We start from the raw sequence: 48,754 nt of genomic DNA on the forward strand, positions 1-48,754 counted from the left end.
ACACCCCGGGCGGTGTAGTAGGACGGATCGCCGCGCTGGGCCGCCACCACCGGGACATGACGTCCGATCAGTTCCAGGTCACGCACAGACGTTCCCATGTCGAGGGCGGGAATGTAGCGACCATTCAGCGCCGCAATGTATTTGGCGTGTGCGATCAGGACCTCGTCGCGATTGGCCACCCGGGGATCGGCGTTGATGACGCTCTTGCCGCCACCGAGCGGCACTCCGGCGAGCGCCGATTTGTAAGTCATGGCCTGCGCGAGGTTCAGCGCATCCGCACGTGCCGCGGCACGCGACGGATAGTGCCGCATCCGCACGCCGCCCAGCGAGGGTCCGAGCGTCGTATCATGCACGGCGATAACCGATTCGAGTCCGACTTCGGGGTCCCGACACAACACGACCTGTTCGAAGTCACGGTCATGGAGTTCGGTCTGCAGATCAACAGTGGCAGTGGTTGTCGTCATGGCGCAGGACGCTATTGCCGGCCCGACGACCTACACAAGGACTTGGCGCCAACTCGTACCGGCTACGCAAAACCTTGTCGCGAACTCGGCGATTTCGATAGATTATTGCGTATGGTCGAGCTCGATGACGTCGATCTGGCCTTGCTCGCGCTGCTGTCCGAGGACGGTCGCGCGACCTTCTCGGATCTGGCCTCCCGCGTCAACCTGTCGGTGGCCGCCACCAAACGACGGGTCGACCGCCTGCGCGCCCAACAGGTGATCACCGGATTCACCGCGACGATCGACCAGACCGCGCTCGGCTGGTCGGTCGAGGCGTTCACCGAGGTCCGCTACGTGGGCACCTCGCAGCCGGAGGAGATGATGCAGGCGATGACCGAGATACCCGAGGTCGAGGCCGTCTACACCATCGCCGGTGATCCCGACATGCTGGTCAAGGTACGAGCGCGCGACCACAGCCATCTGCAACAGGTCATCAATCACCTCCGACGTGGCGGCAAGGCGACCGGCACCAAGACCATGATCGTGCTGGGGTCCTGGCACCGGTGACACCCCACGGTGGCCACCTCCGGACGCAAAGAACCTGTCGCTGACGGCCGAAAGAGCGAGATACTTTGCGTCTTCGACCGATGCTCGCACTTTTCCCTCGCGTGTCCCAGATCACACTGGTTGCATGGCGGGCACTGCCGACACTCGACTGTCGGGCCCCGGCACAGCCCGCGGACACCGATCCCGCACGCCCGGACAGACCGCCACAAGCGTGAGCATCGGCAGCCAGATACGCACTACGCGTGTCGAACTCGCACGAAGGAGACAGAATGCCCGGTACTGGCATATGGCGGACGAAGTCGGTCGAGCAATCGATCGCCGAAACCGACGAGCCGCGCAGTCGATTACGCAAAGACCTGACGACGCGGGACGTGACGACCTTCGGTGTCGCGGTCGTCATCGGCGCCGGCATCTTCACCCTCACCGCACGCACCGCCGGTGACCTGGCCGGACCGTCGGTGTCGCTGGCCTTCGTCCTCGCCGCCATCGCGTGCGGGCTGGCGGCGCTGTGCTACGCGGAGTTCGCCTCGACGGTCCCCGTGGCGGGGAGCGCGTACACCTTCTCCTACGCGACGTTCGGCGAGTTCATCGCATGGATCATCGGGTGGGACCTCGTCCTCGAATTCGCCTTGGCCAGTTCGGTGGTGGCGAAGGGCTGGGCGCTCTACCTGGCCAACTTCCTGGGCACCGCAACAACGGTCGAGATCGGCGGTGTCAGCATCGACTGGGGTGCGGTCCTGATCATCGGCGCCATCACGCTGACGCTTGCCTTCGGCGTGAAACTGTCGTCGCGGGTCTCGGCGATCATCACCGCCGTCAAGGTGGCGGTGGTGTTGCTGGTCATCATCGTCGGCGCCTTCTTCATCAACACCGACAACTACCGGCCCATGGTCCCGCCGGCCGAGGCCAACACCGGCGGCGGAGCAGGCCTGCACCAGACCCTGTTCTCGGTCCTGAGCGGTTCGGACGGCAGCAACTACGGCTGGTACGGCCTGCTGGCCGCGGCTAGTCTGCTCTTCTTCGCGTTCATCGGATTCGATGTCGTGGCCACCACCGCCGAAGAGACCAAGAATCCTCAGAAGTCCATTCCGCGTGGCATTCTGGGGTCGCTGGCCATCGTCACCGTCCTCTACGTCGCCGTCACCGTGGTCCTGACCGGCATGGTCAGCTATCAGCAGCTGCGCACGGGCAGCCCGTTGGTCGGCGACGGCAGCGCCACGCTGGCCACCGCGTTCGAGTATCACGGCATCACCTGGGCGCAGACGGCCATCAACGTCGGCGCGCTGGCCGGCCTCACCACCGTCGTCATGGTCATGATGCTGGGACAGACACGGGTCCTGTTCGCCATGTCCCGCGACGGACTCGTCCCTCGCTCGTGGGGCGCAACGAACAAGTCCGGCAATCCGATTCGCATCACCATGATCGTCGGCGTGGTCGTCGCCGTCATCGCCGCCCTGTTCCCGATCGAGACGCTCGAGCAGATGGTCAACATCGGCACACTGTTCGCATTCGTGCTCGTGTGCGCCGGTGTCATCGTGCTGCGCCGCACCCGACCCGACCTCAAGCGCGGTTTCCGGGTGCCCGGCAGCCCGATCGTCCCCGGGCTCGCGATCGTCGCCTGCGGGTGGCTGATGATCAACCTGTCGGTGGAAACCTGGCTTCGCTTCGCGGTGTGGATGGTGCTCGGCATCGTCGTTTACCTGGTCTACGGTCGGCGCCATTCCGTGCTGGGTCGACGTCTGAGGATGCAGAGCGCACCGCTCGCGGATCGCCCGGAGTACGCGTCGGTCGGCGACTGATCGGTTCGTTCGATCGCGAACGGTTGCGGGATGTCTCGGGAGACGAGACATCCCGCAACCTGTGTGATTCATACCGCTCAGCCTGCCTGAGTACGATCGGCCGGCCCCGGGTCCGACCGCCCTTCCCACATGATCGGGTCCTCCTCCGGTGAGGGCAGATCGAGCCCGAGGTCGGCCATGTGCGGCAGAATCCGATCGATCACCGCGTTCAGGTTCGACAGGTGTTCAGCGTCGAGAGCGTCGAAGAGAAGCCGATGCGCCTCGTCGCTGTGCCGGGGCGCGGCCGACCGCACGACCTCCATACCGGCATCGGTCAGCACGACCGACACCGCGCGACGGTCGGGGTTCGTCGGCGACCTGACCCGGCGCACCCAGCCCCGACGCTCCATCGCGGTGATGGCGTGCGACAGTCTGCTCTGCTCGCTGTGCGCCAGTACGCCCAGCCGCCTCATCCCGATGGTCCGCTCGGGCGCCTCGGAGAGCCGGAACAGGATCCGGTACTGGGAGTGGGTCAGGCCGCTGTCGCGGCGCAACTGGGCGTCGAGTGCGTCGTCGAGCAGCGTGGACAACGTCAGGAACCCCCGAAAGGCCCGCTGTTGGTCCGGTGTGAGCGCCATGCCCTCAGCGTAACAACTTGTTGAACTTTCATGGACTCTGCCGTACGATCAGCAGTAGATGAAGATTCATGCAACTCGATGATCGACGAAGGACCCCCATGACCGCCGCACACTCACCCTCCACGATGCCGATCGCATTCCTCGGACACGGCACTCCGATGAACGCGATCGAGCACAACCGCTTCACGCAGGCGTGGGCGGAGTTCGGCCGGTCCGTCCCGCGGCCACGGGCGATCCTGGTGATCAGCGCGCACTGGTACATCAACGCCACCGCCGTCACCGCGATGGCGCGGCCGCGGACCATTCACGACTTCTACGGATTTCCGCGCGAGCTGTTCGAATTCGACTATCCGGCACCGGGACTACCCGAGCTGGCCGGCGAGGTCGCCGAGGTCGTCAAGCCGACCTGGGTGGGCAGCGACACCGACAGCTGGGGTATCGATCACGGCGCATGGTCGGTTCTCGCGCACGCATTCCCGGACGCCGACATCCCGATCGTCCAACTGAGCATCAACGGCGAACGCGATCTGGACTACCACTTCGACCTGGGTGCCCGACTCGCGCCGCTACGGGAGTCCGGCGTGCTGATCCTCGGCAGCGGCAATATCGTGCACAATCTCCGCGCCGTGAACTTCTCCCTCCCCGAGGCCGGCTACGACTGGGCACAGCGATTCGACGACGCCGCGCGTGAGGCCATGCTCGGCGACCCCTCCGGCTACCCGGCGCTGGCCGGGCATCGCGACTATGCCAAAGCCGTCCCGACGCCCGATCACTTCCTGCCCTCGGTGTACCTCGCGGGTCTGAAGGCCGCCGCCTCCAGCCGCGACAATCCGTCGACAACCGTCCTCGTCGACGGATGCTCCCTCGGATCGTTGTCGATGACGTCCTACGCTGTGAACTGACTCCATCGGGCGACCACGACCGGGCGTCCGGAGACGAGAGGACACCGATGGCCGACGCCGACATCAACTTCTACTTCGATCCGGTCTGCCCGTTCGCGTGGATCACCAGCAACTGGGTTCGCAAGGTCCAGGCCCAGCGCCACTACACCGTCGACTGGCGGTTCATCTCGCTGCGGTTGCTCAACGCGCACATCGACTACGCCTCGCACTTCCCGCCGGAGTACGAGGCCGGACACAACGCCGGGCTGCATCTGCTCCGTGCCGCCGCAAGCATCCGCGGCGAACATGGACGAGGGCCGATGGACGCGTTCTACACGGCGTGCGGCACCCGCATCTTCGATGCACACCGCGGCACCTACATGGCCGACGGTCGTGATCACCGCGGGACCGAGGACTTCCTCGGACCGATCCTCACCGAACTCGGTCTGCCCGCACACCATCTCGCGGCACTCGACGATGAGTCCTTCGACGCCGAGATCCAAGCCGAGACCGATGAGGCGCTGAGGTTGACCGGCCGCGACGTCGGCACGCCCATCATCCACTTCGAGCCGCCGCACGGCGTCGCATTCTTCGGACCGGTCATCAGCCGCGTACCAGGCGACGACGACGCAGTCGTGTTGTGGGACCACGTCATCGGACTCGCGGGCTTCCCCGGTTTTGCCGAATTGAAACGCAGCCTCCGGGAAAGGCCGCAGCTCAGGGCATTCGGTGTCGATGTCGACGAGGCCGGCGAACCGGAGGACTGGCACGCCGGGAGCCGGCGGACCACGACGTGACCGGAAGGCCGAACTTCAGCCGTCGAGGCTGATGTGTAACTCCCACGGCGACGACACGACGAACTGCCCGGTGAACGTGGTCTCGACGTAGCCCGCCGGGGTCAGGTCCAACGCCGTGAGGGTCCTGTCCTCGGCGACGATCCAGTAGTGGGCTATGCCGACGTCCTCGTACTCGCTGCGCTTGGTGACCCGATCGGTCCGCCGGGACCCCGGCGAAATGACCTCGACGGCGAGCACCACCTGGTCGGGGGTGATCGCCGAGTCATCTGCGGCCGTCGATCGAAGGATCACATCGGGAGAACGGACCGTCGCCGGTGTGCGAGGGTCGACAATGACATCGACCTCCGGCAGCACTTCGAATCCGTCGGGAATCTGGTCGGCAAGCTGAGTCGCCAAGCTGAACGCCATTCGCGCATGAGCGGCAGTCGGCCGCGGCGCCACTATGAGCACACCCTCCTGGAGTTCGACGCGCGCGCCGTTGTCCTCGCCCCGCGCACGCCAGTCATCGAGCGACAACAGGTGCGCGTCGGAGGCAACAGTCATGGCGCCCATTGTAGTGGCGGACGCCACCCCCGATACGATCTCTTTGACCACGTCAGGCGCCAGCACGTGAACGAACCCGACGTGGCCGCCATACGGACCCACCGGGGGTCACGTTCCCCTTCGCCAGCTCTAGCGAGATGCGAGGATGCAGGACCCGTCCATGACGGCAGTAGCGAATTCCCATGTGCCTGAGCATCTCACGGCGCAGGGCCCGATAACGGAAGCGAAGTCGAGCTGTGGATAACCAGCAAGCACGACGATCCACAGTTGTGTTCTGGCGCGGCGGCCCCTTACCGCAGAACCCCGATGTCGTCGCGCACCACTCCGTGCTGACGGAACGGATTGCGGTCGCGGCTGATTTCGATGACGGCGATGTCGGTCATCATCCGTTTGTATCCCCACGCCCATCACCCTCGGTAGCATCTCCGACCAAACCGCCAGGAAAGGCAGGGCCGATGTCGTCACGTAGCTGGTGGGGCTGGGGTACTGACGAGAACGCCCTGTCGCCCGCCGAGACAGACGCTCTGGTGAACCGCGTGGCCGCACTGATTCCCGACCACGACTTCACCGACCACCCGCCACCGGCCCCGCAGAGCCTGCCCGTGCCACCACCGCGGATCTCCGTGCCGGCCACCCTGTCGGCGGTGTTCTCCGATGACGTGCGCGATCGGCTGTCGCACGCGCGCGGCAAGGCATTTCGCGACGTGGTCCGCAACCTGCACGGCGACATCTCCCACGTGCCCGACCTCGTCGCACGGCCGAGGACCGAACGCGATGTCATCGACATCCTCGACTTCTGTTCTGCCGAGGCTCTCGCCTGCATTCCCTACGGCGGCGGCAGTTCCGTGGTGGGCGGAGTCGAACCGCGATTCGACGGCCCGGCCGTCACTCTCGATCTCGGTCGGCTCGACCGCGTCGTGGAGATCGACGATGTCACCCGGTCGGCACGCATCCAGGCCGGTGCGCTCGGTCCACACATCGAAGATCAGCTCAGACCGGCCGGCCTGACCCTGCGCCACTTCCCGCAGTCCTTCGAGTTCTCCTCGCTCGGCGGCTGGCTCGCGACTCGCGCGGGAGGACATTTCGCCACGCTCTACACCCATATCGACGACCTCACAGAGTCGATTCGTGCGATCACCCCGGCCGGTGTGAGCGAGTCACGCCGGTTGCCGTCGAGCGGTGCGGGGCCGTCGCCGGATCGACTGCTCCTCGGTTCGGAGGGAACGCTCGGCGTCATCACCGAAGCGTGGATGCGCCTGCAGGATCGGCCCCGTTTCGGCACGACGGTGTCGGTGGGTTTCGACGATTACCATGACGCGGTCCGCGCCACCAGGACGGTTGCGCAGTCGGGCCTGTATCCGTCCAATTGCCGTCTGCTCGACCCAGCCGAGGCCTTCATCAACGCCGGCGCCGAGTCACCCGGCGGGGTACTGATCCTCGCGTTCGAATCGGCCGATCACCCGGTCGGCCCGTGGATCGACCGGGCGGTCGAGATCGCCACCGACCATGCGGGCCACGTTCTGTCCCAGCGTGATCGAGGAGAGCGCGACAACACCGGCAACCATGCGTCGGCGGCGTGGCGGTCGGCGTTCATCAGGATGCCGTACCAGCGTGATGCCCTCGCCCGGCGCAGCATGATCGTCGAGACCTTCGAGACTGCCTGCACGTGGGATCACTTCGACGCCCTGCACATCGCGGTCACCGCCGTCGCCACCGATACCGTGCAACGGATCTGCGGTGCGGGCGTCGTCACTTGCCGCTTCACCCACGTCTACCCGGACGGACCGGCATCCTACTACAGCATCTACGCCCCAGGCCGCTGGGGCTCCACGGTGGCACAGTGGGACGAGATCAAGTCCGCTGTGTCCGAGGCGATCTCGAACAACCACGGAACCATCACACACCATCACGCGGTGGGCCGCGATCATCGCTCCTGGTACGACACCGAGCGGCCCGACCTGTTCGCCGCGGCGTTGACCGCGGCCAAGCACGTGCTGGACCCCGCGGGCATCCTCAACCCGGGTGTCCTGGTGGGCTGAACACCGACCGGTGGGGAACCGGCCTCGGTGTCACCGGCGCAACTCGCCCTCGATCATCCGCAGCGATACCGTGTCGACGAAGTACGAGAGATGTTGTGTCCCTGTCGACGACGGGACTATCGCCACGCTGGCCGTGGGCAACGACGACCCGTCGATCTCCGACATCGAATCGGTGTTGACCACCAGATCATTCGCCGTACCCATGAGCGGGTCGACCACGTCGTCGGCGAGACGCTCGAGGGCATCGCCGACCGGATTCAGCGGCCCGACGATCTGGTCAGGTTCGAAGTCGGTCACGACGGTGCGGTACGGCGGCCGCACTGCACCGCCGCCGGGCGCGTTGAGCTCGTCGAGGAACGGATTGTCCGAAGGCCGCATGCTGGCCAGTCCGGGCAGATTCTGGGCGTCGACGGCCTGGGCGATGACAGCTTTCGCGCACGCGGCGACCAGACTCAGCGACTCCCGCGTCACCTTCTCTGCGATCGGCCCGGCCCACTGGCGGGCGACATCGGCCGCCAGCGCGGTCCACAGGTCGAGCAGGGTCCTCCAATTCGTCGGCGCGGCGAGCAGAGTGCCCGCGTTGGGCCCGGCAACCATGACCAGCTTCTCGATCCCGACACCGTTGACAGGAGCCGTCAGTTCGACGAAGCTACGCGCCACCAGCGCCCCCCGTGAATGGGTGACGACGTCGACGGCGAGGGTGGCCCCACCGAACCGGTCGCGGACCTCGGCCGCCAACGAGCCGAGCACCTGCCGCAGTTCGTCGGCGTTCTGCTTCGGCGACTCACTCAGCGTGCGGTGGGTGAAACCCAGGACGGCGTCGTACCGGCCGAGCATCGAATGGAGGAATGCCTTCGCGTCGTCGTTGCTCTCCAGCACACCGAAACCGCCGACGGTGGTGACGAAGGTGCCGTGCACCAGCAGCAGCACCCGCACCACCCCCCGCGTCGCGGGCGGCGTGACGTCGCCGATCCGAAATCGGCGCCACGACAGCGGATTCCGATCCGTGATCGTGATCAGACCGGGATGCACGATCGCCGTCTCGACGGTACGTACCAGCGCTGCCGCGGCCACCGACGGCAGCCGGAAGATCGCCGCACGCACCCGCGTGGGCAGGCCCGGCGTGCGGCCCGATCCGATCAACGCGGCCGGACGCGTGCCCGACGGGCGTCGGAATGCCACGGTCCGGATGCCATCCATAAGCGCCGGCTCCGCAGGCGTGTCGGGTGCACCGGACGTCACGGGCGAATCGGACGTCACGGGCGGATCGGACGTCACCGGCGGATCGGATGTCACCGGCGGATCGGACGCCGTCGGCACGGTCCAGACACAGACGCCGTCGTGCTCGATCAGGGTGACCGTGTTCTCGGGCGCCGTCCGCGGCGCGATCACCCCCTCCCCGCCACACGCCCGCAGTTCGTCGAGGACCGACTCGGGCACGGTGATCGCGGCACAACACACCAGGTTGACCGTGCCGTCCCCCTCGAACGCGCGGACGATGAGGTCGTCGTCGGGCAGCTCGGTGACCGTGACCTGATCCCAGGCCAGCGACTCGTCGCCCGGCAGGCGGATGATCATGTCGCCCTGTTCGTATGTGCGGCCCACTGTTGCTCCGATCGGTTGCCGTCGCCCCTGTCACCCCTCTCGAGGGTAGGCGCCCGACGTCCCGAACGATGCCGTCATGGTGCCGTGGCGTGCACACATCTCTAGAATCGGGACGTGCGCAACAAGCCGATCACCGGCTACGACGTCGCCCGTCGCGCCGGTGTCTCCCAATCGACGGTGTCGCGCGCCCTGCGCAACGACCCGCGCGTGATCAAGGAGACCCGCGACGAAATCCAGGCACTTGCCAAGGAGATGGGCTATGTCCCGCACGTCACGGCCCGCAGCCTGATCACCCGGAGGTCCTCGTCGATCGCGGTGGTGACCGGTGACCTGCGCAACCCCTCGTTCCCGGTGCTGGTGAACACCCTGCAGGATCGTTTCGCCCGCGACGACTACCGCGTACTGCTGATGAGCGATCGGGAGCAGGGCACGCTCGAGAACGACATCCTCGCTCTGCGCGGTGGACTCGTCGACGGCGTCGTGTTCATCTCCGCGCGTCTGGACTCCCCGATCGTCTCGGAGATGATCGGCTGGAAGATCCCGCTGGTGATCCTCAACCGCGACGTCGACGGCAAGTCGGCGGGCCGCGTGGACCGGGTCACCTCCGACAACCTCGGCGGTGGACGCCTCGTCGCCGACCATCTGTTCGAGATGGGTCATCGCCGCATCGGCCTCATCTCGGGCCCGCTGGCCAACCCCAGCGTCAAACTCCGCGAGACGGGTTTCCGCGATGCACTGGCACGCCACGGTGTCGAATTGGATGAGGACCTGGTGGTGCGCGGCGAGGTCGACGCCAAGACGGGTCTCGACGGCGGCCTTGCGTTGCTGAACCGCGAGGACCGTCCCACCGCCATCTTCTGTGTCACCGACTACGTCGCGTTCGGCACCCTCGATGCCACCAAGCGTCTGGGACTTGTTGTGCCCGATGATGTCTCGATTGTCGGCTACAACGACCTGGATATCTCGGGCTGGTCGATCCTGGACCTGACGACGGTGCGGCAGCCGCTGGAGGACATGGCGAAGGCGGCCGCGGAGCTACTGCTGGCGCGCATCGACGGCGCCGCCGGCCCGCCGGTGCACCGCGAATTCGGTGTCGAGTGGGTCCAGCGCGGCAGTTCTGCGACCCGCATCACAGGTCGTTAGACAAGGAAACAATTCCGTTACCTCGGAGCCACGGGACCGCAAAGACTCCTGAATACATTCGAAGTCATGGTTGGCGCGACGAACGCGGCAGCCAGTCGAATCGCAAACCCCCTCATTCAGGAGAGATATGGAAATCGGCGTCTTCATCCCCATCGGCAACAACGGCTGGCTCATCTCCAAGAGCGCCCCGCAGTACATGCCGTCGTTCGAGCTGAACAAGGAGATCGTGCAGAAGGCCGAGCACTACGGCATGGACTTCGCGCTGTCGATGATCAAGCTCAAGGGCTTCGGCGGTGAGACCGAGTTCTGGGATCACAACCTCGAATCCTTCACTCTCATGGCCGGTCTCGCCGCGGTCACCGAGCGGATCAAGCTGTTCGCCTCCACCCCTATCCTCACGCTGCCGCCCGCCATCGTCGCCCGCATGGCCTCGACGGTCGACTCGATCGCCCCGGGCCGCTTCGGCGTCAACATCGTCACCGGCTGGGCCCCCAACGAGTACACCCAGATGGGTCTGTGGCCGGGTGAGGAGTACTTCGGCTACCGCTACGAGCAGGCCACCGAGTACGTGTCCGTGATGCGCGAGCTGTGGGAAGACGGCGTCAGCAACTTCAAGGGCAAGCACTACACGATGGACGACTGCGTCCTCTCCCCGCGCCCGTCGGCCGGTTCGGTGCCGATCGTCGCTGCCGGACAGTCGAAGAACGGCATGAAGTTCGCCTCGGAGATGGCCGACTTCAACTTCATCATGGGCACCGGCATCAACACCCCGACGGCGATCTCCGACGCCACCGCCACGCTGGTGAGCGCCGCCGAGACGACCGGTCGCGACGTGGGCGCCATGACCCTGTTCATGGTCATCGCCGAGGAGACCGACGAAGCGGCACAGGCGAAGTGGAAGGACTACCACGACAACGCCGACCTCGCCGCACTCGGCTACATGGCCGACCAGTCCGCCACCGACACGTCGGCCGACGACGCCTCCACCGCGAAGACCATCTCCCTTCCCGAGGGCGCCGTGAACTTCAACATGGGTACCCTCGTCGGATCGTATGAGACCGTCGCGAAGATGCTCGACGAGATCGCCGAGATCGGCGGCATCAAGGGCATCATGCTCACCTTCGACGACTTCGTCGAAGGCATCGAGAAGTTCGGCACCCGGATTCAGCCGCTGATGAAGTGCCGCGAATCCGTTCAGTCACAAGCTGCTTGATATCCGGACGGTTGGGTGGGCATCGCGGGGGTGCCCACCCAACCGTTCGTCCGTCCGAGGGAAGGCTTCTTTCTCAAGTGAATCCGCGAACACTCGACGTCGCGATCGTCCAGGCCGGTCAGATGACCGAGGACATCACCGCAAACCTGAATCATCTTGCCGCACTGGCACGCAGCGCCGCTGCACCCGACGACGACGGCACCGTCCCGGATCTGGTGGTCCTCCCCGAGCTGATCACCACACCGTACTTCTGCACCAGCCACGATGTGGACCGCACCTCGTGGGCACAGACCATCCCCGGTCCGGCGACCACGATCCTCGGCGACGTCGCTCGCGACATCGGATGTGCCGTCACGTTCGGCCTCTACGAACGCACAGTCGACGGTGTCACTCACAACGCGGTGGTACTCATCGACCCCTCCGGCCACGTGAGTTCGTGGAACACCCCCGACGGCGGACAGGTGTCGGCGTACCGCAAGCTCTCGCTGCCGGCCAACAAGGTCAGCGGCATCGACGTCGACGAGAAGTACCACTTCGCGCCGGGCCCGGCCCCGGCGACCATCGACCTGTTCGGCACCCGATTCGCCTGCGTGATCTGCTACGACCGCAGCTTCCCCGAGTACTGGGCGGTGGCCCGTGCCTCGGGTGCAGAGGTCATGCTCGCAATCGTGTCCTCCCTCGGCAGCCGCGAGGACCTGTTCCTCGCCGAACTACAGACCCGCGCAATGGAATCGCAGATGTGGGTGGTGGCCGCCAATAGGGCCGGCCCGGAGACGCTCAACGACGTCACCGTCGACTATTTCGGACTGTCGTGTGTCATCGCACCCGACGGCCGGATCGTGGCGCAGGCGCCGGCCCACCGCGCGGGTGAGACGCTGCGGTTCACCCTCGATCTCGATCTCGTGCCGTCCGTGCGGGCCGCGTTCCCGCTCTGGCGCGACCGCCGCGCCGAGGTCGTCGAGCTGCTCGCCCGCCTCACCGCCGGAAGTGTGGCACCGGCCCCCGTCGTCGCGCCCCCGCGACGTGGTGCCGCTGCGACCGTCATCGAGGTGGCGGTGTGACCAGCATCGACTACCCCGACCTCACCGCGTCGGCCGCGCAGACCCTCGACGATGTACTGCCCCAGGCACATACGGACATGGCGGAACCGCTGGCCGCCTCCCGTCGCTCGCCGCTGCCGGCATCACCGCAGGCGCTCGGCAGCGAACCCGCCGACTACACCCATCTGCTGGCGACCAGTCCCGTACCCACGGCGCAGTTCGCGGTGTGGGGCCACACTCCGCACCTGCACCGCCCGACCCACGAGTGGGGCGTGAACGACCTGCTCGTCGCCTACCGGCAGGGCACCACCACTCCCAGCGAGGTCCTCGCCACGCTGCGCGCCCGCTGGGCCGACCACGGACTCACCGGGGGCGCGATCCTCGCTGTGCTCGACACCGTCGCCGAGGCCGCGGCCGAATCCGATCGGCGGTGGCGCGCCGGTGCGGCCCGACCGCTGGAGGGAATCTTCTTCGGCGTCAAGGACATCATCGACGTTGCCGGTGCCCCGGTCACGGCCGGCTCACGCACCACCGGTGACCGCGTCGCATCCACCGACGCCACCGCCGTGGCCCGGCTGCGGGCGGCCGGTGCGATTCCTGCGCTGATCACCGCCACCACCGAATTTGCCTGCGGTGCACCCCACAATGCGCGTTACGGCGCGGTCACCAACCCCTGGGACCGCGACCGGTGGACCGGCGGGTCGTCGACCGGATCGGCCGCGGCACTGGCCGCCGGCCTCGTCCCGTTCGCACTCGGCACCGACACCGGAGGGTCCATCCGCGTCCCCAGCGCGCTGTGCAATCTCACCGGCATCAAACCGACCTACGGCCTGGTGCCGCGTACCGGAGTGGCGTCGCTGTCGTGGACCCTCGACCACATCGGCCCGATGGCCCGTAATGCTGCCGACCTGCGCACCGTTCTCGCCGTTCTCGCCGGGGCCGACGGCCTCGACCCGGCCGCGGCCCCCGACGCGGTCGCCCAGGACATCCGGGAGGGTCTACGCACCCCGGAATCGCCCACCGCGCACTCGTTCCGCGGATTACGCCTCGGGGTACCGACCACCTGGTTCACCGATCTGTGCGACGACGGTGTGCGCGCCGTCTGGGAGGACACGCTCGCCGAGCTCCGACGCCACGGCGTGGAGACCACCCCGGTCGACCTCGGTGACGCCGCCCTCATCCACGACGAGCTCGCCGTCGTCATGACCACCGAACTCGCGTCGAATCAGGAAGCCGCCGAACGGTTCGACCTCTTCGACATCGGCACGCAGGTGCGGATCGCCCGCGGGAACGTGCCGTCGGCGGTGGATTACCTTCGCGCCCTGCGACATCGCCCGGGCGCTCTGCGACGCGTGATACAGGCCTTCGACGCCGCCGGTGTCGACGCCATCCTCACCCCCGGGGTCGGCGCCACCGCCCCACGACTGTCCGACGTCACGCTCGACGTGAACGGGACACGTCACCCGATGCAGGCGCTCATCGGACGCAACACGGGTGTGTTCGACTACCTCGGGCTGCCCGCGGTCATGATGCCCGGCGGATTCCACGCCGGGATGCCCGTCGGGGTGCAGGTCGTCGGGCGCCCCTGGGGCGACGATGCCGTCCTGCGGATCGCGAACGCCTACCAGTCACTCACCGATCACCACGATCGACGAGCAGATGGATAGTGTTGTCGTGCAGCGACACCCGCATCCCTGGCGGGTGTTCACCGCGACCAGCATCGGCGTCATCGCGGTCTTCGTGGCCATGAGCGGTCTGACCGTCGCCCTACCCACCCTGACCCGCGAATTGAACGCGTCCACGGCCCAGTCGACATGGATCGTGTTGGGCTACATGGTCGTCACCACTGCACTGATCCTGGTGTTCGGCCGGCTCTCGGACATCGTCGGCCGCCGACCGCTCTACCTGGCCGGGCTGGTGGTGTTCACCATCGCGACCGCACTGTGCATCGTCTCCCCCTCGGCGGGCTGGCTGATCGCCGCCCGTGTGGTCCAGGGTGTGGGCGCCGCGGCGGTGGTCACCAACAACACCTCGCTGCTCACCGACATGTTCCCGCCGCACCTCTTGGGCCGGGCGCTGGGGTGGAATGCGACGGTGGCCGCGGTCGCACAGGTGATCGGACCGGTCATCGGCGGCGCCATGACCGCGATGGTCGGCTGGCGCGGACTGTTCGTCGCGGTGCTGCCGGTGGCCCTGATCGCGACGGTGACCTCAGTGATGGTGATCCCGCGGGCCCGCCGCAGACCCGCCCGACGCGAGCGTTTCGACGTGACCGGAGCGGTGTTGTCCGTCGTCATGCTGACCACCGTCGTCCTGGCCCTGACCCCGGGGCTCTCGTCGCCGACGTGGTTGCCGTGGGCCTATCTCGCCGTCGGTGCGGCCAGTACGGCGACCTTCGTGACCGTGCAGATGCGTCGCACCGACCCGCTGGTCGACCTGACCTTGTTCCGCAGCCGGGGCATCGCCCTGGTCCTCGTCGCCGCGTTCACCATCGCCGTCGCCACCTATGCTGTGCCGCTGATCATCTCGCTCTACGAACAGGCCGCCGACGACGCGTCGCCGTTCACCGCGGGCCTCCTGGTGACCCCCGTGGCGATCGGCACCGTCCTGGCCGCCTCGGTCGCCGGCTCGCTGGTGGCCCGCGTCGCGCCCCGGACATTGGCGGCGTCGGGTATGGCACTGGCCGCCATCGGCCTGCTGGGCATGACGCTGACCCTGTCGGTCGATGACGGCGCGTTGCCGGTCACCATGAGCTTCCTGTTCGTCATCGGCACCGGGATCGGGCTGTTCATGACCCCGAGCACGAGTGCACTGATGCTCACCGTCTCCTACGAGCGGCGCGGCATCGCCAACGGGTTGCGCTCGACCCTGCAGAACGTCGGTAACCTGCTCAGCACCGCGATGACCCTGGCCATCGTCACCGTGGGACTCGGCGCCGCGGCGCAAGAGGCCGCCTACGGCGGCACCCCGGGGGCGCTCAGCAGCGCCGAACTCGACCGCTTCGTCGACAACCTGCGCACGGTGGGTCTGACCCTCACCGTGGTCGCGGTCGTCGGTGTCGGCCTGTGCCTGGCCTTCCCGCGCCACCGAGTGGCCACCGAACCTCTCGAGTTCCCCCACGAATCCCTCACGACCATCAAGGAATCCGCATGACAACCATCGACGGTCGCGCCGATCAGGCCGCCGACTATGCCCGCGCCGGCTTCGGGCAGGAACTGCAGCCGGGCACCCGTCCCGCCCTGGTCGTGGTCGACCCCGCCCGCGCCTACGTCGACCCGGCATGCCCGCTCTACGCCGGTGCGGAGGATGCCGCCGACGCGATGCGCACCCTGGTGGCGGCGGCCCGATCCGCCGGCATCCCGGTCGTGTTCACCGAGGTCCGGCTACGGGCCGACGGCGCCGACGCCGGCGTGTTCTTCCGCAAGTCCGGCACCCTGGTCGCCTTCTGCGAGGGCAGTCCGTTCGCCGAACCGATCGAGGGACTCGAGCCGGCACCCGACGAACTCCTCGTGACCAAGAAGTACGCCAGCGCGTTCTTCGGCACCTCGCTGCACTCCTATCTGACCGCCCTGCAGGTGGATACGGTGCTGATCGCGGGACTGTCCACCAGCGGCTGCGTGCGTGCCACCACCCTGGACGCGATGCAGCACGGCTTCATTCCCATCGTGGTGAAAGAAGCTGTCGGAGATCGTGATCCGGCGATACACAACTCGAATCTGTTCGACATGCAGCAGAAGATGGCCGAGGTCTGGCCCCTCTCCCGCGCCCAGACCTACCTCCGCAACCCCAGCCCGCTGGTCGAGTAGCCCAACCCCATCCGCTGGTCGAGTAGCCCCCGAGCCGCCAGGCGGGGCGGCGTATCGAGACCACTCCAACCGACACCCGAATCACGACCCGCACACACATGTGAGCACCCCGACACCCGAGTTAACAGAAACGAATCACAACGGTCGCCCGACGCAACACACCACCCGATACATTCGAAGTCACAAGCAAGTCAGACCGAAGTCAGATCAATCGAGTGATCTATGTCCGATCGCTGATCCATTCGAAGTCATTTCGCTCCACACGACTCCGGCAACGCCGCCAACGTCGCACGCAATCCCGTTCCCCGTCCAGGAGAATCCATGAGAAACCCCCTGTCCCGCCGTGTCGCCGTCGCCGCACTCGGCCTGTCCGCCACCATCGGTCTCGCCGCGTGCAGTGGTTCCGCGACCGGGAGCAACGTGTCGGACGCCGACGCCTCGACCGGAATCGCCTACGCACAGGCACAATTGGCCAAGTACGAGAACGATCCGCAGTTCACTCTCAAGGCCGACCCGTTCCCGATGAAGGACATCGCCGGGAAGACGATCTTCGCCATCCCGACCAACAGCGAGAACCCGTACAACGTGGCGGTGGACGAGGAGTCCAAGAAGGTCGCCGAACGCTACGGCGCCACCTGGATCGAGTACACCAACCAGGGTCAGCCGGCCCAGTGGTCGACCGGCGTCGAACAGGCGGTCAACCAGAAGGCCGACCTGATCATCCTGTCGCAGGGCATCGACGGCTCGCTGATCAAGCCGGCACTGGAAAAGGCCGACGCGGCAGGCATTCCCGTCCTGTTGACGCACACCACGCTGCGCGGCGAGAGCCTGCCGACCGACCTCGCCGGCCTCATCGACGCCTACACCGACGCGCCCCTCGCCGAGGCCAACCGTCTGACCGTCGACTGGATGATCGACCAGACCGGCGGCAAGGGCAACGCCCTGATCATCACCTCCGACGAGGTACCGCCGGCCAAGGCCGAGGTGGCAGCGATGCAGGACGAGCTCGAAAAGTATTGCCCCGGATGTAAATACAAGGTCGTAAACGTCCCGGTCGCGGAGTGGGCCACCAAGATCCAGCCGGAGGTGCAGTCGGCGCTGTCGGCGGACCCGTCGATCAACTTCGTCCTGCCGATCTACGATTCGATGTCGCTGTACGCGCAGGCCGGGATCAAGGCGGCCGGTAAGGCGGGGCAGGTACAGATCTCGTCGGTCAACGGCACCCCCGCGGTGCTGAAGATCCAGCAGGACGACGGCATCGTCACCATGAACGTCGGCGAGTCGATACCGTGGCTGGCCTGGGCGACCATGGACCAGGCGGGCCGGTTGCTGCTCGGTCTGCCGCCGGTGGCCGACGGTGCCGAACAGACCCCGCTCAAGCTGATCACCGCGGACAACATCGACTCCACCGGCACCCCGCCGCAGCCCGACAAGGGTTACGGCACCGCCTATGTCGACGGCTACGAGGCTTTGTGGGGCAGCGGTGCCCAGTCCTGACCCCATCGTCAACATCGTCGGCCTGTCGAAGACCTTCGGCACCAACACCGTCCTGAACAACGTCGGACTGACCATCCACGCCGGCGAAGTACACGGACTGCTCGGCGAGAACGGCTCGGGCAAGTCCACTCTCATCAAGGTGCTCGCCGGTTTCCACGCCCCCGACCCCGGGGCCGCGCTGCAGGTGCGTGGCCGTGATGTGGCGCTGCCCATCGCCTCGGGCGGGTTCCGCGACCTCGGCATCAGCTTCGTCCACCAGGACCTCGCGTTGGTTCCCGACATCTCGGTCGTCGAGAACCTGCGCGTGGGATCGGCGGTCGCGGGTTCGCGGCCGTGGATCTCCTGGCGGCGGGAGAAGGACTCTGCCCGTGCGTTGTTCGCCACCTACGGCATCGACCTCGATCCCGATGCACCGGTGTCGTCGCTGAGCGCGACCGAACGCGCGCTGCTCGCGATCCTGCGGGCGGTGGAGGAACTCGGCGATCGTCGGACCCTGCTGGTGCTCGACGAACCGACCGTGTTCCTCCCCCGCGAGGGCACCGATCTGTTGTTCTCGGTGGTCCGCGAGATCGTGGCGGACCGCAAGGCGGCGGTGCTGTTCGTGTCGCACGACCTCGACGAGGTGCTCGACCACACCGATCGCGTGACCATCCTGCGCGACGGGGTGTCGCAGGGCACCCACCGGACCGACGGGTTGACCGCGGCCTCGCTCATCGACCTGATCGTCGGGCGTTCCCTCGACGGAGAACACCACGCCGGCACCGGCCGCGTGTTCGCCGGCGTGCCGCCCCTGGCGCAGGTGAGCGGGCTCGAGACGCCCACCGTGGACGGCATCGACTTCGCCGTCCGACCCGGAGAGATCGTTGGGCTCACCGGCATCGCCGGGTCGGGCTACGACGACATCCTGCCCGCACTCTACGGCGCCGTGCCCGCCCGCGCCGGAGATCTCTCCCTCGGTGCGACCAGGATGCCACTACCGTCGATCACGCCCATCGACGCGCTCGACACCGGCGTGGTCTACGTGCCGCCGGACCGCAAGATCGAGGGCAGCGCACCGGAACTCACCGTCGCAGAGAACGTGACGCTGCCGGTGCTGGAGCGGTTGGTGAAACCCCGGGTGCTCAACGGTCTCGCGGCCCGCATCGCCGACCAGTGCGATGTCCGGCCCCGCGACCCGCAGGCGACCTACGGGTCGTTGTCGGGTGGCAACCAGCAGAAGGCGCTCCTCGGCAAGTGGCTGCAGACCGGTCCGAGGCTGGTGCTGCTCGCCGAACCCACCCAGGGCGTGGATGTGGGTGCACGCGCCCGCATCTTCGAGATGCTTCGCGACACCGCCGCCGGCGGCGCCGGGATCGTCATCGCCAGTTCCGATTACGAACAGCTCTCGGTGCTCTGTGACCAGGTGATCGTGCTGTCGCACGGTCGGATCGTCGCCGAGCTCACCGGCGAACTCCTCGCCAAACACCACATTTCCGACACCGTTCTCGGCTCGACTCGAGAGGCAGTGAAAGCCTGATGTCCGTCACACTCAACACCGCCACCGAAACCACGGACCTGCCCGACCCGGTCGGCGAGACCCCACGTCGCCGCATCACGATCGGCCCGTCGCTGGAGAAGTACGCTCTGGTGATCGCCCTCGTGGCCGTCGTCGTGGTGTTCAGTCTGCTGCGCCCGGAGGTCTACCCCACCGCCAGCAACCTGCAGAACGTGCTCGGTTCGCAGGCCGTGCTGCTCATCCTCGCGCTGGGATTGATCGTCCCGCTCACCGCGGGTGAGTTCGACCTGTCGAGCGTGTCGACGATGTCGTTGTCGGCGATGACCATCGCGGTGCTCAACGTGCAGCACGACTGGTCGTTGCTGTCCTCGATCGCGATCGCGCTGCTGGCCGCGCTGCTCGTGGGCCTGATCAACGCCGTACTCGTCGTCCGGCTGCACATCGACTCGTTCATTGCGACACTCGGCAGCGGAACCGTCGTTCTCGGGGTGGTGCAGTGGATCTCGAACTCGACCTCGGTCACCGGGATCGACTCGGCGCTGGTCGACGCGACCATCGGCACCCGCATCCTCGGGGTGTCGCTGCAGTTCTACTACGCACTCGCGCTCGTGGTGATCATGGCGCTGGTGTTCGCCTACACCCCCATCGGTCGGCGCCTGCTGTTCGTGGGGCGCGGACCGCAGGTCGCGCGGCTCAGCGGCCTGCACGTCGACCGCATCCGCAGCGGCGCGCTGGTGACCTCCGCGCTGGTCGCCGGCCTCGCCGGCATCGTGTACGCCGGCATGCTGGGCGGGGCCGACCCATCGTCGGGACAGTCGTTCATGCTCCCGGCCTTCGCCGCCGCCTTCCTCGGCGCCACCGCGATCATCCCCGGCCGGTTCAACGCCTTCGGCACCCTCATCGCGGTCTACTTCCTCGTCGCCGGGGTCGTCGGCCTGCAGATGCTGGGGGCGGCCAGCTTCGTCCAGCAACTCTTCTACGGCGGGGCCCTGATCGTCGCGGTCGCGTTGTCGGGTGCCGTCCGGCGCCGGACCGCCTCCCGGTCAGCGGCATGACTCCTCGTGCAACCCAACCGTCTCCACCAACACCAGAAAGGTGACTCTCATGACGACGACAGTTGTGGCCGGCAACCCGAAACCCGGCTCCCGCACGCTCGACGCCGCCACCCGGCTCGCGACCTCGCTCTCCGGCGAACAACCCGACCACGTCATCGACGTCGTCGAACTCGGCGCCGGCCTGCTGGGCTGGGGCGATCCGGCGGTGAAGAACGCCGTCGACACGGTGTCCTCGTCGAACCTGGTGATCTTCGCCAGCCCGACCTTCAAGGCCACCTACACCGGCATCCTGAAACTGTTCCTCGACCAGTTCGCCACCGGCGAAGGCCTGCGCGACGTCACCGCGGTGCCGCTCATGCTCGGCGCCGGGCCTGCGCACGCGATGGCCCCAGATCTGCTGCTTAAGCCGGTCCTCGTCGAACTCGGCGCCACCTGCCCCGTCGCCGGGCTGTACCTGATCGACTCCACCTACACCGAGGATTCCCGGATCGCCGACTACGCGCAGCGCTGGGCGCCGGTACTGCACGCCACCACCCGGACGGAGGCATCATGACCACCATCCCCCTCGACGGCGCCGCGCTGCGCCGTGCCTTCGGGCAGTTCCCCTCCGGCGTCGTCGCCATCTGTGCCGACACCGGCACCGAACGAATCGGCATGGCCGCCAGCACCTTCGTCCCGGTCTCGCTGGAGCCGGCGCTGGTCGCCTTCTGTGTGCAGAACACGTCGACGACGTGGCCGCGGCTGGCCGCCCTCCCGCGGCTGGGCATCAGCGTCCTCAGCTCCGAACACGACACCGCCGCCCGCGTCCTGGCCGCCAAGAACGGTGACCGGTTCGCCGGCATCGACACCGAGACCCGCGACGGTGGCGCACTGTTCATCGCCGGCTGCGGGATCTGCCTCGACGTGACCGTCGATCAGGAGGTCGAGGCGGGCGATCACCGGATCGTGGTCATGCGAGTCAACGAGGTGCACAGCGCGACGATCGAGACCGACTCGGCAGTCGAGCCGATCGTCTTCCACCGCAGCGCCTTCCGCCGGCTGGCCGCGTCATGAGCCGCGTCGGCGCAGCGCTTGCGGCACTGCGGGCGGGCCGGCCGGTGCTGGTGACCGACGACGAGGACCGCGAGAACGAGGGCGACGTCATCCTGGCGGCCTCGCAGGCGACCACCGAGTGGGTGGCCTGGACCGTCCGGCACACCTCAGGTCTGTTGTGTGCCCCGATGTCGGAGGCCCGCGCCGACGCCCTCGACCTGCCGCCCATGGTGGCCGACAACCAGGACCCCAAACAGACCGCGTACACGGTGGCCGTCGACGCGGCCCACGGGATCACGACCGGCATCAGTGCGGCCGACCGCGCCACCACGCTGCGGGTCCTCGCCGACCCGTCGACCACCGCCGGTGATCTGTCCCGTCCCGGCCATGTGCTGCCGCTGCGCGCCCGGGCCGGCGGGGTCCTGACCCGCCCCGGACACACCGAGGCGGCGGTGGATCTGTGCTCCTACGCGGGACTGCCAGCGGTCGCGGTGATCGCCGAACTGGTCAACGACGACGGGTCGATGATGCAGATGCCCGACATCGAGGCCTTTGCCGCCCGACACGATCTGCCTGTGCTCACCATCGCCGAACTGATCGCCTACCGCCGGGTCCACCCGCTGCCGGTGCCGTTCGACACCACCGGCCGTGTCCAACGGGCGGCCGAGACCCGGATACCCACCCGATTCGGCGATTTCCGCGCGGTCGGCTACCTCGACCGCGCGACCGGTGCCGAACACGTCGCCCTCGTCGCCGGCGATCCCGGCCCGGACGCCCTGGTCCGCGTGCATTCGGAGTGCCTGACCGGGGAGGCGTTCGGCTCCCGCCGCTGCGAATGCGGCCCCCAGCTCGACACCGCGATGGAACGCATCGCCCGCGACGGCGGGGTGCTCGTGTACCTGCGCGGACACGAGGGCCGCGGCATCGGCCTGCTCAAAAAGCTCGCCGCGTACCGGCTGCAGGACGGCGGCCTCGACACCATCCAAGCCAACCTGGAACTCGGCGAACCGGCCGACCGCCGCGAATACGGCGCGGCCGCCGCGATACTGGCCGACCTCGGTGTCGGGTCGGTGCAGCTGCTGACCAACAACCCGGAGAAGGTCTCCGGACTCGACACCCACGGAATCACCGTGACCCGCCGCGTGCCGCTGCTGGCCGAAGCCCTTCCCGACAACGTGGAGTATCTCGCGACGAAGCGACGCAAGATGGGTCATCTGCTCGCAGCCGAGGTACTCCCGACGACGGGAGACGCCGTCTGTCACTGACCATGCGGATGCATTGGTGACAGACGTGTGGGCGACAATGGCCGGCGCACGGCGTCCGGGCTGGGGAGAATGCTGAGCACAGACCACCGATCTGTGCCACGGTTGTCATATGAGCAGCCCCGAGTTCGACGTGAACAAGCTGTTCCCCGGGAAGTTCTTCATTTCCACCGCACTCGACGTGCTGGAGTCGAAGAACAAGATGACCGGGCATCTGCGCCGCCGCTACATCCAGCGGGCGGCGATGGCCGGTGTCCTCATCGGCATGTTCTACCTGATCAACTACACGATCATCGGTGCCTTCGACGCGATGGGCAACAACCCCGACCAGCTACACGTGGTCGGCAAGCTCGTCGGGGCGCTGGCGTTCGGGTGGGCCCTGGTCTTCATCTATTACACGAAGTCCGAGTTGCTCACCTCGAACATGATGATCGTGTCGATCGGCATCTACTACCGGCGCATCACGGCGCTGCGGATCGTGCGCATCCTGGGGTACTGCTACCTCGGCAACATCATCGGCGGCCTGTTCTTCGCCGCTCTGCTCCGCGGGACGACCCTCGCCCAGGGTGGCGTCCTCGACGCCATGAACCACTCCGTCGCCGTCAAGACCGGTTACCTTTCCGAGGGCTGGTCGGGGTGGCTCGACCTGTTCATCCGGGCGATCCTGTGCAACTTGATGATCAATATCGCGATGCTGCTGGTCTACAACGGCTATCTCAAGGAGGACATCGCCAAGGTGATGGCGATGATCACCTCGGTCTTCGTCTTCGCGTTCCTCGACTTCGAGCACTCGGTCGCGAACACCGTCCTGTTCATGATGGTCGGACTGCAAGACGGCGGTAGCGTCCCCGTCGGCCCCGCCTTTGGCAACCTCGGGATCGTGTTGCTGGGCAACCTGGTCGGCGGTGGTGTGCTCATCGGCTTCTACTACGCGTGGGTCAACGACGAACGCGACACGCACCTGCCGAATCTGCGCCGGCACCGGGAGTGACCACCGCGCCCAGCGCGGTCACATCGTCGAGGCCTGGTCGTTGTCCTTGACCGCACCCCAGCCGTACCACCGTTCGATCTCCATCACCGCTGTCGTCCGGGGACGTACCCGCTCTGCGTACTCGTTTCCGGTGTAGTGCCGCGAGATCTGGTCGATGTCGGCCAGTCCGTCGTCGTCGCGGAACTCCACCACGCTCCCGATGAGGGTGACCTGCGTGTACCAGTCCCCGTCATCGAGCACGGTGAGTGTGACCCTGGGATCCCGGCGCAGGTGACGTAGCCGGGCACGACCATTGTCCAGGCTCAGCAGCACCCGGTCGCCGTCCATCAGATACCACGTCGCGGCGGACACGGGCGCCCCGTCCGAGCGCAGGGTGGCCATCACCGATGGGTTGGGCTTGGCCAGAATCTCTTTCACAGGCTCCGGGAGCGGTGGTTTCGACATCAGGCATCCTTTCCGGGTCGTCGGCCAGGCATTACTCGGCTACCCTGATGATCCTGCCACCCGATGCTGTCTGACGAGGTTCGGTTCGCTCTCCAGGAAAGCAAAGCGCGCACGGTCTATCCACGACTCGAGGCACACGTCGGGATCACGCGCGTAGGCTGACTACGTGCCTGAATCGCTGTCCGGCAAGAGAATCGTCGTCATCGGCGGATCGTCGGGTTTCGGCGAGCGAGTCGCCGAACGCGGGTTGAGGGTCGGCGCGACGGTGGTCGTCGTCGGCCGTGACAAGGCCAAAGTGAATCGGATCGTCGCCCGGTTTGGTCAAGAGTTCGGTGATGCGGTGTCCGGAGCGGCATTCGACGCGACCCATCACCACGCACTCGACCGATTCTTCGATGGAATCGGCGACATCGACCATCTCGTCTCGATGGTCGGCGGCGCGATGTCCGGTGGATTCCTGGACTCCACCGAGGAACTCATCCGTTCGACGATCGAGGACAAGTTCTACGCCAATCTGGTGATCGCCCGACGAGCCGCACCACACATCCGAGCGGGCGGCAGCATGATGTTCACCGCGGGAGCCGGCGGTCGGCCGCAGGACGCTGCCGGAGCGCTCGTCGGCAACGACGCCATCACGATGATGGTGAGGGGACTCGCGGTGGAACTCGCCCCGCATGTCCGCGTGAACGCGGTCGCGCCCGCGTGGACGCCGACCGGACTGTGGCGCGACGTCGCCGCCGACGAACTCGAACGCACCCGCAATCAGATGGCCCGAACGATCCCGTTGGGTCGGACCGCGGATCCCGACGAGGTCGCTGCGGCCTACCTTTTCCTGATCGAGTGCGGGTTCATCACCGGCCAGACGATCGCCGTGGATGGTGGGGTGTCCCTGATCAGCTGAGCGCCTCTCCACGTGATCGACGGGCTGTCACCGACCGGTCTCGGCGGGCCGCCCCGGATCGGCTGACCATTGCGACCACGATCCCGGGAACAATGTCGCTGTGTAGCCCGCGAGTTCGAGCGCGGCGATCTCGTGCGCGGCGTTGACGCCGGACCCGCAGTAGGCGATCACGTCGTCGTCGCCGATTCCCAAGGCGGAGAATCGCTCTCGCAATCTATGGGCGGGGAGAAATGTTCCGTCGGGCGCCAGATTGCCCACGGTCGGGGCGCTGATCGCGCCCGGGATGTGGCCGGCACGCGGGTCGACGGGCTCGACCTCTCCCCGATACCGTTCGGCGGCACGGGCATCCACGATCGTCGCCCGGGTCGACGCAACATCGTCGATATCGACGACGGGCAGATGTCCGGCGCTCAACGTGACGTTCCCTGTCCGCGGCGTGGCGTCCCCCGACGACAGCCGCAATCCGGCCGCGATCCATGCGCCCAGGCCACCGTCGAGCATGCGAACGTCCTGGTGTCCCGCCCAGCGCAGCAACCACCACGCGCGGGCCGAGGCGAGGTTGCCGGTGTCGTCGTAGACCACCACGCGTGATCCGTCGTCGATGCCCCAGCGTCGTGCCGCGCGCTGCAGATCGGCGAGTTCCGGGAGCGGATGCCGGCCCCACTCGGGCGACGGCGGGGCGGCGAGTTCGGTGTCGAGGTCGACGTAGACGGCTCCGGGAATGTGGCCGTCGCGGTAGTGGTCGTGGCCATGACTGTCACCGAGCGCCCACCGCACGTCCAGCATCACCGGCGGGTGGTCGGAGAGCATCGCCTCGGTCAGTTCGTCGACGCTGATCAGCATGGCCTCGATCTTGCCATTCGATCGGGGTCAAGAGTTCGGCTCGACGAGCCACGCACCGGGTTCGAGTTCGGTCGCAACGACACCGTGTCGCTCAGCGATCCGGACGAATTCCGCACCGGGTTCATAGAACAACCTCGGCCGGACCAACTCCAGCCCGATCGGCCACAGCGTCCCGTAGTGGATCGGCACCGAGCGTGCCGCTCCCACCACCTCCGCGGCGGTCACGGCGCGCGTCGGGTCCATGTGCCCGACGCCGAGAGTCGGACCCCAGCCACCGACCGGCAACAACGCCAGATCGACGCCGGACACCCACTGGTCGAGATCCGGGTACACGTCGGTGTCTCCGGCGAAGTACGTGGTGGTGTCACCGACGATCACGTAGCCGAGCGCTGTGGTCAGATGCGCTCCGCGAGGCCAGCGCCGGCCGTCGTGGTCGGCCGGTACCGCGCGGATGACGACCTCCCCCACGCTGACCTCGTCGCCTGCCGACACCTCGATCAGCCGCGCACCGAACGCCTGCAGGGCGGGGAACACCACGGGCGCGTTCCGCGGAACCACGATCGGTACCTCGGCGCTGATCTGGCGCAGCGACGGGAGGTGGGTGTGGTCGGCATGCAGGTGCGAAAGCACCACGACATCGGGTTGCCGCACCGACGAATCGGTAGGTGTGGGTCCTCGTCGACGGCGCAGGTGGGCGACTCGGGAAGTCAGCACCGGATCGGTGAGCACTGTGGTTGCCCGGTCTGTGATCAGCGCGCTCGCATGCCCGAGCCATCGGACGCGGGGACCGTCGACCCGCCCGGAACCCGTGATGCCGCTCATCCCACTACCATCCCAAGACGAGCGAAAGGACGCCATGCAGACCACGGCTCGAGTCATCCGTACGGTCATCGAGTTCCTGGTGCTGTGGATCGCCTCGGCGATCGCGCTCCTCGCGCTCGACGCGGTGCTCGATGGGATCGACCTCGAGTCGACGACCATCGGCGACACCACGACCACACTGCCCGCCGCCTTGCTCCTCGCCCTCGTCTTCGGGTTGCTCAATCGACTCCTCTGGCCCCTGATCGTGCGCGCGATGGCCTGGACCGGTCCGGTCGTGATGTTCCTATCGGCGTTCCTCGCCGGCGGCGCCCTGTTGCTGCTGGCGCTCTGGTTGGTACCCGTGGCCACGGTGCACAGCACGCCCGCTGTGTTTGTGATGGCCGGGGTGTTCGCGGCGTTCATCTCGATCGTCGGGGGCGCCATCGCCGCGCGATCGGACACCTCGTATCGACTCATGCAGGTTCGCCGACAACGATTTCGCCGTCGCAACGCCTCGGTGAGGGCAGCAGAGCCCGGGCTGTTGTGTTTGCAGATCGACGGGCTGGGTCATGAGGTCCTGCGCCGGGCCATCGCCGACGGTGTCACGCCGACGCTGGCAAAACTCGTCCGGGAGACCCACCACCTCGCCCCGTGGCACACCGACTGGAGCAGCCAGACCGGCGCGTCCCAACTCGGCATCCTGCACGGCTCCAATCACAATGTCCCGGCGTTCCGGTGGTACGACAAGTCGACCCGGACCGTCGCGGTGTTCAGTAATCCCCGCGACAACGAGCAACGCGAGACCGAACGCGCCGACATCCCCGGACTGCTCGACGTCGACGGAGCGAGTCGCGGCAACCTGTTCACCGGCGGCGCCGACGACAACGTGCTGGTCGTCAGCCGGATGCGGGGCGCACGGCTCGGCGGCGGCGCCGGGTATTCGTCCTACTTCATGGATCTGTCGAACGCACTTCGAACGTTCGTCCGCATGGTCGGGGAGGTCCAGCGCGAGATCCGGCAGTCGTTGCGACAGCGGCGCCGCGACATCCGACCACGTGTCCCGCGCGGCGGCGTCTACCCACTCGTCCGCGCCTTCACGACCGTCGTCGCCACCGACATGACCGTGGCCGCCGTCGTGCGCGACCTGATCGACGGCCGCACCGTCATCTACGCCGACTTGATTGGCTACGACGAGGTTTCCCACCACTCCGGTCTCTCCCGACCGGAAACCCTTGCCGTGCTGACCAAGATCGACGAGACGGTCCGGTTACTCCTCGCCGTCGTCGGGCAGGCCGACCGTGACTATCACGTCGTGCTGCTGTCGGATCACGGTCAGAGCCAGGGTGCGACGTTCAGCCAGCGCTACGGGGAATCCCTGCGACATCTCGTGCACCGGCTGTGCGGAGACGCCACACCACCCGAACCCGCCGTTGATACCCATCACGCGGATGCGGAGGGTGCGCTCTATGCATCCGCGAGTCTCCATCGCGGCGACGTCTCCGAGGAGACCGTGCCCGACGAGCGGCCGGTCGTCCTGGGGTCGGGCAATCTCGGTCTGATCAGCTTTCCCACCCTTCCCGGCCGCGCAACCACCGCGACCATCGAGACCACCTACCCGGGGCTGATCGATTCGCTGCGCCGCCATCCCGGGATCGGTTTTCTGCTGATCGCGCAACCGGACGGCGGCTCGGTAGTGCTGGGCGCCGACGGATCGGTCGACCTCGCCGACGGTCAGGTCACCGGAACCGACCCGCTACGCCATTTCGGGCCTGATGCCCTCGACAAGATCCGCCGGACGGATTCGTTCGACAACGTCGCCGACATCATGGTGGGCGGAGCGTATTGGCCCGAAACCGACGAGGTCGCGGCCTTCGAGGAGCAGGTCGGGTCGCACGGCGGGATGGGCGGGCCGCAGAGCACCCCCTTCCTGCTCTACCCCCGGGTGCTGCCCGAGCCACCTGACCCACTGCACGGCGCGGAGGCCGTGCACCAGGTCCTGGTTCGTTGGCGGGGTCTGGGTCACCACGGCACTCCGCATGACGCGGAGAACCAGCCCGCCTGAGACACAGGCAGCCGACACCGACTGCGCGGTTCCTGTGGGGCAGCGGGATGCCGACCGCGCTTGATACCGAGCCGCTCGCGGATGCGGTGTGATCCCCCGGTGGCCGACAGGCAGATCAGTAGCTGAGAAGGGGAGATTGGCCCGAAGGGTCTATATCATGCATCGCGAGTCTCTGGGATGGTTGGTGCACGCTCATGTTGGCCGTCTCACCAAATCGGGTTCACCGTGGGCGGGCAGGTACAAATCCACAGACAGCCGCCGATGACACGGGGCGGTCTCGGACACAGACGCCGTTACACCCGGCGCCTTCCTGGTCATTGCACTCTCAACATCCGCCGGCCGCAGGAAGCCGGCGCGGCAAGATGCGCACACGAAAATGATTTGGGATTCCCGTAACTGACGAAGCGCTCGCGCATCGCCCTGGTCACACACTGTTCGGGTCTCCACCCTCGACAGGTATCGACAACGCAGAGAAGTCAATTCTCTGGACAAGGTGCCGTCCAGACAAAAGAGGAGATCATCCGATGGACAGGGTCCCGGAATCGATTTCAGTATCGTCACGCCAGCGGCCCCACTCGGGCGCCGGACACCGCCGAACCGCCGCTGTGATCGCAGCGCTACTCGTCGTGGGCGCTGCGCAGTTGACCACATTCACCGCCCCGGCAAACGCCGCTCCAGCCGCAACAGTCATGGTCAAGACCCAACGGATGTCTGCACCCACACTGAAGTCACGGCAGGAAGGTTGGTACCAGAAGGGCCAGAGGCTGACGCTCAAGTGCCACAAACGCGGACAGGCCGTCCGCGGATATTTCAGCTCCAATATCCCCAACGGCGGCTGGGACAACCTGTGGTATCAAACATCGGACAACGGTTACATCGCGGATGTCGACATCGAGACTCATACGTTGAATGCACTCGGCCCCGAGTGCGGTCGGACAACGCCGGCGCCCGCACCCGCGCCCGGAAACTCCAGCAAGGCGAATGCTGCTGTACTCAGGGCAAATTCGGCGGTCGGCACCGATATGTTCGGTGACATCGGCTGCGGCAAGTTTGTCGCTTGGGCCTACGGACGCAATGCCCTCGGATTCAATACGGCCAAGGAATTCCGAGATTCCCTGTTCTCACAGAACAAGATCCACATGGACCGAAACTTCCCGCGCGGCGCGCTGGTGTTCTCGCAGAGTTCGTGGGACCGAGGCATGGGCCACGTCGACATTGCCCGGGGCGACGGCACGTTCGTCTCGGGTGGGGTTTCCAAGACTTACCATGGCCTTGCTGGTGGAGGCCATAACGTGCAAGTCCTGAGCAGGTGGAACCCCGCCCAAGGTGCCACCTACCTGGGGTGGGCATACGCTCCCTGGTGAGTCCGGCAGCCGGGTCGTCGCGCCGTGTCAGTAGCAGACGACCCGGCCGGCACGGAGAGCGCGAGATCTGCGGAGACATCGTTGTCTACGGTACAAACATCGATCTCCGCCGACAATGCGACACTTGCCAAATCTATCGGCCCGCGACCGCTACTCGCCGATGTTCATGTAGACGGCCTTGGGATAGAGGTAGCTTTCGACGTGGTCGCGCGCGCCCTTCCATCCGTATCCGCTCATCTTGGTGCCGCCGAAGCCGATCGCGGGATCGAGGATGCCGTAGCAGTTCACCCAGACCGTCCCGGCGTCGATGGCCTGCGACACGCGGTGCGCGCGGCCCACGTTCTCGGTCCACAACCCACCCGCGAGGCCATAGGGAGTCGCGTTCGCCAGGTGAATCGCTTCGGCCTCGGTGTCGAACGGGATGACTGTCGCGACCGGCCCGAAGATCTCTTCCTGCGCGATCGTCATGTCATTGGTGGCGCCGGCGAACACCGTGGGTTCGATGAAGAACCCTCCGGACCCCTCACCCTCCGGGCGGCGACCCCCAGCCATGAGTTCCGCCTCACCGCTGCCGATTTCGATGTAGCGCAAGACACGGTCGAGTTGGCGTCCGCTGATGAGCGGGCCGAGTTGTGTGTCGGGATCGAGGCCGTCGCCCACGCGGATCGTCTGGGTGAACTCGGCGATACGCTCCACGAACTCGTCGTGGATCGGGCGTTGTACAAGGATGCGCGTCCCCGCAACGCATACCTGCCCGCTGTTGGTGTACACACCCATCGCGGCCCCCGGTACTGCCTTGTCGAGATCGGCATCAGCGAAGACGATGTCGGGCGACTTCCCACCCAGCTCCATCTGTAGCCGTTTGAGGTTCCCGGCCGACGCGCGAACGATCGTCTGTGCGGTACCCACCGAGCCGGTGAATGCGATCCGATCGACTCCGTCATGCTCGGCCAGTGCGGCACCAACGTCCTTCCCGTAGCCGGTGACGACGTTGATGACGCCCGGCGGGACACCCGCTTCCGTCATCAGCTCGGCCACCCGCAGGACCGAGAGTGAGGCGTCCTCGGCAGGCTTGAGCACTGCGGTACAGCCAGTTGCCAGGGCAGGTCCGAAGATCCACCACAGCCCGATGAGCGGCCCGTTCCATGGGATGATCCCGCCGACTACACCCACCGGGCGAAGCGAGCGGAGCGTGAGGATGTGTCCGGGAAGCGAATTGGGCGGGGCAGCAACGGTTCCCGCTCCGGTCTGGGACGCGAAGAACTGCAGTACCTGCGAGGTCCATTCGCGCAACCCCTGGGTCCGGGACAGCGGGGCGCCCATGTCGAGTGTCTCGATCATGGCGAGCTCGTCGAAGTTCTCCAAAATGACATCGTGGACGCGCAGCAGCAGCTTGCGACGCTCGTGCGGTGTCCAGCGACTCCATTCACCCTCGAACGCGGTTCGTGCGGCCTTCACCGCGCGGTCGACGTCTGCGGCGTCGCCGGCTGCGATCGTTCCCAACGCCCCGCCCGTCGCCGGGTTGATGACGTCAATCGTGTTCCCGGAAGTGGCGGGCAGCCATTGCCCGCCGATCAAGTTGGTCTTGTCGCCGCCGATGAAGGCGGGAAGCTCGTGGGTGGTGGTCAGTGTCATCGTTCTGTCTCCATCATTGTTCTGTCTCCGCCATCGTCCTGTCTCGGTCACTGCGCTGTGTGCGCTGGGGATCACTTACTCGGCGAACTCGAAGACGCCCTTGCCGGCGTCCTGCTTGTCGAACCAGGCATAGGCCTCTGAGGCCTGCTCGATCGTCCAGGTGTGCGAGTACAGGTCGTCCACCGGAAGGTCATGTGCGACCACGTAATCGGCGGCACGGGCCTGTTCGATTGATGACATCGTCCACGACGTCATGAGCGTCCACTGCTTCTTGTAGATCTGCTGGGTGGTGAACTCGACGTGACCCGGAAGCCCGGTGAACGACGCCCGCCCGAAGGTTCCGAGCACGCTCAATGCGTCCTCACTCGCCCGGCCGGATGTCTCCATCACCACGTCCGCCATCCGGCCGCCAGTGTGATCGGCGACGATCTCGGCGAGATCCACCTCGCGAGAGTTCACCACGAGTTCCGCCCCGAACCGTTTTGCCTGCGCGAGTCGCGCCGCGTCGATGTCGACCGCGAGCACCGTGGCCCCCATCGACGCGGCGAACATCGTCGCGGAAAGTCCCACCGGTCCTTGCCCGATGACCACGGTGGTGCTGTCCTCGACCCCGCCGAGGCGTTTGATCGCACCCCACGCGGTGCCGGTCCCACAGCCGACGGCGGCTCCCGCCCGGAACGACAGGCCCGCGGGCATCGGCAGCAATGTGGTCGCCGGGACCACCGCATACGGGGCGTGACCACCGTTCGCGTGGATGGCCATGGTGGTGCCGGGCGCGGTCTCACACATCTGCGGCCACCCTGCACGGCACCGCCGGCACATCCCGCAGCCCCAGTAGTGGTGGATCATCACCCGGTCGCCGACGCCGACCAGAGCGTCGGAGACACCCGGACCGAGCGCGTGCACCACGCCGCAGGGTTCGTGGCCCTGGATCACCGAGTGATCGAACTCGAAGTTGCCGTGATAGAAGTGCAGGTCGCTGCCGCACATCCCGGAGGCGCGGATCGCGACGACCACCTCGCCGGGCCCTGGCTCGGGTTCCGGGAACTCGTGCAGCGCGGCGGTTGCGTCGCCGGCGAACACTATGCCTTTCATCGTGTTTCTCCTCCCGTCCAGCCGCCCCGAAGTCGCGCCGTGGCCTCGGTGTCGATGCGAAGTTCCTCGGGTTTGCGGCGCGGATCGCCGACGACCACCACGCCGTAGTCACGGGCGGCCGCCTCGATGCTCACGTACTCGTTCCGGACATCTCGTAACACCGCTTGGGGATCACGGGTTCTCGGGTCCCCCCAACCGCCGCCGCCGTTGGTCAGGCACCGCAGCAGCGTTCTCGGTTCTGTGCGCCACACCCGTTGCGAGGCAAAGTAGTGATACTTCCCGTGCTCGGGATCCACACACTTGGTGTCGGGGTGGAGAACGCCTGCGACGGGCACACTGTCGTGGTAGGCCGCGTCGTCGGTGGCCCTCATCGTGACACTCTCGGCCTGAGGCGGGAAGAGCCACATCGCGCCGTTCGGTCCGGCCTGCCCACCGTTGGCCCCGACCCCGCTCGGCTCCTTCGTCCGGAACGGCGAGAGATACTGTTCGGCAGCGGTGAGCCACAGGGTGTCCTTGAGGTTGGCCGCGCCCCCGCGGTGTCGACCCGCACCGCCGGTGTCGATGGCATGTTCCTTACGGAGGATCACCACCGGCGAATCGTGCTCGATGGTCTCGGTCGCGGGGTCGAGATTGTTGAGCGTGAACAACACCGTGTAGCTGTCACCGTCTCCATCGGCGGTCGCTCCCCACGGACCGTGCTCACCGCCGCACTGGGTGGCGCTGGTCCACGGGATTCCGGCATCGGTGACCCCGGAAGCGTTGTGGGTGTTGGTGGATCCGTAGTCGCCGCCGACACCGCGGGAGCCGAGTACCGGGTTGAGTGCGTCGAAGATCGCCGACACCACCGCACCAGACGACTCCCAGAACATCATGATCCCGCCGTCGGGCGGAAGCGAGGAGACGATTGTGCCAGGCGGGGTCAGCAGGTCGATGCTGCGCCAGGTTCCCGAAGTGAACGGCACGCTCGGGTCGAGCAGCATCGTCAAGGCCACGCCAACCGATGTCTTGGCATCCAGCACACCACAATTGATGCACGTACGCGCTTGCGGGGAGGTACCGCCGAGGTCGATCTCGATGTCGCGTCCTCGCTTGCGTAGTTCAACCTGCACCCGGTATTCGATACTGTCGTCGAGGCCGTCGGCATCGATGAGAGCCGACCCGTGGTAGTCACCGTCGGGAATCGTCTCGATGGCGTCGCCCATCTTCTCGGCCGAACTGTCGCAGGCATACGTCAGCGTGCCGAGGTACGCGTCGAGCCCGTAGCGATCGATGTTGCCGAGCACCAGACGCTCCCCCAACTTGAGCTGCCCGAGGATGCTCTTGAAGTCGGGCAACAACATTCCACCCCATCGCGTGTTGTCGAAGATGAGGCTGAAGGTGGAGCGCACGGGTTCGTCACCGGACCACAGCAGCATGGGCGGGAGGACCAGGCCGTTCTCGTAGACGTTGGTCTTGGTGGCCGAGAAGCCCCCGGGGACCGTGCCGCCCATGTCCAGCTGATGGGCGCACATGGTCACGAAGGACACGAGCCGATCCTCGTGGAACACCGGTCGGATGAAGGCGACATCGTTGACGTGACGTCCACCGCGGTAGGGATCGTTGCAGATCAGGACGTCGCCGGGCTTGAGATTCTGCGGACCGTACTCGGCCACCGTGTTGCGGACGGCGTCGCCCATGGTGCCCAGGAACACCATCAGGCTGTTGCTGACCACTGCCATCGGATAGTCGTCCTCGGGCGGCCCGGTGATGGTGCACGCGAAGTCGTACCAGTCCCGGATGATGGGCGAGAAGGCCTCCCGCATGAAGCCGGTCGACATGTGCTCGACGATGTAGTCGAGCCGGTTCCCTATCACCGACGCGGTGAACCTGTCGCTGTGATACCGCGTCTCGAAGTCCGCGTCGGACAGGTCCCGGATTCGGTGTTCGAGGGTGTCGGCTGCGCTGTCGGCCGATTCCGTGGTCTCAGTTGGGTCGAGTGTGCTTGTCATGATGCGTTGTTCCTCCGGATGACGATTTCGCCATAGGCCCCGACGGTGGCGTGCTGCCCGGCACCGATGTGTGTGGTGGACAGACCTTCGTTGACGATTGCGGGCCCGGTCAGGACATCTCCGGCGCGTAGTGACGCGCGGTCATAGACGTGCGCGACCTGCTCGGCGTCCTCGGTCTCGTCGAGGTCACCCAGGTAGCGCAGCACTCGCGTACCACTCGCCACCAACGGTTCACCCGCTCGCGCGGGCAGTTGCGGGTATTCGACCTTGTCGGTGCGCAACACCGCCCGCACACGGAAGGTGGCACCCTCGACCGGGATCATCTCGAATCGGTTGCCGGAACGGCTCTCATAGGTCTCGTGGAACGCGGCGACCATCGTCGCGATCGCCGCGGCATCCAGTGTTCCGTCGGGCACGGGGACAAACGGGGTGTCCCAGCTCTGGCCGACAAGATGTGCGTCCATGCTCCGATGGATCTCGACCTCTGTCGCGCCGCCCAGCTGTTCGCGGAGTTCGGCGTCGAGTTCAGCGAAGATCTCGTCGATCCGTGCCGCGTGTGCGTCGTCGAGCATCAGGTAGGCGCTGCGCTGCACGGCGAACACCTGGTCGGCGGAGAGGAGGCCGAGAGCCGAGAACAGACCCGGGCTCGGCGGGATGACGACCTGTTTGCACTGAACTGCGTCGAGAACGGCAGGCAGGAGCATGGGGCCTGCGGCACCGAAGGCCATGAGACTGTGGTCACGCGGGTCGACACCGTTCTTGATGGCGACATTGAACACACCCTCCGCCATGTTGTGCACGGCCATCTCGTAGGCATGTCTCACCCGACGCCCCCAGAGTGAGTTCGCAGTCGAGCGACTCGAAGGCCTTGCGAGAGAGCTCCCGATCGATGAAGACCTCCCCGCCGGCGAAGCCATCGGGGTCGAGGATGCCGATCATCAATGCGGTGTCGGTGGTGGTCGGCTGTGTTCCGCCCCGGCCGAAGCAGGCCGGGCCTGGTTCGGCGCGAGCACTGTCCGGGCCGACCAGGATCTCACCGTGAGTACCGATGTGGACGATGCTTCCGCCGCCGGCACCGATGCTCGAGATGTCGTTGGCCAGGGCATTGACCACCAGATCGTGTTCGAGTTCGAAGGAGGTGTTCACGAAGGGTTCACCGCCGGTGACCACACTGATATCGCAGGACGTGCCACCGACGTCGGCACAAAGAAGGTCCTTCTCGCCGATCATCGAGCCGAAGTGGGCGCAGGCCACGGTCCCTGCCGCGGGCCCCGAGAACACGACACGGAATGGCCGGGCCATCGCATGTTCAACCGGTACGAGCGTCGCCGCACAGTCAGCGAAGTTGAGCTGGCCGGAGAATCCGAGGTCGTGCAGTCCGGTGTCCAGGCGCCGGGAGTAGTCGGCGTAGATGATCTTCATGAGTGAATCGACCACGGTGGTCGACGCCCGCGCGTACTCCTTGGCCAGGGGCGAGACCTCACTGGAGATCGAGACGGGTACGTCGCCGATGATCTCCACGACGAGCTCCCGCAGGCGCTGCTCGTGGGCGGGATTGACGTAGGCGTTGATCAGACAGATCGCCACGCCCGCCACCCCGCAGTCGCGCAAGACCTCGATCTCCGCGCGGGCCTGCGGCTCATCGAGGTCGAACAGAACCGCACCGTCGGCCAGCATTCGTTCGGCGATCCCTCGACGAAGGTAGCGATCGACCAGAGGCCGCGCGGCGTCGCCGAAGCTTCGCCGCCAACCCGGGTCCAGGATCGCATCGGCGGGTCGCCAGACGCGACCCATGTCAAGAATGTCGCGGTGGCCCTCGGTGGTCAGGAATCCGATCTTCGGCAGGTTCCGGGTGATGATCGCGTTGAGGCCATGTGTGCTCGCGTGGTTGAAGACCATGGAGTCCTCGACACCCAGTCGGGCCGCGCCGGCGAGCACCGGTGCGGCGACATCGTCGTAGGCGGTGGATACCTTGGTGGTCAGGATCTGCCCGTCGCGCCAACCGACCACGTCGGTGAACGTTCCCCCTACATCTACAGCAATCATTCGACTTGTCCCTTCGTTGTTGTTTCGTCCGAGCGCGTCGATCAGACGAGATCGACCAGCAAGGTGATCGGACCCAGGCGGTTCGCCGGCGTGCGCTCGAGCGAGAAGAGGCACGACTGACATTTCGTGACGCGGACCCATCCCGACTCACTGACGGCGTCGTAGCGAGCAAGATCCGCCGCTTGGCAGCGGGGGCATTGCCCCGGCACGATCTCACGCTCCACTTCAGGTGCGGACTCGGTCATGTCGCTCCAATCTCTTTCTCCGACATCGAGTACGGCCACGCTAAAAGGGAGTGACACGGCCCACAATCCGCTATGCGAAAGCACTATCCGGAGAGCGATACATTATCCATTATGTGTACAGCTTTATCCTCAATACGTTGGCGTGGGACGCGAGGTGTGCCACACTGGGCCGTGATGATGGTCGCCTGGCGAGCGTGGAGGTTGGCATGCCGCTCATGACACGGGCTGTGCCTGTGGTTCATCGAAGCTTCACGACGTCCGATCCCGCATTGGCGCACGCGCACGTACAAGACACCTTCGCAGTGCACGATCTCGCGCTTGATCACGAGGACCGCGTGCGGTTCCGACTCGATTCGGCAACCACCGACCGGGTGACGGTCGGGCGGATGGCCTACGGAGTACCCGCGCACATAGCCGGCCCCGCGATGCGTGATTGCTATCACGTGAATCTGCTCGTGTCGGGGCATTGCACGGCCGTCCAGAGTGATCGCAGCGCGTCCTTCTCCGCCGATCAGAAGAACTCGGGAGTGGTTTTCGGCCCCGAAGCCCCGGTGCTCATCGACTGGAGTGGCGACTGTGCTCAGTACCATCTGAAACTGACACGAAGCATTTTCGAAGAACATGCCGCTCGGCTCGCCGGACATTCCACATCGTCGGCGATCGACTTCGACCTCACCTTCCCTTTGGACTCCGCCGCCGGTCGATCGCTGTGTTCATCGGTGGCCTTCTACTACTCCCAGTTGGCCACCGACGGCGGACTCGCGACCATGCCTGCGGTCCAGCGCGAACTGGAATCAGCGTTGATGACGCAGGTCCTGCTCGTCGCACGGAGCAACCTCACCGCGGAACTCGTCCGCGACGTGCCCCGCCGCCCGGACACCATCATCCGCGAGGTCATCGACCACATCGATCGCCACGCCAAAGACGATCTGTCAATAGTGATGCTCGCCGCGTTGTTCGGGACCACCGCCCGCACCCTGCAGGCCGGATTCCAGAGAGAGATCGGGATGACTCCCAGTGCCTATATCCGGGCCGTCCGCCTCGACGGAGCACATCAAGATCTCTGTGCCGGACAAGGACTTTCGGTCAGCGAGATCGCCAACCGCTGGCACTTCTTCCATCTGGGCCGATTCGCCCAACAATACCGGTCGCGCTTCGGCCGAACTCCTTCGGCGACGCTGCACCCGGGTTCTCGCTGATGAGATGGTGGCCGACCGGATCAGACTCACCGGAACGAGATCAATCGGCCCAGAACCCCTGCGCCTCGAGGAGCGCGACAGCCTGATTCCCGCCGCGAAGGAAGTGCCCCTCAGTGAGCACCTTCGCCATGCCACCTGACCGGGCGCACAGCGCGTCCAGGATCTCTCGGTGATCACGCAGCCCCCACGCGACCCATTCGGGGTGGACGTCGTAGAAACCGGTCGGGATAGCGCTGCTCAACATCTTCAATTCGGAGATCAGGCGTCTGGAGCGCGCACCGCGATTGATCACGCGATGAAACTCGAAGTTCAGTCGCTCATTCGACTCCGCCGTGTCGTCGTCCTCCATAGCAGTCGCGATCCGATCGAGTTCGCCCAGGTCGTCATCGGAGAGATTCACCGACGCCCGTTCGGCGGCAAGTCCGGAGATCGCACCGAGCATCCAGTAGTGATCCCGGATGTCCTCGCGTGACAACTGCGCCACGTACGCCCCGCGCCGCGGGACCACCTGGATGATCCCCTCACCCTCGAGCGCGATCAATGCTTCACGAACCGGTAGCTTGCTGACGCCCAACCGCCTGGCGAGCGCTTCCTGATCGACCCTCGTGCCGGGTCGTAGCACCCCACCGAACACCAGCCGGCGTATCTCCTGCGCCGCGATCTCCTTGAGGACCGATGATGGCTCGCCTGATCCACCGAGGGCTCGTGCTGTCGCTGTCACGGCTCAACACTAACCGATGATCACCCGATCGGTGATCGCACTTTTGATAATTTTCTGACCACCTCTATCCGCTGTGACCCTCAAATACCTTGCTGCGTGCAATGCCCCTAGATTACGGATTATATTTTTGATACTCTCCTCGTCATGACCGCACCACACGCACCAGCCGTTTCCGACGAGGACTTCGACCAGATCCGCGGACTCGTCGCCGACTTCATCCGCTCCAAGGTGGTCCCGCGCGAGCAGGAGATCTCCGAGACCAACGCCATCCCCGAGGATCTCCGCGCGCAGGCAGCCGAGATCGGGCTGTTCGGCTACGCCATCCCCCAGGAATGGGGCGGGCTGGGCCTCGACCTCACGCAGGACGTCGAGCTCGCGATGGAGTTCGGCTATACCTCGCTGGCGTTACGCTCGATGTTCGGCACCAACAACGGCATCGCCGGGCAGGTGCTGGTCAACTTCGGGACCGACGAGCAGAAGAAAGAGTGGCTGGAACGGATCGCGTCCGGTGAGGTGGTCGCCTCCTTCGCACTCACCGAACCGGGTGCGGGGTCCAACCCGTCCGGGCTGCGCACCAAGGCGGTTCGCGACGGCGACGACTGGGTGATCAACGGACAAAAGCGATTCATCACCAACGCCCCCATAGCCGACCTCTTCGTCGTCTTCGCACGAACCCGACCCGCCGACGAATCCGGCACCGGGATAGCAGTTTTCCTCGTCCCCGCCGACACACCCGGCCTCGAGGTCGGCGTGAAGGACAAGAAGATGGGACAAGAGGGCGCCTGGACCGCCGATGTCAACTTCACCGACGTCCGCGTCCCCTCTTCGGCGCTCGTGGGGGGTGACGAGGACGCCGGCTATCGCGCCGCGATGACCTCGCTGGCCCGCGGCCGCGTCCACATCGCCGCGCTGGCAGTCGGCACCGCACAGCGAGCCCTCGACGAATCGGTGGAGTATGCCGCCAGCGCAACACAGGGCGGAACCCCCATCGGGGACTTCCAACTCGTGCAAGCCATGCTGGCCGACCAGCAAACCGGTGTTCTCGCCGGACGAGCCCTGGTGCGCGAGACGGCACGAAAGTACGTAACCGGCGAGGATCGCCGAATCGCACCGTCGGCAGCGAAGCTCTACTGCACCGAGATGGCCGGCAAGGTTGCCGACCTCGCGGTTCAGGTCCACGGCGGCAGTGGCTACATGCGCGAGGTCACCGTCGAACGCATCTACCGCGACGTGCGCCTGCTACGCCTCTACGAGGGAACCAGTGAGATCCAGCGCCTGATCATCGGCGGTGGGCTGGTTCGCGCGGCGAAGAACAGGTAATTCATCAACGTGCACAGGTGATCTCGATCTCGACACCACCCCGGCCATCACTCCGAAAGGACACCCCCATGACCGAACCACTGCTCAAAGACAAGACCGCCGTGATCACCGGCGCCGCACAGGGAATCGGCTTTGCGATCGCGCAGCTGTTCATCGACGAGGGCGCTCGCGTGATCGTCGCCGACATCGACGCCACCGCAGCCGAATCAGCCGCCGACAAGCTCGGCGGGAGCGCCATCGCCATCGGCGTCCGTTGTGATGTCACCGACGCCACCGAGGTCGACGCCGTCCTCGCCGCCGCGGCCGAATCATTCGGTCCGGTCGACGTCATGGTCAACAACGCAGGCATCACCCGCGATGCGACGATGCGCTCCATGACCGAAGAGCAGTTCGACCAGGTCATCAACGTGCATCTCAAGGGCACCTGGAACGGCACCCGCAAGGCTGCGGCCATCATGCGGGACCGCAAGCAAGGCACCATCGTCAACCTGTCGTCGCTGTCCGGCAAGGTCGGCATGGTCGGGCAGACCAACTACTCCGCGGCCAAGGCCGGCATCGTCGGCCTCACCAAGGCCGCAGCGAAAGAGGTCGCTCACCATGGCGTCCGGGTCAATGCGATCCAGCCCGGCCTGATCCGCACAGCCATGACCGAGGCCATGCCGCAGAAGGCATGGGACCAGAAGATGTCCGAGATCCCGATGCACCGAGCCGGCGAGGTGACCGAGATCGCCTCGGTCGCACTCTTCCTCGCGTCCGATCTGTCGTCCTACATGACCGGGACCGTGCTCGAGGTCACCGGCGGACGCTTCATGTGAGCCCGCGAGAACCACAGGAGAGTCATGACCAGTACACGTAAGTCCATTCGCCGCGCGGCCATCGTCGCACCCACCCGCACGCCCGTCGGCACGTTCGGCGGCTCTCTGCGCGATGTCACCGTCGAGGATCTCGGCGCCACCGTCGTCAAGGCCGTCGTCGAACGCTCCGGCATCGATCCCGACCGCATCGACGACGTGGTCTTCGCGCAGTCGTATGCGAACTCCGAAACCCCCTGTGTCGGGCGTTGGGTCGCTTTGCATTCCGGTCTCCCGATCAGCGTGCCGGGCATGCAACTCGACCGTCGCTGCGGCGGCGGGCTGCAAGCCTTGGCGACCGCGGCGATGATGGTGCAGTCCGGCGCCGCCGACGCGGTGTTCGCCGGCGGGGTCGAGTCGATGAGCCGCATCGAGTACTACTCGACCACCAACCGGTGGGGAGCCCGCGCCGGCAACGTCACCCTCTACGATCGCCTCGACCGCGGACGCGAACGCTCCCAACCGGTCTGGCGATTCGGAGAGATCTCCGGAATGATCGAGACCGCTGAGAACCTCGCCACCGACTACGGCATCACCCGCGAAGCCGCCGACGCCTACGCCGCACGCAGTCACCACCGCGCGGCCGCCGCCTGGGAGGCCGGGCGGTTCGCCGACGAGGTCGTCGATGTGACAGTGCCGCAACGCAAGGGAGACCCCGTCATCGTCTCCCGCGACGAGGGTGTCCGACCCGACTCCACCGCCGAGTCGCTCGCCCGTCTGCGCACCCTCATGCCCAACGGCACGGTGACCGCCGGCAACGCCAGCCAACAGAACGACGCCGCCGCCGGCTGTCTCGTCGTCGCCGAGGACACTCTCGACGACCTCGGTCTGGAACCGATCGGCTACCTGACCGACTGGGCGGCCGCCGGCTGCGACCCGGCCCGCATGGGAATCGGACCGGTGCCCGCCGTCGAGAAGCTCGCCGCTCGAGCCGGACTGGATTCTCCCGCGGCGCTCCTCGACTCACTCGACCTGGTGGAGTTGAACGAGGCCTTCGCCGTTCAGGTTCTCGCGGTGCTCGAGGGCTGGAAGTGGCACGACCACGACCGCCTCAACGTCAACGGTTCCGGCATCTCACTCGGCCATCCCATCGGGGCCACCGGTCTGCGGATGACGACCACCCTGATGCACGAACTCCGCCGACGTGGAGGCGGCAAGGGACTGGTCACCATGTGTATCGGCGGAGGGCAGGGACTGGCCGCCGTCGTTGAGGGCGCGTGACTCCACGATGACCTCCGACAGAATCACCCGAATCGTCGACGCGGCCGAGTCGGGTGATTCTGTGCGTGCGCGGCGCGAGGAGCCCCATTGGCGCGAGGATGCAGGCTGCCGCGGGGCGGATCCCGCCGTGTTCTTTCCAGCGAGTGAACTCAGCGCCGTGGACAAGGCCCGCCATGAGCGAACCGCCAAGCTGATCTGTGGGAACTGTCCGGTCAGGCGTCAATGTCACGACTTCGCTGCGATCGGGCCAGAGCCGTACGGCATATGGGGTGGGATGACACCGACGGAACGCAAGCGTCGACATCGGCGCGCGCAGATGTACCGCAGAGTGCGGCCTTCCGAACACGGCCGGTGACTCGGTAGCCCGCCGGAGGAGCCGTGGCGGCGCTCGCCCGGCCACACAGGGAGCACAGCCCCGTCGTGGATGACGCGTTGTCGCATTGCGGGGTGCTCCCAGCGCCTGGCAACGCCGATGGTCCGCTGCACACAATCGTCCTGTGGTGCGAACGCAGCGAATTGGCCAAGACTCGACGACATCAGCGATCACGGGCATCGACATTGGGCACGCCGAGGACGTGTTCGTCGGCGGTGCCTGGTGGCGGGCTTCGGGGGCGATCCACACCGTCGTTTCACCGGCAACCGAGCAGCCGATCGCCGCGACCCGGCATCCGTCGATCGCCGATACCTTGGCAGCGGTCGAGGCCGCCGACAATGCCCGCGACGTTTGGGCCGCCGCCCCCGTTTCCGAACGTGTTGCCGCATGTGCGCGCTGGCTGGATGCAGTCGATGCGCGTGCCGCCGACCTGGACGTGCTGTGGGCCGTTGAAGCCGGCATGCCGGTGCGACATGGGCGGGCGCTCTATCGCTTCGCAGCCGTGCCCGCGTGGCAATCCGCGCTGGCCGGGGCCGAGGAGATTCTCGCCGATCAGCGTCGATCGTCGGAGCTGGGCGCGGTGCTCCTCCGTCGTGAATCGGTCGGCGTCGTGGTGGCGATCCTGCCGTACAACGGTCCTGTGGTCACCGTGGCGTCCAAGGTGATTCCCGCGTTGCTGGCCGGATGCCCGGTGGTGATCAAGGCGGCTCCGGAGTCGCAGTTGACGATGACGATCGTGGCAGAATGCGCACGGCTGGCCGGCTTTCCGCCAGGCGTCGTCAGCGTGGTGTGCGGCGGTGTCGACGTCGGCCAGACGCTGACCCGCGACCCGCGCGTCGACATGGTGTCGTTGACCGGCGGACACGTGGCCGCACAGGATGTTCTGGCGGCAACCCGCGAACGCTATGCGCGGGTACAGCTCGAACTGGGCGGCAAATCACCCGCCATCATCCTCGATGATGCGCCCCTGGACACGGCCATGCGCTCCCTGATTCCTGGCGCCACCAACGCGGCTGGGCAGGTTTGCGCGCTGCTGTCCCGAATCCTGGTCTCGCGCCGCCGACATGACGAAGTCATCGAACGTCTCCGCGTCGGATTCGAACGTCTGAGGATCGGCGACCCACTCGACCCGGCAACGCACATCGGACCGCTGGTCAACGCGGCTGCGGTGCGTCGCACCGAAGGCGTCGTCGCCCAGGCACTCGCCGACGGCGCCGAACTCATCACCGGTGGAACGCGGCCCGAGGGCCTGGACGTCGGACACTACTACCGGCCGACCTTGTTCACCGGAATACCTGAAGATGCCCAGTTGATCCGCCGTGAGGTGTTCGGTCCGGCGACCGCCGTCCAGGTCTACGACGATGTCGCGGACGCCGTGCGGCTTGCGAACGCCACCGAGTTCGGGCTGTCGGGCGCCGTCTTCACCGCCAACACCGACAACGGCATCGAGATCGCCACACGTATCCGGGCGGGATCGGTCGCAGTGAACGCATTCGGGCCGACGATGAGCGCGCCCTTCGGCGGCGTCAAGGCCTCTGGCTGGGGACGTGAGGCAGGCCCCGAAGGCATCCTCGGATTCACCGAACTCAAGCAGATCCTGATCGGCCAAACCCCGAACGGCACCGCATGACGGCGGTGATGTCGGCGATCTCCGCAGCCACCCACGTCGCGGTGCAACTCAATTCGACACTCTATGCGCCGGTTATGGGTACGCGCATGGGATATCACCGCGTCATGGGGAGCGGCCCCGGGCTGGTCCTGCTGAACGGATTCGGCGCCAGTGGCGCGGTGTGGCCGACGGCGTTGGGCGAGTTGGCAAGCCGCTATACCGTCATCGCGGTGGATGCTCGCGGGACCGGCGGCTCGCGACATCTGACACCGGCGTTCACCATCGAGGATCTCGCGGACGATGTGTGGGCCGCAATGCTGGGTGCAGACATCAAGAGGGCCACCGTCGTCGGCTGGTCGATGGGCGGAATGGTCGCGCAAGAGCTCGCCATCCGTCACCCGGATGCGGTCGGCCGACTGATTCTGATCAACACCGTCGCGCCGATCCCGGCGATGCAGATCCCCTTCTTCCGTACGTCGTGGACGTTGTGGCGCATTGCATTACGAGAATCAACCGATGGCTGGCGCCGCGCAGTGTGGTCGCTCGGCGGGCCAGGCGCACAACATGAGTCACCCCGCGAATTGCGTGAACTGACAGCACAGTTGCGGACCAGCGGCATCGCCTGGTGGACGCCGCTCCTGCAGTCGGCGGCGTCGACATCGTGGCGGCGTCCGGAACGACTTCGCGACATCATCGCACCTACGACGATTCTGCACGGGCGCGACGATCCGATCGTGCCGGTCCGCAACGCACGCATTCTGGCCGATCTGATTCCCGGCGCAGAGGTCCAGATACTGGACCACGCGGGGCATCTCCTGCCCTACGAAGCGACTGGCCAACTGCTCGACGCCATCAACCGAATCCAGGAGGCACCATGACCGACGGACCTTTGACAGGAGTGAAGATCATCGAGTTCGCGGCGCTCGGCCCGGGACCATGGTGCGCGATGATGCTCAGCGATCTGGGTGCCGAGGTGCTCCGTATCGACCGGCCGAGCGCTGTCGGCGCGCTGCGCACCGATCTCGGAGCGGCGAATGGACGGCAACCTGCCTTCGTCAATGATCGGGGCCGACGGTCGGTGGCCATCGACCTCAAGCATCCAGACGGCGTCGCGACTGTGATGCGGCTGATCGAGCGGGCCGACGTGGCAATCGAGGGTAATCGTCCAGGCGTCATGGAGCGTCTGGGCCTCGGACCCGACGTATGTCGGGTGCGCAATCCTCGGCTGGTGTACGGTCGCGCGACCGGCTGGGGGCAGGAGGGCCCGCTGGGTCAGACTGTGGGCCACGACCTCAACTACCTTGCCATGACCGGACTGCTGGCCACCATGGGGCCAACGGGAGGCGCACCGTCTATTCCCTTGAATCTGTTGGGCGACTATGCCGGTGGCGGTCTGCTGCTGGCGATGGGTGTGGTGTCTGCGCTGCTCGAAACGCAGCGCAGTGGTTGTGGGCAGGTCGTGGATGCGGCGATGGTCGACGGGATCGGCTTGATCGGCAGCGTCTTCTACGGGCAACGGCAGGCCGGCTTGCTCAGCCTGGATCGCGGCACCAACGCACTCGACGGCGGTGCGCCGTTTTACCACGTGTACGAGACCTCCGACGGCGGGTGGATGGCGGTGGCGGCGATCGAGGCCAAGTTCTTTGCCAACCTGCTGTCCGTTCTGGAAGTCCCCGCGGAAATCGCTGAGCAGCAGTGGGACCGGGACCGCTGGCCATCACTGTGTGAGGAGTTCGCCGCAATCTTCGCCCAGCGGACGCGATCGCAATGGGAAGAAGCGTTTGACGGTGCCGAGGCATGTGTCACGCCGGTGCTCGACCTGGACGAGGCGATCAAGGCCGAGCATGCCACGGCCCGTGAGGCTTTCGTGCCAGTCGATGGTGTGCTTCAGCCTGCGCCGGCGCCGCGATTCAGCAGGACGCCCGGCCGCGTACAAGGGCCGGCGGTCCCGGCAGGTGCGAACACCAATGCAGCGCTGGCGGATTGGGGGATCGATCTGGACGATCTCACTTCACTGCGGGATAGCGGCGCGATCGTGTGACGCGCGCGGCCGTCCGCGAGACGGCCGCCGCAGTCATTCATCCGCGACGGCCGCCCGCGGGTCACTCGTCGGTGAGGAACTGTTCGATGATCGGTCCGACACGGTCGGGCTCGTCGAACATCATCATGTGGCCGGCTCCCGGCAGGAGTTCAAGGCGCGCATGCCGGATGCGACCGGCGAGGATGCGGCCGTTGATCGTGCGCACCACCGGATCGTCGTCGCCCTGGAGAACCAGGGTGCGGCACTGTAACCGGTGCAGCCACGGGTGGCTCGACCAGCCGAGTACCGCGAGCTGGAGGTAGCGGTAACCGGTGGTGCTCGGCGGGTGGGCCTCGCGGTCGGCCAGAATCTCCGCGAGGACCGCCTCATCGCTGGCGGTTCGACCGCCCGCCAGCAATGGGACGTCTGCCGCGGCGGCTTCCCGGCTGTGGTAGCGACGGGTCGAGAGCAACGCGCGCTGCGCGGACAGCCGGGGCGGCACCCAGGGCAGCCCCGCGACCGTGGCCACCAAAGTCAGGCGCCGCAACCGGTCCGAGTGGCGCTTGGCGAATTCCTGTGCGACGGCGCCACCGTGCGAATACCCCAACACGTCGACTCGCGACACCTCGAGTGCACGCAATGCACCGGCCAGCTTGTCGGCGATGCCGTGCATGGGCAACGGTCGGCGGGGGACCTCGGATCGACCCATGCCCGGCGAGTCGATCATGATGACGTCCCGGCCAGGCATCTGTGCCAACAGCGGCTCCCACGAATCCATGGATCCGCCGAGTCCGTGGACCAGCAGCAGCGGAACCGGCGAATCGCCGTGGCGCCGACGGGTGTAGAGGCGGATCCCGTCGACGGTGACGACCTGGTCGGTGTAGCCGTCCGCGACGTCGTGGTCGGAACTGTCCCCATCGGCAGTGTCGCTGTCGGGCACGATGGCGATTCCTCTCCTCGAACGGCCGGATCGATCACGTGACGCGGTCACCGCACGACCACCGCGCGGGCGCCGTTCTCGCCGGCGCAATAATTCACCGCGTCGTTGATGGCATCGAAACCGAAGGTCTCCGTGACCAGTTCATCCAGCATCAATGAACCGGACCGATAGAGGTCGACCAACCGGGGGATGTCGCGCTTGATGTGTGCGGAGCCATACAGGCAGCCTTTGACGACCTTGCCCGCCATGACGACATTGTTGAACACCTCGTCGATCCCCACCCCCGGTGCGGCACCGACCAGTACCGCGGTGCCGCCGCGACGTGCCATGGCCACGGCTTGCTGCACGGTCGCCGGCCGGCCGGCGACCTCCACCACCACGTCGGCGCCGCGCCGGCCGGTCAACTTCTGCACCTGCCTGACGACGTCGTCGCCGGCGGTGATAGTTTGTGTCGCACCGAGTTTGGCGGCGAGTGCCAGGCGCTCCGGGTGCATGTCGATGGCGACGATGGTGGTCGCTCCGGCGATGCGTGCCCCTTGGATGGCGTTGAGACCGACCCCGCCGCAGCCGATGACGGCCACGGAGTCGCCGACGCGTACACCGCCGGTGTTGACGGCGGCGCCGAATCCGGTGAGCACACCGCAGCCGAGCAGCGCTGCCGAGGACATCGGGATGTCCGCGGCGATGGGGATGGCCGCTCCGGCCGGTACCACGGTGCGCTGGGCGAATGACCCGAGTCCGCAGAATTGGCGGACCGGGTCACCGTCGAGGGACATTCGGGTGCTGCCGTCGGGCATCGTGTGGGCACCGAGCATGGTGCGCGGACGTCCGCACAGATGTGACTCGCCACGCTCGCAGAAGTAGCAGGTGCCGCAACTCGGGAGCCAGGACAGTACGACATGGTCGCCAACAGCAAGTCCGTCGACACCCTCGCCGACATCGGCGACGATACCGGCCCCCTCATGCCCGAGGACAAGTGGCAGCGGTGCCGGCAGTTCCCCGGAGAACACCCCGACGTCGGAGTGGCAGACGCCGGTGGCCTGCACATCGACGGCGACCTCGCCCGGACCGGGTACGGCCACGTCGATGTCGCGGATCGACAGTGGCTCGCCCGGGGTGGTCAGTATCGCTGCCTGTGTCATCAAAAGCCTTTCGGTGGACTGCCGGGACTTCGGTGTGTGGTGGTACTCGGTCACTGCTGGTTGGTGCAGCGCGACCAAATCAAAGCGCGGCGATGCCTTCTTCGCGGAG

Annotated in this window: 45 protein-coding genes (1 of these 45 cut by a window edge); 29 read left to right on the plus strand and 16 right to left on the minus strand. The window is 66.5% G+C overall.

From position 1 onward, the window contains the following. A protein-coding gene (locus tag GORHZ_RS15630) for a Glu/Leu/Phe/Val family dehydrogenase (RefSeq protein ID WP_006334504.1) crosses the window boundary here: on the minus strand, nucleotides 1-464 show its beginning. 604 nt of this gene lie to the left of the window's left edge; only the first 464 of its 1,068 coding nucleotides appear in the window; its start codon is at nucleotides 462-464; its stop codon lies beyond the left edge, outside the window. A 111-nt stretch (nucleotides 465-575) separates the two neighbouring features. Between GORHZ_RS15630 and GORHZ_RS15635 the strand changes: the two genes are divergently transcribed. Both GORHZ_RS15635 and GORHZ_RS15640 read left to right on the plus strand, forming a co-directional pair. Further along, entirely contained in the window at nucleotides 576-1,010 is a 435-nt protein-coding gene (locus GORHZ_RS15635; RefSeq protein WP_006334511.1) for an Lrp/AsnC family transcriptional regulator, read from the plus strand. 269 nt (nucleotides 1,011-1,279) lie between these two features. After that, on the plus strand, nucleotides 1,280-2,809 hold the full coding sequence (locus GORHZ_RS15640; RefSeq protein WP_006334512.1) for an amino acid permease: 1,530 nt from the start codon (nucleotides 1,280-1,282) through the stop codon (nucleotides 2,807-2,809). Between the two features lie 77 nt (nucleotides 2,810-2,886). On the opposite strand, the gene GORHZ_RS15645 is transcribed toward GORHZ_RS15640, so the two are convergent. Beyond that, nucleotides 2,887-3,426, minus strand: coding sequence for a MarR family winged helix-turn-helix transcriptional regulator (locus GORHZ_RS15645; RefSeq protein WP_006334513.1), 540 nt, complete (start codon nucleotides 3,424-3,426; stop codon nucleotides 2,887-2,889). A 98-nt stretch (nucleotides 3,427-3,524) separates the two neighbouring features. Here GORHZ_RS15645 and ygiD point away from each other — a divergent pair, with 98 nt between their 5' ends. Further along, a complete protein-coding gene (gene ygiD, locus GORHZ_RS15650; protein ID WP_006334514.1) occupies nucleotides 3,525-4,328 on the plus strand; it encodes a 4,5-DOPA-extradiol-dioxygenase in 804 nt (267 codons plus the stop codon). Between the two features lie 47 nt (nucleotides 4,329-4,375). Continuing rightward, nucleotides 4,376-5,104, plus strand: a complete 729-nt coding sequence (locus GORHZ_RS15655) for a mycothiol-dependent nitroreductase Rv2466c family protein (protein WP_006334515.1) — start codon at nucleotides 4,376-4,378, stop codon at nucleotides 5,102-5,104. A 15-nt stretch (nucleotides 5,105-5,119) separates the two neighbouring features. Here GORHZ_RS15655 and GORHZ_RS15660 read toward each other — a convergent pair whose 3' ends face one another. Beyond that, nucleotides 5,120-5,647, minus strand: a complete 528-nt coding sequence (locus tag GORHZ_RS15660) for a Uma2 family endonuclease (protein WP_040532242.1) — start codon at nucleotides 5,645-5,647, stop codon at nucleotides 5,120-5,122. Nucleotides 5,648-6,102: 455 nt separating this feature from the next. Between GORHZ_RS15660 and GORHZ_RS15665 the strand changes: the two genes are divergently transcribed. Further along, the gene (locus tag GORHZ_RS15665; protein WP_006334518.1) at nucleotides 6,103-7,686 is read left to right on the plus strand and encodes an FAD-binding oxidoreductase; all 1,584 of its coding nucleotides are present in this window, start codon (nucleotides 6,103-6,105) and stop codon (nucleotides 7,684-7,686) included. 30 nt (nucleotides 7,687-7,716) lie between these two features. Here GORHZ_RS15665 and GORHZ_RS15670 read toward each other — a convergent pair whose 3' ends face one another. Beyond that, nucleotides 7,717-9,291, minus strand: a complete 1,575-nt coding sequence (locus tag GORHZ_RS15670; protein ID WP_006334530.1) for an esterase/lipase family protein — start codon at nucleotides 9,289-9,291, stop codon at nucleotides 7,717-7,719. Nucleotides 9,292-9,405: 114 nt separating this feature from the next. On the opposite strand from GORHZ_RS15670, the gene GORHZ_RS15675 reads away from it, so the two are divergent. The 13 genes from GORHZ_RS15675 to GORHZ_RS15735 all read left to right on the plus strand — a co-directional run bounded on the left by GORHZ_RS15675 (nucleotide 9,406) and on the right by GORHZ_RS15735 (nucleotide 23,825). After that, on the plus strand, nucleotides 9,406-10,434 hold the full coding sequence (locus GORHZ_RS15675) for a LacI family DNA-binding transcriptional regulator (RefSeq protein ID WP_006334532.1): 1,029 nt from the start codon (nucleotides 9,406-9,408) through the stop codon (nucleotides 10,432-10,434). Nucleotides 10,435-10,561: 127 nt separating this feature from the next. Then, the gene (rutA, locus tag GORHZ_RS15680) at nucleotides 10,562-11,647 is read left to right on the plus strand and encodes a pyrimidine utilization protein A (protein WP_006334533.1); all 1,086 of its coding nucleotides are present in this window, start codon (nucleotides 10,562-10,564) and stop codon (nucleotides 11,645-11,647) included. Nucleotides 11,648-11,724: 77 nt separating this feature from the next. Then, a complete protein-coding gene (locus tag GORHZ_RS15685) occupies nucleotides 11,725-12,708 on the plus strand; it encodes a carbon-nitrogen hydrolase family protein (RefSeq protein ID WP_006334534.1) in 984 nt (327 codons plus the stop codon). Continuing rightward, entirely contained in the window at nucleotides 12,705-14,354 is a 1,650-nt protein-coding gene (locus GORHZ_RS15690) for an amidase (RefSeq protein ID WP_006334535.1), read from the plus strand. The genes GORHZ_RS15685 and GORHZ_RS15690 overlap by 4 nt, the downstream gene beginning before the upstream one ends. Next, nucleotides 14,347-15,840 carry an MFS transporter gene (locus tag GORHZ_RS15695; RefSeq protein ID WP_006334536.1) on the plus strand — a complete coding sequence of 498 codons (1,494 nt, stop codon included), beginning with the start codon at nucleotides 14,347-14,349 and terminating at the stop codon, nucleotides 15,838-15,840. Before GORHZ_RS15690 ends, GORHZ_RS15695 begins: the two co-directional genes overlap by 8 nt. Then, the gene (locus tag GORHZ_RS15700; protein WP_006334537.1) at nucleotides 15,837-16,493 is read left to right on the plus strand and encodes an isochorismatase family protein; all 657 of its coding nucleotides are present in this window, start codon (nucleotides 15,837-15,839) and stop codon (nucleotides 16,491-16,493) included. Before GORHZ_RS15695 ends, GORHZ_RS15700 begins: the two co-directional genes overlap by 4 nt. 321 nt (nucleotides 16,494-16,814) lie before the next feature. Continuing rightward, entirely contained in the window at nucleotides 16,815-17,990 is a 1,176-nt protein-coding gene (locus GORHZ_RS15705) for a sugar ABC transporter substrate-binding protein (protein WP_006334539.1), read from the plus strand. Continuing rightward, complete coding sequence (locus tag GORHZ_RS15710) at nucleotides 17,977-19,506, plus strand: sugar ABC transporter ATP-binding protein (protein WP_006334540.1); 1,530 nt, start codon at nucleotides 17,977-17,979, stop codon at nucleotides 19,504-19,506. The genes GORHZ_RS15705 and GORHZ_RS15710 overlap by 14 nt, the downstream gene beginning before the upstream one ends. Next, nucleotides 19,506-20,540, plus strand: a complete 1,035-nt coding sequence (locus GORHZ_RS15715) for an ABC transporter permease (protein WP_006334541.1) — start codon at nucleotides 19,506-19,508, stop codon at nucleotides 20,538-20,540. The genes GORHZ_RS15710 and GORHZ_RS15715 overlap by 1 nt, the downstream gene beginning before the upstream one ends. A gap of 49 nt (nucleotides 20,541-20,589) precedes the next feature. Then, a complete protein-coding gene (locus GORHZ_RS15720; protein ID WP_006334542.1) occupies nucleotides 20,590-21,093 on the plus strand; it encodes an NADPH-dependent FMN reductase in 504 nt (167 codons plus the stop codon). After that, complete coding sequence (locus GORHZ_RS15725) at nucleotides 21,090-21,593, plus strand: flavin reductase family protein (protein WP_006334543.1); 504 nt, start codon at nucleotides 21,090-21,092, stop codon at nucleotides 21,591-21,593. The genes GORHZ_RS15720 and GORHZ_RS15725 overlap by 4 nt, the downstream gene beginning before the upstream one ends. Continuing rightward, complete coding sequence (locus GORHZ_RS15730; protein WP_006334544.1) at nucleotides 21,590-22,837, plus strand: bifunctional 3,4-dihydroxy-2-butanone-4-phosphate synthase/GTP cyclohydrolase II; 1,248 nt, start codon at nucleotides 21,590-21,592, stop codon at nucleotides 22,835-22,837. Before GORHZ_RS15725 ends, GORHZ_RS15730 begins: the two co-directional genes overlap by 4 nt. 109 nt (nucleotides 22,838-22,946) lie before the next feature. Next, nucleotides 22,947-23,825: a formate/nitrite transporter family protein gene (locus tag GORHZ_RS15735; RefSeq protein WP_006334550.1), complete on the plus strand. Its 879-nt coding sequence runs from the start codon at nucleotides 22,947-22,949 to the stop codon at nucleotides 23,823-23,825. 18 nt (nucleotides 23,826-23,843) lie between these two features. Here the strand turns inward: GORHZ_RS15735 and GORHZ_RS15740 are convergent, their stop codons facing one another. After that, entirely contained in the window at nucleotides 23,844-24,269 is a 426-nt protein-coding gene (locus GORHZ_RS15740) for a PPOX class F420-dependent oxidoreductase (RefSeq protein WP_006334552.1), read from the minus strand. A gap of 166 nt (nucleotides 24,270-24,435) precedes the next feature. Here GORHZ_RS15740 and GORHZ_RS15745 point away from each other — a divergent pair, with 166 nt between their 5' ends. Beyond that, nucleotides 24,436-25,170, plus strand: a complete 735-nt coding sequence (locus GORHZ_RS15745; RefSeq protein ID WP_006334554.1) for an SDR family NAD(P)-dependent oxidoreductase — start codon at nucleotides 24,436-24,438, stop codon at nucleotides 25,168-25,170. 27 nt (nucleotides 25,171-25,197) lie between these two features. Here the strand turns inward: GORHZ_RS15745 and GORHZ_RS15750 are convergent, their stop codons facing one another. Beyond that, nucleotides 25,198-26,013, minus strand: a complete 816-nt coding sequence (locus GORHZ_RS15750) for a sulfurtransferase (RefSeq protein ID WP_006334556.1) — start codon at nucleotides 26,011-26,013, stop codon at nucleotides 25,198-25,200. A gap of 27 nt (nucleotides 26,014-26,040) precedes the next feature. After that, nucleotides 26,041-26,835 (minus strand): MBL fold metallo-hydrolase, encoded by a 795-nt coding sequence (locus GORHZ_RS15755; RefSeq protein WP_006334558.1) that lies wholly within the window; start codon nucleotides 26,833-26,835, stop codon nucleotides 26,041-26,043. 34 nt (nucleotides 26,836-26,869) lie between these two features. On the opposite strand from GORHZ_RS15755, the gene GORHZ_RS15760 reads away from it, so the two are divergent. Beyond that, complete coding sequence (locus GORHZ_RS15760; RefSeq protein WP_006334559.1) at nucleotides 26,870-28,876, plus strand: phage holin family protein; 2,007 nt, start codon at nucleotides 26,870-26,872, stop codon at nucleotides 28,874-28,876. Nucleotides 28,877-29,400: 524 nt separating this feature from the next. Continuing rightward, nucleotides 29,401-30,240: a hypothetical protein gene (locus tag GORHZ_RS30895; protein WP_006334560.1), complete on the plus strand. Its 840-nt coding sequence runs from the start codon at nucleotides 29,401-29,403 to the stop codon at nucleotides 30,238-30,240. Between the two features lie 150 nt (nucleotides 30,241-30,390). On the opposite strand, the gene GORHZ_RS15770 is transcribed toward GORHZ_RS30895, so the two are convergent. The 6 genes from GORHZ_RS15770 to GORHZ_RS15790 form a co-directional block, all read right to left on the minus strand. Beyond that, nucleotides 30,391-31,875, minus strand: coding sequence for an aldehyde dehydrogenase family protein (locus GORHZ_RS15770; RefSeq protein ID WP_006334561.1), 1,485 nt, complete (start codon nucleotides 31,873-31,875; stop codon nucleotides 30,391-30,393). Between the two features lie 75 nt (nucleotides 31,876-31,950). Next, nucleotides 31,951-32,970, minus strand: coding sequence for an alcohol dehydrogenase catalytic domain-containing protein (locus GORHZ_RS15775; protein WP_006334562.1), 1,020 nt, complete (start codon nucleotides 32,968-32,970; stop codon nucleotides 31,951-31,953). Beyond that, nucleotides 32,967-34,958: a hydantoinase B/oxoprolinase family protein gene (locus tag GORHZ_RS15780; protein ID WP_006334563.1), complete on the minus strand. Its 1,992-nt coding sequence runs from the start codon at nucleotides 34,956-34,958 to the stop codon at nucleotides 32,967-32,969. Before GORHZ_RS15780 ends, GORHZ_RS15775 begins: the two co-directional genes overlap by 4 nt. Beyond that, on the minus strand, nucleotides 34,955-35,764 hold the full coding sequence (locus tag GORHZ_RS31980) for a hydantoinase/oxoprolinase family protein (RefSeq protein ID WP_280986229.1): 810 nt from the start codon (nucleotides 35,762-35,764) through the stop codon (nucleotides 34,955-34,957). The genes GORHZ_RS15780 and GORHZ_RS31980 overlap by 4 nt, the downstream gene beginning before the upstream one ends. After that, complete coding sequence (locus GORHZ_RS31985) at nucleotides 35,697-37,004, minus strand: hydantoinase/oxoprolinase family protein (protein WP_006334566.1); 1,308 nt, start codon at nucleotides 37,002-37,004, stop codon at nucleotides 35,697-35,699. Before GORHZ_RS31985 ends, GORHZ_RS31980 begins: the two co-directional genes overlap by 68 nt. A 41-nt stretch (nucleotides 37,005-37,045) precedes the next feature. Continuing rightward, on the minus strand, nucleotides 37,046-37,249 hold the full coding sequence (locus GORHZ_RS15790; protein ID WP_006334567.1) for a hypothetical protein: 204 nt from the start codon (nucleotides 37,247-37,249) through the stop codon (nucleotides 37,046-37,048). A gap of 206 nt (nucleotides 37,250-37,455) precedes the next feature. Between GORHZ_RS15790 and GORHZ_RS15795 the strand changes: the two genes are divergently transcribed. Beyond that, nucleotides 37,456-38,448: an AraC family transcriptional regulator gene (locus GORHZ_RS15795; protein ID WP_083877315.1), complete on the plus strand. Its 993-nt coding sequence runs from the start codon at nucleotides 37,456-37,458 to the stop codon at nucleotides 38,446-38,448. 40 nt (nucleotides 38,449-38,488) lie between these two features. Here the strand turns inward: GORHZ_RS15795 and GORHZ_RS15800 are convergent, their stop codons facing one another. Next, nucleotides 38,489-39,169: a GntR family transcriptional regulator gene (locus tag GORHZ_RS15800; protein ID WP_040532192.1), complete on the minus strand. Its 681-nt coding sequence runs from the start codon at nucleotides 39,167-39,169 to the stop codon at nucleotides 38,489-38,491. 144 nt (nucleotides 39,170-39,313) lie between these two features. Here GORHZ_RS15800 and GORHZ_RS15805 point away from each other — a divergent pair, with 144 nt between their 5' ends. The 7 genes from GORHZ_RS15805 (at nucleotide 39,314) to GORHZ_RS15835 (ending at nucleotide 46,584) form a co-directional block, all read left to right on the plus strand. Further along, complete coding sequence (locus GORHZ_RS15805; RefSeq protein ID WP_006334570.1) at nucleotides 39,314-40,489, plus strand: acyl-CoA dehydrogenase family protein; 1,176 nt, start codon at nucleotides 39,314-39,316, stop codon at nucleotides 40,487-40,489. Nucleotides 40,490-40,557: 68 nt separating this feature from the next. Then, nucleotides 40,558-41,304, plus strand: a complete 747-nt coding sequence (fabG, locus tag GORHZ_RS15810) for a 3-oxoacyl-ACP reductase FabG (RefSeq protein WP_006334571.1) — start codon at nucleotides 40,558-40,560, stop codon at nucleotides 41,302-41,304. Nucleotides 41,305-41,328: 24 nt separating this feature from the next. After that, on the plus strand, nucleotides 41,329-42,561 hold the full coding sequence (locus GORHZ_RS15815) for an acetyl-CoA C-acetyltransferase (protein ID WP_006334572.1): 1,233 nt from the start codon (nucleotides 41,329-41,331) through the stop codon (nucleotides 42,559-42,561). A gap of 7 nt (nucleotides 42,562-42,568) precedes the next feature. Beyond that, a complete protein-coding gene (locus GORHZ_RS30100) occupies nucleotides 42,569-42,916 on the plus strand; it encodes a WhiB family transcriptional regulator (RefSeq protein ID WP_006334574.1) in 348 nt (115 codons plus the stop codon). A 142-nt stretch (nucleotides 42,917-43,058) separates the two neighbouring features. Beyond that, nucleotides 43,059-44,564 carry an aldehyde dehydrogenase family protein gene (locus tag GORHZ_RS15825; protein ID WP_157205204.1) on the plus strand — a complete coding sequence of 502 codons (1,506 nt, stop codon included), beginning with the start codon at nucleotides 43,059-43,061 and terminating at the stop codon, nucleotides 44,562-44,564. Further along, nucleotides 44,561-45,421, plus strand: a complete 861-nt coding sequence (locus GORHZ_RS15830; RefSeq protein WP_006334578.1) for an alpha/beta fold hydrolase — start codon at nucleotides 44,561-44,563, stop codon at nucleotides 45,419-45,421. The genes GORHZ_RS15825 and GORHZ_RS15830 overlap by 4 nt, the downstream gene beginning before the upstream one ends. Continuing rightward, nucleotides 45,418-46,584 carry a CaiB/BaiF CoA transferase family protein gene (locus tag GORHZ_RS15835; RefSeq protein WP_006334580.1) on the plus strand — a complete coding sequence of 389 codons (1,167 nt, stop codon included), beginning with the start codon at nucleotides 45,418-45,420 and terminating at the stop codon, nucleotides 46,582-46,584. Before GORHZ_RS15830 ends, GORHZ_RS15835 begins: the two co-directional genes overlap by 4 nt. 61 nt (nucleotides 46,585-46,645) lie before the next feature. On the opposite strand, the gene GORHZ_RS15840 is transcribed toward GORHZ_RS15835, so the two are convergent. After that, entirely contained in the window at nucleotides 46,646-47,503 is an 858-nt protein-coding gene (locus tag GORHZ_RS15840; RefSeq protein ID WP_006334581.1) for an alpha/beta fold hydrolase, read from the minus strand. A gap of 47 nt (nucleotides 47,504-47,550) precedes the next feature. Beyond that, the gene (locus tag GORHZ_RS15845; RefSeq protein WP_006334582.1) at nucleotides 47,551-48,645 is read right to left on the minus strand and encodes a Zn-dependent alcohol dehydrogenase; all 1,095 of its coding nucleotides are present in this window, start codon (nucleotides 48,643-48,645) and stop codon (nucleotides 47,551-47,553) included. Between the last annotated feature and the right edge of the window lie 109 nt (nucleotides 48,646-48,754).

The sequence above is a fragment of the Gordonia rhizosphera NBRC 16068 genome, assembly GCF_000298195.1.
GTDB classification, from domain to species: domain Bacteria; phylum Actinomycetota; class Actinomycetes; order Mycobacteriales; family Mycobacteriaceae; genus Gordonia; species Gordonia rhizosphera.

What these genes read in the sequence shown, in the direction of transcription:
- GORHZ_RS15635 (WP_006334511.1), top strand. Translation starts at nt 576, where the DNA reads ATGGTCGAGCTCGATGACGTCGATCTGGCCTTGCTCGCGCTGCTGTCC.
- GORHZ_RS15640 (WP_006334512.1), top strand. Translation starts at nt 1,280, where the DNA reads ATGCCCGGTACTGGCATATGGCGGACGAAGTCGGTCGAGCAATCGATC.
- GORHZ_RS15645 (WP_006334513.1), bottom strand. Translation starts at nt 3,426, where the DNA reads ATGGCGCTCACACCGGACCAACAGCGGGCCTTTCGGGGGTTCCTGACG.
- ygiD (WP_006334514.1), top strand. Translation starts at nt 3,525, where the DNA reads ATGACCGCCGCACACTCACCCTCCACGATGCCGATCGCATTCCTCGGA.
- GORHZ_RS15655 (WP_006334515.1), top strand. Translation starts at nt 4,376, where the DNA reads ATGGCCGACGCCGACATCAACTTCTACTTCGATCCGGTCTGCCCGTTC.
- GORHZ_RS15660 (WP_040532242.1), bottom strand. Translation starts at nt 5,647, where the DNA reads ATGACTGTTGCCTCCGACGCGCACCTGTTGTCGCTCGATGACTGGCGT.
- GORHZ_RS15665 (WP_006334518.1), top strand. Translation starts at nt 6,103, where the DNA reads ATGTCGTCACGTAGCTGGTGGGGCTGGGGTACTGACGAGAACGCCCTG.
- rutA (WP_006334533.1), top strand. Translation starts at nt 10,562, where the DNA reads ATGGAAATCGGCGTCTTCATCCCCATCGGCAACAACGGCTGGCTCATC.
- GORHZ_RS15695 (WP_006334536.1), top strand. Translation starts at nt 14,347, where the DNA reads ATGGATAGTGTTGTCGTGCAGCGACACCCGCATCCCTGGCGGGTGTTC.
- GORHZ_RS15700 (WP_006334537.1), top strand. Translation starts at nt 15,837, where the DNA reads ATGACAACCATCGACGGTCGCGCCGATCAGGCCGCCGACTATGCCCGC.
- GORHZ_RS15705 (WP_006334539.1), top strand. Translation starts at nt 16,815, where the DNA reads ATGAGAAACCCCCTGTCCCGCCGTGTCGCCGTCGCCGCACTCGGCCTG.
- GORHZ_RS15715 (WP_006334541.1), top strand. Translation starts at nt 19,506, where the DNA reads ATGTCCGTCACACTCAACACCGCCACCGAAACCACGGACCTGCCCGAC.
- GORHZ_RS15720 (WP_006334542.1), top strand. Translation starts at nt 20,590, where the DNA reads ATGACGACGACAGTTGTGGCCGGCAACCCGAAACCCGGCTCCCGCACG.
- GORHZ_RS15725 (WP_006334543.1), top strand. Translation starts at nt 21,090, where the DNA reads ATGACCACCATCCCCCTCGACGGCGCCGCGCTGCGCCGTGCCTTCGGG.
- GORHZ_RS15730 (WP_006334544.1), top strand. Translation starts at nt 21,590, where the DNA reads ATGAGCCGCGTCGGCGCAGCGCTTGCGGCACTGCGGGCGGGCCGGCCG.
- GORHZ_RS15735 (WP_006334550.1), top strand. Translation starts at nt 22,947, where the DNA reads ATGAGCAGCCCCGAGTTCGACGTGAACAAGCTGTTCCCCGGGAAGTTC.
- GORHZ_RS15740 (WP_006334552.1), bottom strand. Translation starts at nt 24,269, where the DNA reads ATGTCGAAACCACCGCTCCCGGAGCCTGTGAAAGAGATTCTGGCCAAG.
- GORHZ_RS15750 (WP_006334556.1), bottom strand. Translation starts at nt 26,013, where the DNA reads ATGCTGATCAGCGTCGACGAACTGACCGAGGCGATGCTCTCCGACCAC.
- GORHZ_RS15755 (WP_006334558.1), bottom strand. Translation starts at nt 26,835, where the DNA reads ATGAGCGGCATCACGGGTTCCGGGCGGGTCGACGGTCCCCGCGTCCGA.
- GORHZ_RS15760 (WP_006334559.1), top strand. Translation starts at nt 26,870, where the DNA reads ATGCAGACCACGGCTCGAGTCATCCGTACGGTCATCGAGTTCCTGGTG.
- GORHZ_RS30895 (WP_006334560.1), top strand. Translation starts at nt 29,401, where the DNA reads ATGGACAGGGTCCCGGAATCGATTTCAGTATCGTCACGCCAGCGGCCC.
- GORHZ_RS15770 (WP_006334561.1), bottom strand. Translation starts at nt 31,875, where the DNA reads ATGACACTGACCACCACCCACGAGCTTCCCGCCTTCATCGGCGGCGAC.
- GORHZ_RS15775 (WP_006334562.1), bottom strand. Translation starts at nt 32,970, where the DNA reads ATGAAAGGCATAGTGTTCGCCGGCGACGCAACCGCCGCGCTGCACGAG.
- GORHZ_RS15780 (WP_006334563.1), bottom strand. Translation starts at nt 34,958, where the DNA reads ATGACAAGCACACTCGACCCAACTGAGACCACGGAATCGGCCGACAGC.
- GORHZ_RS31980 (WP_280986229.1), bottom strand. Translation starts at nt 35,764, where the DNA reads ATGGCCGTGCACAACATGGCGGAGGGTGTGTTCAATGTCGCCATCAAG.
- GORHZ_RS31985 (WP_006334566.1), bottom strand. Translation starts at nt 37,004, where the DNA reads ATGATTGCTGTAGATGTAGGGGGAACGTTCACCGACGTGGTCGGTTGG.
- GORHZ_RS15790 (WP_006334567.1), bottom strand. Translation starts at nt 37,249, where the DNA reads ATGACCGAGTCCGCACCTGAAGTGGAGCGTGAGATCGTGCCGGGGCAA.
- GORHZ_RS15795 (WP_083877315.1), top strand. Translation starts at nt 37,456, where the DNA reads ATGCCGCTCATGACACGGGCTGTGCCTGTGGTTCATCGAAGCTTCACG.
- GORHZ_RS15805 (WP_006334570.1), top strand. Translation starts at nt 39,314, where the DNA reads ATGACCGCACCACACGCACCAGCCGTTTCCGACGAGGACTTCGACCAG.
- fabG (WP_006334571.1), top strand. Translation starts at nt 40,558, where the DNA reads ATGACCGAACCACTGCTCAAAGACAAGACCGCCGTGATCACCGGCGCC.
- GORHZ_RS15815 (WP_006334572.1), top strand. Translation starts at nt 41,329, where the DNA reads ATGACCAGTACACGTAAGTCCATTCGCCGCGCGGCCATCGTCGCACCC.
- GORHZ_RS30100 (WP_006334574.1), top strand. Translation starts at nt 42,569, where the DNA reads ATGACCTCCGACAGAATCACCCGAATCGTCGACGCGGCCGAGTCGGGT.
- GORHZ_RS15830 (WP_006334578.1), top strand. Translation starts at nt 44,561, where the DNA reads ATGACGGCGGTGATGTCGGCGATCTCCGCAGCCACCCACGTCGCGGTG.
- GORHZ_RS15835 (WP_006334580.1), top strand. Translation starts at nt 45,418, where the DNA reads ATGACCGACGGACCTTTGACAGGAGTGAAGATCATCGAGTTCGCGGCG.
- GORHZ_RS15845 (WP_006334582.1), bottom strand. Translation starts at nt 48,645, where the DNA reads ATGACACAGGCAGCGATACTGACCACCCCGGGCGAGCCACTGTCGATC.